The sequence below is a fragment of the Delftia sp. WSY_12 genome, assembly GCF_043104645.1.
GTDB classification, from domain to species: Bacteria; Pseudomonadota; Gammaproteobacteria; order Burkholderiales; family Burkholderiaceae_C; genus Comamonas; species Comamonas tsuruhatensis.
The window spans coordinates 57,672-110,731 of record NZ_JBICKW010000030.1 but is presented as its reverse complement, the minus strand read 5'-3'; the positions used below and the strand labels follow the sequence as shown (position 1 = coordinate 110,731).

Sequence of the window (53,060 nt, the reverse complement as noted above, 5' to 3'; positions counted from 1 at the left end):
CAGTGCCTCACGCGCGCCAGTCCGGCGCATCCTCTTCCTCTTCGGGCTCAGCGCGCGCGCCGTACCCATCGTCATTGGGGTTGAAGAGCCCGCTTTCCTTCGCCTGCGCCCACTGCCGCAGCGCGTCCGCGCCTTCCGTGCAGCCGTTGGACTTGTCGGGCTCATCGATGAATTTGTTCAGCGCCCGGCTGAATTTCTTGCTGTAGCCGCGCAGGCGCTCCAAGCCGAAGGCGCAGGAGTCCTTGTCGAACCAAGCGCCGCGCAGGTGCTTGCGCACCAGGTTGACGCCCGTCTGCAGCTCGGTGATGCGAGGCACCACCGTGAATTTCTGGCCAGGCATCAGGGCCTGCAGCTGCTGTTTGGTGGATCGGTTGGTGTCGCCCAGGCGCTTGTGATTCGCGTCGTGTGGCAGGAAGTGCGCGCCGAACACGTAACCGAGGCCCTGCAGGTGGCGCACATAGTGCCGCAGGTCTTCCTCGTGCTCTTCGTAGTAGTTGATGAAGCGGTCCTCGCCGCGCAGGGACTGCATGAACCAGATGGCCGTCCCGTCCGCGCGCCCGATATCCCAGAACGTGTAGACCGGCAGATCCAGCTCGGGCACCGAGGTGATGCCACCGCGCTTCGTGAGCGCAACCATGGCCTTGGCGTAGTACCGGCCCGCGCTGGACTGCTGGAATGCCTCGGCCGGCGTGGACGGGTACTCCTGCCACATGCGCTCGGGCGCGCCGGGGAAGTCCGCTTCCTGGGTGGCCACATACCAGGCCCGCTGCTCCAGATCGATGGTGCACTGCATCTCGACCTCGATCTGGTCGAAATAGTCGTGCTGCTCGCGCGCGACATGGACCAGGCCCGCGTCCATGCGGTAGTTGGGCTCCTGCCACCAGGCGTAGAAGTGGAAGCGGTAGTCGCGCGGGCTCAGCTTCTTGTGCGTGTAGTGCAGCGCCTCGGCCCGCTGTGACAGGTGGTAGAACTCGCCGTTAGCGCCTTCAGCCGTGCTTTCGATCACCAGGATGCCCGTGGTCGGCACGGCCGGTATGGAGCCGGTCATCACCTCCTTGGCCTTGTGCGGGAAGCGTGCCGAGATCTTGCCCAGCTCAGAAACGTGTAGCCGGTGGATGGTGCCCGAGCGCATGGACGTAGCCACGCGCACGCTGCTGTTGTTGTGGGCGAACAGCAGCTCCACGGCACTGTCGCGCGCCAGGGGGAAGCGGTCTCGAATCTCCTCGGGCAGGTTCTCGTAGGCGTACTTCACTTTGTCCCGGAAGATGGCCTCGGCTGCCTCGCGGTCGTGCGCGATGATGCCGCAGCGCTGGTCCGCATTGAACAGCGCATGGTCCAGCCACAGGATGGCGATCAGTGTGGTGAAACCCAGCTGCCGCGCCTTCAGAATGATGTTGCGGTGCCAGAGCCGGCTGATGAAACGCTTCTGCGCGCGATTGGGCCGGAAGGGCATGGTGAAGGTGTCAGCCTCTTCCCCATCCTTGGAATCGCCCTTGACCATGATCTTGTACAGGCAGCCGGAGAACAGGCGCCATTCGGGATCACGCAAGCACCGCTCCAGCTCCTCGGGCGTGTCGGGGAGCCGGTTCAGGGGAGCACTGTGGACGCGCGCGGCCACAGCCTCAGCCCTCCTCGTCCGTCGGGTCTTGCTTCACCTGCAGCGTGGATCCCGCGCGCGGGCCTGTGCGCTCCGGGTCATCTGCAATGGGCGCGAAGCCGTTGCCGTTCTCCTTGGAGATGCGATGCAGCAGCGCGGCCAGAGGGTCCGACTTCTGCTGGTTGTCCTTCTCGTACAGGCCCAGGTACTTCCACAGCTTCTCGGCAAAGGCCTCCTTGCTGTGCATCAGGACCTGCAGCCCTTCCTTCGTGCGCTTCACGCCGGCATAGAGCTGGACTGCGGCTGGGCTCAGGTAGCGGGTGTCCTTGATGACCTCGCGCGCATATCCATCGCCAACGCATGCAGTGCACTCTGGGTGCGGCGGCCGGTGGGGGTTGAACCCGATGCCGCCCTCCTCATCGAAATCTTCGGGCGCCTTACCTTCTGCGCGCCATGATTCGCGTGCATGGTTCATCTCGCTGACGGTGCGCTGGTAGCGGAAGTTCTCGCCCCAGCAATGGCGGCAGCATGCGACCTTGGTCTCGATCAGCTCACGCGCATCGGCTGTTGCGATCAGCCAGGCCTGCTGCAGCATGGCATCGGCAGTGATCTGCGTGCGCTCCTGCTGCTGCTTTCGAGCTTCCGCTATCGCGGCTTGGATGTGAGGTTTTGACAGGTTCTCAGAGGCGATCTGCCGAGCTGTCTTGACGCTGTAGCCGGCCCGGATCGCCGCTTGGGTTCCATTCAGGTCCACCAGGAATTCATCGATGAATTTCGCCTCCCTCGCGGTCAGCGCCTGGGCGGCGGCGCTCTTGGTGCGGGTGGCCTTTTTTGCCGGAGCCTTCTTCGATACCGGTTTCGCGGCGGCGCGCGGAGGCTTCTTGACCGCTAGGCGCTTCGCAGGAGCAGCAGAGCCTGCGGCCTTCTTGGCGGCAGCAGGCTTCTTGGGGACGGGTTTGTTTGGAGGCTCGGACTTGCGGGCAGGACTTTGTGCCATGGCCGAGAGTGTTGCGAACTCCCCAACTGACACCCAACCCTAGACAGAGCCGGGAGGATGCGTTGCTCGCCGGAACGACCAAATGCGCCAACGCTAACGCGACTGAGCATTGGGGATATTTCTGACGCCTGTGGAAGGCATCCTTTGGATTGATAGGATCAATTTAGCATTGCCGCGAGCGATGGGAGAAATGGAGCAACCACTGGGCCGAGAACTTGCATATGGTCAGAAAGCATGCTCATAAATTTCTGATATTTCTCTTTGAAATCAGCTTTACCATTACTTGAATGAAGTTGCGCGACTACGTCCCTGAAATCGGATTCAATTCCTTTCGGAATATTTGCTTCAGCAATAGCCTGAGCGAGCTTTTCAAAAATCCTATCATCAAGTCCTTTTGACAGGGTCGCATTTTGACTCACATTTGTACTACCTGAAGAAAAATTCTGAACATCTCCAGTTATGTATGTGTGGAATATTTGTTGAACGGTCTCTTGTGGCACGGGTTTCTCATTTGCCATAGCTTCTCCTGCGGCAGGATTATGGTTTTCTATTTCCAAAACGAAATTAAGAACTTTCGTACGCACAGAATCCAGTGTCGCAACGAGAGCACCTACAGGTATCACTTTCCAAGCCTGCATGCAGGCCATATTTTCATATATCCTCCTCCCGAAGTGGGCAACCAAATCGGGGCTCCAGGGCTCTTGCACACTTCCTGAATCATTATTTCTTACCAATGATTCGATGGTAGCAATTGGCGCACCCATATAAGCTTTACCCATGAAATCCCGAAAATCTTCAGGGAGGCATCGAAGAGGGATGTCGGCATTCCGCAATCCAGAACCGAAAGGGCCGCTAAAATGACCTTTCGAGTTTACTGAGAAAACCCTATATTCTGGAATACTATCTTTATCATCATACCCAGAAAGCTCTCTTTCCACCCACAACTTGAAGTCATCACTTCCCAGACGATTAGCAAGGACTTTGCACTTTCGAAGCAAAGTAGGCAAATCAATAGAAGAGTCTATAGCTGCATCTTGTATTTGGCGAAGAAGTGACATACGTTGGCCTATAGCAATTTTAAAATTAATGCACTGAACTCATATCATATGGCACTGCACTCCCTTCCTGCCAGCAGCATCGCGTCCTGTTTGGCCTAAAGAGAGGTCTCGCCTACCCCGGCAAGCAAATCTACTTGGCGGGGGTCCACCTTGCGCAAGCTTTTGTACGCCTTCACCTCGCGCTCAAGGGCTCGACGCTTTGCCACTTCTTCCAGCAACTGATCCTGCAATTCCGTGACACGCGTCAGCGCTGTGTGCTCGAGTGCAACACCTGCCAAACCTTGACCGAGCCGTGCTGCTTCAGGGCGGACAAGGTGCAGTACATGCTCCCCAATCTCCACCATGGTTCGGCCGTCGTTGAGGTGCACGATGACGACATCCCGCGCTGGCCCATGCTGGTGCACCGGGCGGTAACACTGCTTCACCGCCGCAATCATTCCCTCGCCGCGCAGCACCTTGATGCGGTCGTCCACGGTGGTGAGGTTCAGGCCTGTCATCTTGTGGATGCGGTCGCGCGTGGGCTCTTCGCCGGCCTCGTGCAGCTGGCGGATCGCCTCATAGACCTGCGTCAGCGTGGGCACGGCCTCGACCGCGCCCGTGTCCGGATTGCCGCCGGCTGTCTTGTGGATTGTGCTGGTGGTGGCTTGGTTCATGCGGTTTCACTCCAGAGGGGCAGACGTTGTGGCCATTGGCCGGATGCAAGAATCGTGTGGCGGGTGATGCGGCCCCACTCGAGGCCGTAGTCGCGGTGAGCTTCGCGGCCGCCGTCAACAAGGCGGTATTGGTCGTATGCGACATGGCATCCTTCGATGTCGGGGCGCGTGCAGCACAGGGGGAAGCCAGTGCGGTCGTCCGTCTTGAGCGCGAAGCCCTTGCCGAGGTTGAGGTGCGCATGCTGGGAGAAATCGCAGATGCCGCACCAGATGCAGGGCAGCGCGGCGACGGCGCGGCGGTAGGCTTCGCATTCGAGGATCTCGGCCTTGGGCACGACCAAGCCCGTGCTGGCCCCGCCCATCACAACGATGCTGGTGCACGCCATGCCGGCCGTGGCGCGGGCACGGTCCATGGCGCGGGCCGCACGCTGCGCCAGGCGCTCTTCGCGGTCCAGATCGGTCGTGCCTGCCACAGGCCATGAACTCTTGGACTTGAACGGCCTGCGTGTCAGCGCCATGGATGCACCTCCCGCCAGGAATCCAGCCGATCCATTACCTCCCACGGAAAGATTTCGAACAGGCCGCCGAGTGGCAACGGCGGACGAACAGGACATGCCTGGTACAGGATGTTTGCTCCGTTCAGCGCCGCCCGCGTCAGAAAAGCTTCTCCCTCGGGATGGCGGTCAGCCATAAGCGCATCCACCAAAGGCTTCCACGAAGGCGGAAGGATGAAACAAGGCCTGCTGGTCGGGCGGTCGATCAGTTCACGGGCCATTTCGGAGACGAGCATTACCCTCATCGGACATCCCCTTCAACATCAACCTGCACCAGGAAGCCGTGGTCGCCCATCACGCACACACGGGTGGGGCCGTACTGCTCCAGGCGGCAGCAGCGGTTTTCCGACCAGACGGAGAAGCGGTAGCGCCCCAGGGCATCAGGGCCTTCGATGCGCTCGCGCATTGCGGCGCCACGCCACAGGGGCGGGTGCAGGGGCGCGGCGCGCACGGGGCCGCGCTGGCCACGGCGCGGAAGGTCGGGGCGGAAATCAAGCATGTGCGCCGCCCTCCCCTGCGCTGGCATCGAAGTCCTGCACCTCCAGACCCAGCACGCGCGCCACAAAGCTCTCCAACCGGGCGCCGCGCGACTGCTTCCAGCCCGGTAGCCGGTGCACGGCATCGCAGGTGCACAGCTGAGGCAGCGCCAGACGCATGTAGCCGGCCCAGCTCCCGCACGCTGGCGCGGGGTTCTCGGCCGGGTTCTCGACGTGGTGGCCCTGGGCACGCAGCACAGCGGCCGCGCGGTTGAAGGCCGGGTAGTTGAACTCGGGCAGGCCTGTCATCGGGCCGGCGATGTAGATGCGCTTCATGGCCGAGCCCTCCGGAAGGACCAGGCGATCATTGCGGCGTCACGCTGGTGTTGATTGCTGCGGCCGGCCCAGCCGGTCAGGCGGCTGAACGTGGCGGCATCGATCTTGGCGCCGTGGGCACTGCCGGCCTTGGCGCTGGGGGCCAGGCCGAAGCAGGCAATACCGAGGCTGGCGCACAGGGTCTCGATCAGCACGCACCATGCATCGATCTCGCCCACGTTGCGCGCCATCTTGGCCCGCGCCGCGGCGCTCCCCTGGCCGGTCCAGGTCCTGCGGGCCTTGCGGCTGTCCTCGAAGATCACCAGCGTGGGCGCCCTGCCCTGCAGCGTCTGCAGGATCTGCGCTGGCGCAATCTCCTCCAGCGCCTGCAACTGGCCGTCCACGATCCAGGCCAGCCCCGTGTGCTTGCCCGGGTCCATGCCCAGCACCGTGATCGGGCCCTGGTGGCCAGCAGGCACCGTCACGCGCGGGGCGGCGGGCGCCACGCGAGCGCCTGCAGCTGCTGCACCACCTGCTGCTCGATGTCCACGAACAGTCGGGACTCGTCCCTGTCCAGCTCCCTGGCCCTGGCCTTGACGTACTCCCACCACCCGGGTTGCTGGGCCAGCTTGACGAGGTGCGCCACGGCTTCCTCGCTGAGATTGATTTGGAGTTGCTGCCATTGGTGTTCAGACGACGATGAATTCATGGGTGTCGCTGCCGTGGCTGTTGACCAGCAGCTCGCGCAGACGGCGTTCGGTGGCGCGGTGCGCACGGATGAAGGTGCGGGCCGGGATTACCTCCAGCACCTGGCCGTAGGCCTCGCCGAACTCGACCAGGTGGCCCAGCTGCACGGCGTTCAGGCGCATCTCCTGGCCGTGACCGTGCTTGCGGCCCAGGTCCACGACGGCCGCCACGGCATCAGCAAACAGGCTCTGGGCCTCAGGCTCTGTGAAGACGCCCATGCCGAGTAGCGTTTCGGACAGGTTCGCGGCGTCGGCCAGGTCGCGCCAGTGCTGCACGGTCGGGGATGCGTAGCCCACGGCATGCACGGCGGCCAGGACTGCAGCAGCCAGGGGCTCGCGCTTGCGCTGGTGCAGCGGCTGCCGCTCACTGGCCGACAGCTCCTGTGCCAGCGTGTAGGTGTAGGGCAGCGTCAGGTAATCGCGGGCGACTGAGGCGTGTATAGCGCTCATGGCTGGCTCCCCTGCTGGTGCTGCGCCACGGCGGCGGCTGTGCGGCGCTTGGCCTGCCCCACGCGCATCCGGTCTGCGCGGGCCTGGACCTGCACGGGCGTGAAGCGCGAGGCCTTGAGCGCAAAGGCTTCGCGCAGGGTGGCCAGCTTGGACAGCACCTCACGCTTCGGACCGGTGGGCACCGAGTCCGGAGCTGGCAACGCCAGGGCGGCGCGCGGGGCCGGCAACTGCAGCTGCTCGCGCAGGTCGTCGGTGAGCCCCTCCAGCCCGCCCGGCAGCCGGCCCGTCGTGATGGCTTCCTGCACGGCGCGCGTGCGGGCTTCGGGGTCGTGGCCCAGGCTGACCTGCACTACAGGGCGGCGGCGCAGCGCCCGAGCCTCGCCCGTGATCCGGCCGTAGGCCTCGATGAAGGCCTGCCGCGCGCCGAACTTGTCGCCAGCATTCAGCAGCGGCGCGGCCACGGCCCAGGCCTCGGCAATCTCGTCGGTCCACACCACGGTGGCCTGCTGGTCAGCACTGGTCAGCGCCAGGCCATAGGCTTCGGCGGGCAGCATGCGGCCCATGGCGTGGTCCACGTACTGCAGCACGGTGCCGGTCAGGATCGGGCCGCGATGCTCAGCGCGGATGCGGGCCAGGGCCAGACGCAGCACAGGTTTTTCGATGTGCGCCAGATCCTCCGCCAGCAGCAGAAGCGCAGCGGGGCGGACCTGCTGGCCGCTCAGCTCCATCGTGGCGCCCAGCTCCTCCAGCAGCCAGTCGGTGTCGAGGTGGTCAGACATCGATGATCCCCTCGTCAGCCTGGCCAGCGCCCTGGCCCTTGCCAGCACGCTCGCGCAGCATCCGCTTGGCTTCCTCGATGGCGTCGGCGTTCGCGCTCGTCTTGTCTGCAGCCTGTGCTGCCGTGCCTGTCATGGCCTGGCCGCGTGCCCACTGGGTGCGGTAGCTCTCGGCCTTTGCCAGCAGCGCGCCAACGCCGTGCGAGTCCTTCAGCACATAGGCCTCGCCGACACGCTCGACGTACCAAGCCGCCACCAGCGGCGCTTCCACGTAGCCCAAGCGCTTGACCAACGCCTTCACGTTGTCGTTGACCTTCGCATTGCGGACCGGCTTCACGTTGTAGCGTTGCACGTAGGCTTGGCAGTAGCTCGCCCAGGTCGCCCTGCACGCCTCCTGCAAGGCCGTGTCATCGGCATCCGTGGAGCCGCCACCAGCCTTGCGAGCCGGCGGCGCAGCCGGCGGGAATGGTTCAGTGGGGGTTCCTTTACGGTTCCCTTTACGGTTCATTGATGATTTGGGTGCGCCATCTGCACCCCTGGGGTGCGCCATCTGCGGGGGTTGAGGTGCGCCATTTGCACCCCCTGGTGCGCCATCTGCGGGGGGTGGTGCGCCGTCTGCACCCGGTGCGCCATTTGCGGGGGGTGCGCCATTTGCACCCGGTGCGGCATCTGCACCCGTGCCACGCTTGCGCTTCGCGGGCGCTGCAGCTGGGTTGAAGTTGGCCGGAGTGATGGTGTAGCTGGTGCTCGAGTTGATGCGGTACTCACGGAACACCACGCCAACAGTCTGCAGCCAGGCGATGGCATCCTGCACCGCGCGCTCGGACAGGCAGGTGCGCTTCGCAATCGTCGCAACGCCGGGCCAGCACACGCCGTCATCATTGGCTTGGTCGGCCAGGGAAATCAGCACAGCCTTCTGCGCGGGGGACATTGCCAGCGGCCAGCAGGCCGCCATGATCATCGTGCTCATTGCTGCGCACCCTCCTGCGCCAGGCGGGCCTGGTGCTGGCCCCACAGGCCGGCAATCCACGTCACGCCCTTGCTGGTGAACTTGGCCTGGGTGAAAGCGTGGTCGCTGTGCTGGGCATGGCCAGCCTTCACCACAAATCGGCCTGCGTCCAAATGCTGGGCCAGCGGCGTCAGCCGGCCGCCCAGGTGGTACATCACCTTGTTGTCCAGTAGGAAGGCACGGAAGCGCTCCTCGTTCGCGCGCAGTAGCTTGCAGACCTGGCGAAAACCCATGGCACCAGTCTCGGCAGCCACGAAGCGATCCACGAATTCCGCCTTGGGCGCAGCCAGGGCCAGCGCCTCGGCCGTGCGCAGCTCCGATTCCTTGGCATCAGCCCAGGCGCGCGCGGCGGCCACCGGGTTGGAGAAGTCCGGCAGCGCCGGGGCGGCCTGGGCCTCCAGCTCCTGCCAGCGCTTCACCACCTTCATGCGTGCCACGGCGTCGTAGCCCAGCAGCAGGGTCAGGCAGGTGTCCTTGTCGATCAAGAACTCCTCGTAGCTCTGCCCGTTTTGGGGGTGTATCCAGTTCTGGATAGACCCCTTGAACATGGGGCCCAGTTGATCCTTCAGGGCCCGCAGGTCTCGCATGACGTGGAAATGCTCTTTCCCTGTCTCTTCAGCGATCTGACGACTGCTCATCATCAGCACGGCGGCGGAAATTGCAGTGATCGCGTTCATCGGGCAGGCCCTCCGAATTCGGGGGCCCCAAAGGGTCCTATGAGCGATTGCAGCCGGCTGGCAGACTGCTCCTCATGCATCAACTTCTCAGCCACCATCTGCCGATAGCTGCGCTCCCAGGTCATCACATAGATGGCATCGCGCAGCACCGTGGAGGTGTCCGTTCCCTTCAGCACGCAGTTGCGGCGGAACTGCTCGGCAGTGGACTCGTCCACCTTGGTCTTGAGCTGGATGTCCAGCTTGCCCAAGGGCCCGGCAATGCCGCGCGCGAACATCGGCGCGCCAGCGTCTTCGTCCAGTTGGTCCTGGACACGGGCCAGGACGCGCTCGGCCTGCTCGGCGTCGAGGTCAGCCAGGATCACCTGGATCGCCCTGAATGCAGCCGCTTCAGCCCGGCTCAGCTTTTCGTGGGTGTCACGCATGCGGGACTACTCCTTGGGAACAATGAGGGGTGGGGTGTTTGGGGGTCAGCGCTGAGGCGCGATGACTTCGCGGTAGAACCGGCGAGCCGCCATCAACATGGCCTGGACCAGACCGCGCAGATACCTGCGATCGGCCATGGCGTTGGCGCCGCAGGTACATGGCGTCTCGGCGCATTCCATGGAGTGGAGAAGCAAGCGGCCCTCGTCCTCTTCGTAAACAAAGGAGAACGGGGCATCCTTGAGGCTCGATGGCCTTTGCCAAACCACTGCCCTGATGCGGCCAACGCTGTCCACGCGTGTGACGTTGATGACAGTGCCCCGAGAGCACAACATCACGCGGAGTCGGGGCCGTTCATGCATGGCCTTGCTCCTGGCAGGCAGCCGGCAGATCAGCAACCTGGGATTCCCAGGAGCGGCAGTGCTCAACCAGGGTTGCCAGGTGATGGCGCTCTGAGTTCAGATCAGCGGCTTCACCGACAATGCCCGCCACCGAGGCGAGCATCTGAAAAACACGTTCTTTTGGAGAGAGGTCATTCATGTCAGTACGTCCTGAAATCAAGCCCGGCGACCGGATCGTTGTTGAGCACTGGAGCTGCGTGGTGTGCAACGTCTATGCGGAGGGGAATGCGATGGGTGATGCAGAGGTGGTCTGCAAGCCTGAGAAGCCCGCAAACTTCGCGGTCCGCTGGACCGGCAATGCTTGGGTGAGGCTCTACCCCGATGACCTGGGCGGATACGCAGAGAGGTACGAACGTCTGCGCCCCTTCGTGGCTCAGCTGAAGGCTGGTAGATGAGCGCGAAGGCCGCTTAGGCATGACCTGCCTCCCGGGGCTGGGGAGCGGGCGCTTCGGTCTGCCCCAGTTCGGGCCAGATCTCGCGCCAATCGGTGGGGCGAAGTCGGGACCGAGGGATGCCGAGCAACCTCTCCAGCTTCACGCAGTGCTTTTCACCCAGAGGCCGCGAACTGTTTAACCACTTATGGACCAGCGCCTGCGGGTGCCCCATAAGCCGGCCAAGTGCCGACTGGGAGCCTGCCTTGGAGATGGCCTCCCGGAGTGCCGGAGCGGAGGGGTTTTTTTCGTTCATACCTCATTTTATAACCCAGGTTATCGATGTCAATAACCACAGTTTTTTGACCGCCTACAACCGTGGTTATAGGATCAACGAATGTCAGTGAGTACTTTTGGCGAGCGCATGAAGGCGCTTAGAGAGCAGCGAGGATGGAGCCAGGCTCAACTTGCTGAGGCTGTAGGCATATCTCAGGTATCAATCGCTAAGATCGAGAAAGGCGGCGACACGAAGCACGGCGCCAAGATCGCAGCGGCCTTAGGAACAACCGCCGAGGAGCTTTCAGGGATCAGGCCTGTAACGACAAGCCATGTAGCCGAGCCCGCCGCTCAATATTTGGTCGAGCTCCCGGTGCCACGCTTGGTGCCATTGATCTCCTCTGTTCAGGCCGGCAACTGGTCCGACATCGTGGGGAACTTCCGCCCAGAAGACGCGGAAGACTGGCTCCCATGTCCGGTGCGACACGGGCCCAATACGTTCTGCCTGCATGTCGAAGGCGAGAGCATGAGCAATCCTGGGGGGAGACCGTCCTATGAGCCCGGGGACGTGATCTTTGTCGACCCTGGCAGGGCTGCGCAGCCTGGTGATCGCGTGGTTGTTCGCCTTGAGGCCCAGCAGCAGGCAACCTTCAAACAGTACTTAGAAGAAGATGGTCGCAAGTACCTTCGCGCGCTCAACCCCGACTGGCGCCCAAAGATCATCGAGATCAATGGGGAGGCCACCATTTGTGGCGTAGTCATAGGGAAGTGGGTTGCTGAGCAATAACCCCTCAGCATGTCGGGACCCGCACACTGCGGGTCTTTTTTTGCGCCAATGAATAACCGGGGTTATTGACGCCTTGATAACCTGGGTTATAGAATTCTCCCAACACCTCGCCTCCAGCACATCGCGGACCGGCCGGGGAGTTGGGCACCACGGCATCGACCGGGCAAGCCCCGGTCTTTCACAAGTTGCACGCCGATGTTGCTTGCCCCACCCGAGGGGCATTCGTCCGGCGCAATGGCGCTCCTGGGCATGGGCCAGATCAGCGCGCCGCGTCTCCGCGCGGTTGCCAGTCCGTCAAAGCACGGTTCACGGCATAGGGAAGGAACTGCGGGCGGCATGCCCTGTAGAGAGTAGGCGGGAGGCTGTGAAGGGTGCGCGCCAGCGCATCTGGAGCCGACGATGGAACACCGCCCTGGCATTCCGGTGATGAACGCAGTGAGATGGCACCACGGAGCAAATAAACGGTGCGGCATATTGATGCCGCGCAGCTGCTACCAGATGCAGCACGCCCTCCCCGAGCGCATCGGGGCGAAACAAAAGAGGCTTCTCGATTCGGGAGGCCTTTTCTGTTTCCGCCACCACCACAGGAGATCACCGTGATCGTTTCAGCACCCACAGGCCTGCGCCAAGCACAGGCCGCCCAATCCGCCCTCGCTACTGCAGGCCTGGGAGCCCTCCGTGAGGGCATCCAGATCGCCCCGGCCCCGCAGAGCCAAGTCGAAGCCGCGCTCAGCAACATCGATGCAGGCATGGAGGACTTGCAGAACACCATCAGGCGCATATTCGGCCGGTTGGAGCCTGTGCTGTCGGCGGCCAGTGTCTCTGCCGAGGGCAGTGCGCACGAAGCCGAACCTGTATCCCCCACGCCTCTGGTTCGCCGACTCAATGACCTGGCCACCGAGTTGCGCAAGGACTGCGCGGCCCTGCAGGACATGGAGCGGCGCCTAGCGCTGTGATGGGGATGCGGGACGAAGACAACACCAAGTTCATCGCCCGGCTGCCAACGCCTATGCACCTCGATCTGAAGGCGCAGGCCAAGGCCGCCGGCCGCAGCCTCAACGCCGAAATAGTCCACCGCCTGGCCCAGACCCTGGGTGAGGACTTCGCGGCAGAGCAGCCCGAGGCGCAGCCGGTGCTGGCCGAGATGGCCGGCTACCTGCGGGAGCTGCGCGACATGGCACGGGCGCAGGCTGAGCAATCACGGCTGTCCGCTGCGGCGGCAGCCGATTGAACATGTCCCGGCACAGCGCCGGGGCCATCATGGAAGCGCTCCGAATGGATTCAGTGGGCAGTAGAGCGCGCCCGCAGGCTGAATCCGTTTCCATGATGGTGACGAGAGATGACCACGGGTAGCGTCGTGGCCGTGCCTGGTGCACGGGAGGTACGTAGTCGGCGTGCACTGGGATCTATCTGACCACCCCGGGAAAGCAGCGGGGACCATCAACCCACACCCTGGCCACGGGGTCGCAGAGGCGTCGCAAGCCGCAGCAGGTGGAAGCCCTGCACTTTCTTTACAAGCCTTAAAGCATTTCTTAAGAATCAGCCCTCATACTGCCTTCCACCAGATTCCGCCGAGCCCGGGAGACTTCTCCTCCCTCCCTCTCAAATCCCTTCCCCGGGCACGCCAACACGGCATCGGCATTTTTCTTCCAAGGCCCGCAGCTTCACCGCTCGCGGGCCTTTTCGTCTGGGGACCGGGCCGCTCGCACGGACCCCGAAAAACAAAACCCGCCGAGGCGGGTTCTGGAGTTCAGCAGTTGCCCTTCTTGGCTTGGCCAGGCGGGCAACCGTGAGGATGGCTCTTGTACCCGCCACGGTAGCCATCGTCATACACAGCACAGCCGCCGAGAACAAAGACCGCAACGGCCATGGCGAAAGCGATTTTCATGTGGGAGCCTTTCATAGAGTTGCGGGCAACAGTCTAAGAGCGCCGCTTCTTGGCGCATGTAAACCATTGTTGGCGACTCTGGCCTGGAAGCGCTTGCATCACGCATGCATGTGGCCCCTTACGGGGCCGCCACAGGCACAAGGCAGCGCCGCTCCCACCTTCCTCCCGCGTCCCGCGCGGACACCTTGTCCAAGAAATTCATACAGGCAGGGCTTGTTGGACCTACATGACCAACCTGTCTTTGCTCGCAAGCAGAGGCCTCACAAGAAGCTGAAATAGCGTCTGTCCCAAGCCCTGCAAAACCCTGCTGATGGAGGTAAGCGTGAGTCAAGTTGTGCCCAGTGAGTCTTTCAATCCAGACCCGGATGCTCGCTATCACAGGAGCCTATTGGAGGCTTTTCCGGTAAGGGGCAGCTACCAGCTCATACAGCTGCGAAGCAGGAGATCTCGCAGTCCCTTCCGACGTTTTTCGAAGGCTTTCTCCCGGGCGATTCGCACGCTTTTTCAATGACTTGAGGAGGATTGTGATGCGGCATATTTTCCTAACATTTTTCTGGTCGGTGGTGACCCTCATCTCTCTATACGTCGCTGTGTTGGCCGGACCAATGTTCCCGGTCACAAGTTGAACCTCGGTTGACTACCGGGCCTATGGCTGACTCATGGTTCTCCTGGAATTCATAGGCACGCCCTGAAAGGGCACCGGACTTTTTCTTCCTCGCGCCTGCACCGTGTGGGCATTGGCAAGCTCTCAGCAACACTGACGGTTTGTGGTTTTGTGGGGTCCGCCTAGTGCGGCATTGGCCCGCCTTGCAGCAATGCAAGGCGGGCCATTTTTTGGGAATTCATCGTGAGATTCAGATTCAACCGCCTGCGAGGCGAACGCGGCCGCGTCGCGTATGAGCCTCAGACCTATGCCGACTGGCGCGAAGAAGAGCGCCTCATTGCCGAGCAGGAGGCCCAGCGCCAACTGCAACGAGCCGCAACCAACCCGAATCCGCCTCCTGGCGGATTTGTCGTTTCAGGAGAGCCCAAATGCAACGAGTGATCCCCACCGAGCCCTACAACCCTGACCCGGATGCGCGCTTTATGCGCCAGGCGTCCCGCCCTGGCCCTGTGGTCGAGCGGGGCCCGGCGCCCACGCCCGGCGGCTGGCTTCTGCTGTGCTTGGCCGTGGTCGTGGCCCTGGCGCTCAGCGCCTGCGCCGATGCCGGTGCGGCCCAGGAGCCCGTGGCCAGCGCAGCGGACGTGCAGCGCGCGCACAGCGCTGCCCAGGCCTGCCCACCCGGTCATGCCGTGGTCTGGAACGGCCCGCAATCCATGGAATGCCTCCGCGAGCTGCCATGACCAAACTCCTCGGCTTTTTCCTCTGGTCGGCCTACTCGGCCTTCTGTATTGCTGCTGCGGTCGCCATCTCCGGAGCACCCCTTTTCTGAACCTGGAGCACCAGCTCATGAGCCAATTCACAGACCCCATCGAAGGCGTGCGCGTCACCCACGAGATCACGTCCAACCACCACGCCCATGCCATGACGCATGTGGCTGAGCCGATCATCGAAATCCTGAGCGCCTACGGCCAGCGCAACGGCAACACGTTTGCCCTGTACGGCGGCCTGTACGCCATGGGTTGCGCGCTGGCCAGCGTCGGCGCGAACCTGGAGCCCGGCGTGGATCTGCGTCAGCAGCTCGAACCCATGCTCGCCGGCTACCAGGCAATGCGCGAGTCCCAGGTCAAGGCACAGGCCAACTGATCGCCATGCCGAATCCCGAGAAGCTCAACCTCACGCAGATCTGCGAGGAGTTCGCACCCGTGTTCAAGCTCAGCGCGGAAGGGCTGGCTTTCCTCCGAGTGCCCCATGAAACCGACCGTCGCGCTGTACTGCTGCGGAAGGCTCAGTTGGTCACTCTGACCGACGCCCTGATCGACTTCCTCTATGTGAAGCGCGACGAGTTCCTGGCCGGGCCCGCGCCGCGCGCGCCAGCGATCCCCGCTCCCACCATCCAGCACCTGCCGGCGGATGACACCGAGGGCGGCGCCCTGTAACCCACCGTTTGGAGAACCCCATGTCGCAAACACCGGCAGATCTCTACACACAAGAATTGATCATGCGTGCCAAGGCCAAGGCCAAGGCCAAGGCCACCGAGGCCGCCGCGCTGCGCCTTGAAGCAAAGGGCGAGAAACGCGCCGTCGAAGCCTACAACCTGCGACAGCGGGCGAAATCGCTTTCGGGCGAAGCGGCCCAACTGCGCATCGATGCCAAGGCTGTCCACAAGCAGGCCGTGAAGGGCATCGAGACCCAGGCCGAGCAGATGGTAAAGCGCATGCCGCCCGAGTTCGGTGGCTGGGGGATTCTCAAGACCCGCGCCTATACCAAGCTGCTGGACCTGCTGGTCTCCCAGGCCCGGCGCGTGCAGCCCAACCTGGCCCTGGCCACCCAGGCCCACACCCTGCTGGTGGGCCATGCATCCTGGACCGACGCAGAAGCCAACCGCCTGGGCTGCCTGCCCAAGAACCCCAAATCCCTGGCCTGAAGCACCATGCTCAAGAACCTGATCATTTACCGAATCTCCGACTCCTGGTCTCCTGACCTGCAGGCTGTCGAGGCCGCGCTGGCCAAGAGCCCGTTTGCCGAATGCGGCCCCACGCAGGAGCGCAGTGCGGGCTGGGTGCCGCCGCGCGGCGAGCCCCACGGTCCGCTGGCCGAGTCGGTGGCCAACCAATGGGTGATGCGTTTCATGACCGAGGCCAAGATGCTGCCGGCCAGCGTGCTCAACCGCCGCGTCAACGAGAAGGCCGCCCACATCGAGGCCACCGAAGGCCGCAAGCCCGGCAAGAAGGAAAAGAAGGAACTCAAGGACGAGGCCAAGCTGGACCTGCTGCCCATGGCCTTCACCAAGCAGGGCGCCATGTGGGTCTGGCTGGACCCGCAGGCCCGCACCCTGGTGCTGGACACGGGCAGCCAGGCGCGCGCCGACGAGGTGGTCAGCTCGCTGGTGGAGGGACTCACAGGCTTTGCGCTGGCCCTGGTCGATACGCAGACCAGCGCCCAGGCCGCTATGGCGCACTGGCTGACCACGCAGGAAAGCCCGGCCGGCTTCTCGATTGACCGTGAATGCGAGCTCAAGGCAGCGGACGAATCCAAGGCCGTGGTGCGCTACGGCCGCCACCCGCTGGATATCGCCGAAGTCCAGCAGCACATCGAGCACGGGAAGCTGCCGACCCGCGTTGCCATGACCTGGGATGGCCGGGTCAGCTTCGTGCTGACCGAAGGTCTGCAGCTGCGCAAGGTGGCAATGCTCGATGTCGTGACCGAGTCCAAGGATGGCGATGGCGGTTTCGATGCCGATGTGGCAATCACGACGGGCGAGCTGTCGAAGCTCATCCCCGACCTACTTGAAGCCCTGGGCGGCGAGGGTCGCACTGGCCTGGGGCATGCCCTGCCGGCCTCCCTGACCACGACAGGCCCGGCCGGTGCGCCGCCGGATCTGAAGCCAGGCGATGTGCCGTTCTGACATGGCCACCGCCTCCGAAAAGGTCTGCACTACCTGCGGCGAGCCCTGGCCCGCCGACGAGGGCTTCTTCCGCGCCCTGGTCAAAAGTCCCGACGGGCTGGCCGACCAGTGCAACGCCTGCGTTTGTGACAAGTACCGCCGCTATCGCAAGCGCAATCACTCCCGCCCGCGTATCACCGACACGCTCGCCAGCATCTGGATGCAGCACCCGGTGGCCACGGCCTCAACAGCATGAACCAAGACACCGAACACCAGCCCACCCGCGCCGAGCGCGATCTGCCGGCCGCGCGCCGCGCCGCCGAACGTGCCCGCGCATTGTGGTGGGACGAGCAGCAGCCCAAGCACTGCTTCAGCTGCAGCGCGGAGCTGCCCGAAGACCATCACCGCGGCGATGCCCTGCCCTGCGGCCACTGATCACCCATCCAAGAAAGGAAACCCGATGTCCGAATACCAGAACCTGCTGGCACGCAAGGCCGAGATTGACGCCCAGATCGCAGCTGCTCAGGCAGAGGCCAAGGCAAAGGCTGTAACCGAAGCCCGCGCGCTGATCCAGGAGCACGGCCTGACCGCTGCCGATGTGTTCCCACCCCAGGGCAAGAAGGCCAAGGGCAGCGTGGGCGTGCCGAAGTACCGCGACCCCGGCACCGGCGCCACCTGGACGGGGCGCGGCAAGCCCCCGAACTGGATCGTGGGCAAGGACCGCACTCCCTTCCAGATCACACCCGCCTGACAGAGGCATGAGCACAGCGCATGGGCGCTGTCCTGATACCTCCCCTCCCCCTTCCAAAGCCTGACCGGGTTACGCCGCCAGGCTTTTTTCGTTTCTGGAGCCCCATGAACACCATCGAATTCGGCGACTGCCGAGACACCATGCGCGCCTGGGCGGCCCAGGGCATCCGCGCCCAGATGTGCGTCACGTCGCCGCCGTACTTCGGACTGCGCGACTACGGGCATTCCGGTCAACTGGGTCTGGAGCAGACGCCCGATGAATACATCGCGGCCATGGTCGAGGTGTTTCGCTGCGTGCGCGACGTGCTCGCGGACGATGGCACTCTGTGGCTCAACATTGGGGACAGCTACGCGGCCAATGGATGCAGCGGGCTAAACGAAGGGTGGGCAGACCGCGCGCAGGACTACGCAGGTGGCGGCCACAAGGCCGAAGCCGCGCGCCACCGAGGCGAGAAGCGCGTGCCGTCCGGCCTCAAGCCCAAGGACCTCGTCGGCATCCCCTGGATGCTTGCTTTCGCACTACGCGCGGACGGCTGGTATCTGCGCCAGGACATCATCTGGCACAAGCCCAACCCGATGCCGGAGAGCGTGACGGACCGCTGCACGAAGGCCCATGAGTACTTGTTCCTGCTGTCCAAGGGGCCGCGCTACTTCTTCGATCACGAAGCGATCAAGGAGCCGGCTGCAGCCTCGTCGCTGGCCAGGTGGTCACAGGATCTCGAGCAACAGGCTGGCAGCTCCCGAGTGCCGGGCAAAGCCAACGGCCCGATGAAGGCCGTGGGTGGCAGCCGCAGGAACAGTTTCGCGCGAACGACGAAGGACAGCGCCGGCCAACACGGACAGAAGCCGCAGTTCCGGCCAGGCCGCGAGGCCGTGGAGTACGGGGGCGAGACGCGCAACCGGCGCAGCGTCTGGACGGTGGCCACCCGGCCCTACAAGGGCGCCCACTTCGCCACGTTCCCGCCCGCACTCATCGAGCCCTGTATTCGCGCCGGATCTCGAGCAGGTGACATCGTGCTGGACCCGTTCATGGGCTCGGGCACAACGGCCGCCGTCGCGCTCCAACTCGGCCGCCAGTACCTGGGCTGCGAGCTGAACCCCGACTACGAGCCCCTGCAGCGCGAGCGCATCGAGGCATCGGCCGCGCCGCCCACGGCCAGGCCCAGGCGCCGCGCCACACGACCACCCGAACCAGAGCCCGCACAACGCGGGCTTTTCTCATTCTGAGGAGCCGCATGCTTACCCCTCAATTTCTCCTGCCCCTCGCGGCCAAGCTGGTGATCGACCTGTTTGCCGGCGGCGGCGGCGCTTCGACCGGCATTGAACAGGCCATCGGCCGTCCCGTCGATGTCGCCATCAACCATGATGCCGACGCCATCGGCATGCACGAGGTCAACCACCCGCAGACCAGGCACTACCGTTCCGACATCCGCGAAGTGGATCCGCTCGCCGTGACCAAGGGCGAGCTGGTGGGCCTGCTGCACGCCTCGCCGGACTGCACGCACCACAGCCAGGCTCTGGGCGGCCAGCCGCGCAACGGGGAAATCCGATCGCTCGCGTGGATCGTCATCCGCTGGGCCGGCAAGACCCAGCCCGACGTCATCACGCTGGAGAACGTCGAGCAGATGATGCAGTGGTCCCCGCTGATCGCGAAGCGCGATCCCGCCACCGGCCGCGTCATCACGCTGGACCGCATCACGGACCCCGCCACGGGCAAAGCCACCTTCCGCGTAGCCGACCCCGGCGAAGTGGTGCCGCGCGGCAATCAGTACCTAGTGCCGGACCCCAAGCACAAGGGCCGCAACTGGCGCCACTTCATCCAGGCGCTGCGCGACCTGGGCTACAAGGTGGAATGGCGGGTGATCTGCAACGCCACCCTGGGCTCCCGCAGCACCCGCACACGGCTGTACCTGATCGCCCGCTGTGACGGCCTGCCCATCGTGTGGCCAGCGCAGACGCACTGGAAGAACCCGAAGGCGGGCCAGAAGCCATTCCGCCAGGCAGCAGAGTGCATCGACTGGAGCATCCCCGGGCAAAGCATCTTCGGGCGCAAGAAGGAACTGGCGCCGGCCACCATGCGGCGAATCGCACATGGCCTGGACAAGTTCGTGCTGAACAGCCCCCAGCCGTTCATCGTCAACATGGCCCACGGCGGGAAGATCGAAATGCTCGACCGGCCCATGAGCACCATCGCCACGGAGAAAGGCGGCTGCCGCGCACTGGTGTCCCCTACCCTGATCCAGATGGGCTACGGCGAGGCCAAGGGTCAGGCCCCGCGCGTGCTCGACCTGTCCCAGCCGCTGGGCACGGCCGTGGCCGGCGGCATCAAGCACGCCATCAGCTCGGCATACCTGGTGCAGGCCGGGCACGGCGAGGGCAAGGACGGCGGCAAGCGCTGGAGCCACGGGGCCAACGACATCCGGGGACCTCTGGGCACGGTGACGGCTAGCGGTGGTGGGCAGAGCCTGGCATCCGCGTTCATGGTTCAGGCCAACGGCGGGTTCAACAGCACGCCGGCCCGCGACCTGCGCGACCTCGTATCGACCGTGACCACCAGCGGCAGCCAGCAGCAGCTGATCGCAGCCCACCTCACGGCGCTCGGCCAGAACGCGATCGGCAGCGATCTGCGAGACCCTGCACAAACAGTCCTCGCCGGAGCAACACGCTTTGGCCTGGTCCAGTACCACCTGTCGCCTGAGCAGGAGGCGGGCGCCCTGCGCTGCGCCGCCTTCCTCATGCGCTACCACGCCAGCGGTGGCCAGTGGACGGACCTGCGCGACCCGATGACCACAATTACCACGCGCGACCGCCTGGCGCTCGTGACCGTGTGGCTCAAGGGCGAGCCCTGGGTGATCGTGGACATCACGCTGCGAATGCTGGTGCCGCGCGAGCTCTACAACGCCCAGGACTTCCCCCCTGGCTACGTCATCGACCGAACTGCCGCCGGCAAGCCCCTGACGAAAACCGCCCAGGTGCGGATGGTGGGCAACTCCGTGAGCCCCGTGCCCATGCAGCAGATCGTCTCGCTCAACTCGCCCGAGTCCACGGCCTGGCAGCTACGCCGGGCCGCCTGATCCCTCCAACCCGGCCCGCCACGCGCGGGCCGCACTGTTTTCGCATGACCCCGACCCCACCACCGCACTGCCCGCTGCTGCAGCGCGCAGGCCACGTCATCAACACCACTGCCAGCAACTGGCAAATCGACAGGAGCAACCCATGACGATCACCCTTGAAGCCATCCGCGCCGCAGGCGGAATCGTGCACAGCGACGGCAACATCTTCTTTCGCGACATCAGCATGCTGCAGGGCCTCGCCGGGGCAGCTCCTGCCGCTGTTGCAGGGCCGGTCCTGGACGTGCGCGCCATCGCGGCGGCAGTGTGCCAGCGCGTGGCTGAGCTGCCCGACCGCAACAGCCCCGAGGACTGGCCCGAGGCCATGCTCGTGACGGGCCAGGAACTGATTGATGTCGTGACCTGCGAACTTGAGCAGGCCCAGGCAGCGCCCGCCCTGGAAGCGCCTGCAGCCCCTGTGCGCCAGCCTCTGACGCGTGACGAAATTGCAGCGTGGGCGGCTGAAACGCTGGAGGAAGTCGATTACCCGGTGCTCTGCAAAACCGCGCCGTGTGCATACGAGCTTCTCAACCTTCTCGAAACCTTCGCGCGCGCACACGGCATCACGGCAGCAGCGCCCCAGGCACCTGCTGCGCCCTCGGCTGATGAGCGCGAGGCTTTCGAGGCTTGGATCAAGAAGGATGGCGGCGATCTGAGTACGTTTGGCAGTGGCCAGAACCGCCACTACAACAACAGCGCCGTGAACAACGCTTGGACCGGATGGAGTTCGCGCGCCAAGCTGGCAGCACCTGCTGCGCCCGTGGCCGCGATCACCGACGCGATGGTCGATGCATACCTGACCACGCAGCGGCGCTCGGTCGAACAGGCTGACCGCCTTCCCATGGGCATCACGCCCACCAACGCCGTGCGCGAGGCATGCCGCCAGGGCCTGCTGGCTGCCATCGGGGCAGCACCTGCTGCACCTGCTGCGCCTGCAGTGGATGCCGAGACGATCCACCTGCAAGACCTGAAAAACGCGATGGCCGAGTGCCAGGAATTGCGCCAACAGCTCACGCTGATGGATGAGCAGCAGGCCGGAACCGTGTGGCGCTGGCAAGCCGATGGCCGAGACCAGCTGGCAACCATGGGCAACCGAATGGGCGTGCTGATCTATGCATGCGACCTGCGCGCGCTGCTGGCAGATGCAGCGCCCGCCACAGCCGCGATTGCCGAAGTCATCGGCTGCTTCGATGCCGCCAACATCGAAGGCCTTGACGATGCCCTGGTCAACAACACCGACGCGCGACTGGCTGATCTGGTGCAGCGCCGACTGTTGCATGCCGGCTATGCGGCCATCGGCGCTCAGCAGGCCATCGCAGCCCAGGCAGCAGCCAAGGGGGAGCACGGCAATGACTGAGAAATGCCGCAAAGGAAGGGGCGCGACCCTGGAGCGCTGCGAGGCGGCGCAGTACGCCATCAGCGCCGGACTGATCCACCTGCAGTGCCTGCGCAACATGGAAACCGGCGCACGCCGTGAGCGCCTGGCATTGAAGAAAGGGAAGGAGTGGGCGCCGCTCCATTTCTGCCCCTGGTGCCGCGCAAACATCGATACGCGCCCCACTGGGCACAAGGAGAGCTGACATGTCGAAAGTGATTTTTGAAACCATCTCCGGAGACGGAGGAACCGGCCACTACATATCCGACCACCGTTGTGGTGGCGTGAAGCCACTCGGCGGCGGGCGCTTGACTCAGCGCGCAGAACTCAATCCCAAGGAGGTGATAGCCGCCCTCGAAATGAGTACTGCTGGTCGTGCAGCGCTTGCGACATACGTAAAGCGCTTCCAGGAGCGCAAGGAGAGCTGAATGGCAGACATGAATTGCCCCTACTGCGGCGCAGATCAGGAGGCCAACCACGATGACGGCGCAGGCTACGCAGAAGACGTGCTCCACGAACACTGGTGCCGAGCCTGCGACAAGCACTTCGTCTTCGAGACCTTCATCAGCCTGAGCTACGAGGCCAAGAAGGCCGACTGCCTCAATGGCGCACCGCATACCTGGCTGGCCACAAAGACCTGGCCGCCGCAGTACCGCCGCATGCGCTGCATGGAGTGCGGAGAGGAGCGGCAGCCGACGCCTGAAGAACGCGCGGCACTCGACATCCCAGAGCGCGCCCAGGCGCAGCAGAAAGGACCGCAGCAATGAAGCCCCGCCGCAAATTCCCGTTCACGGGCTACATCGTCACGCGCACAGGCAACGTGCGCGCGATGCAATTCACGCACTCCAGCGGATGGGGCGTCTACGAAATCGGCAACCGGCATTTCTCTTGGATCGACGTACACGCAACAGTAGCTGATGCTGTAGCGGCGGGCCACCAGATGATCGCTGATGCCGAGGAGAGGATCGAGCGCCTGCAGGCCCTGCAGGACGCGCGCCGCATCAATCTTGACAAGGCGCAGCAGAAAGGACCTGCATGACCACGAACACCGCTCAGCCCCGCCACTGGCGCCTGATCGAATTCAACCCACGCCGTGCGATGCGTGATGCGCCGGCCGCACGCGTGGAGGTGGACCCGGACGGCGAGTGGCTGTGGATGACGCCCCGCGACATCCGCCTGAACATCCGCGACCACGGCGACCACCCAGAACTGCGCAAGGCCCTTGCAGCCTACGGCTGCACGAAAGGACAGACCCCGTGACCACAGCACCAACACCCGCCCTGCGCGTCCTGGCAGAGGCTGCAGAAGGCAATGGAGAGCACATCTACACGCACCCGCGCGACAGCAACAAATGGCGCGAGAACGAGGCGTGGCATCGGGCCGCGTCCCCGGGTGCTGTCCTGCATCTGCTGGACCGCATCCACGAACTCGAAATGCAGGCCCTGGACCTGGCCAGCGAGAACAGCATCCTCAAGCGTCAGGACTCAGAGCTGGAGGCGCGCAAGCCGCTGCCGCCGGCCAAGGAGGCCTGAATGCCCAGCAAGAAGCCCGAGCACTGGCGCGACAAGCGCGCGCCACACCGAGACGACGAACCCATCACTTGGCCAGCACCCGCTGGCCTTTGTTTTTGAAAGGCCCGACAGATGAAAAGCGCTTCCAACACTGCGGCCTTGGTGGCCGCCCAAGAAAATGCCGCCGCCAATGGCCCCGAGTGGGTATTGGCAAGCAAGTACGAGGAAATGACAGGCGTCACCCGCGAAACCGTCAAGCAGCGCAAGAAAAACGGCACCTGGAAAATCGGCCAGCAGGTCGCCGTCGTTTCCCGCCGCCTCTACGTAAACATCAAAGCAGCTGACAAATGGATAAGCGACCAAAACTCGAAACACCACCTGGCGTAACTGTCCGGGAATTTGCCACCGGCAGCCGGATCCAGATCGCGTTCACTTTTGAGGGCCGGGAGTGCCGCGAAATGCTCCCTGCCGGCCCTGTGAACAAGTCCAGTATCCAGCGCGCGGCGGTCCTGCGCGAAGACATCCGCGCCAAGATCAAGGCGGGAGACTTCGACTATGCCGAGCACTTCCCCGAGAGCCCGCGGGCCGGGGTGAGCCGGAAAAAGGCTGGCCTCATGCGTGCCCTGCTCCAGAAGCAACTGGAGACCTACGAGCGCCAGGTACAGAACGGCCAACTCTCGCCATCGACATACAACGGGTATGCGAAGGTGATCAACGGGGAGCGGATGAAGCACTGGCACGAGGTACAGGCCTCGGACGTGACACCCAGCATGCTGCGCGAATGGATCACGGAAATGGACTGCACATCGAAGGCGATCCGAAATATGCTGATCCCCCTGCGATCAGTCTTTGAAGACGCGCTCAATGATGGGTTAATCGAATTCGACCCATTCGAGCGCATCGCACTGACGAAGCTGATCCGCCAGACCAGCCGGGCCAGCGACTATGTAGTCCAACCATTCACCCGCGCGGAGCGTGAAGCCATTTTGGTGGCGTGCCGCGAGGACGAGCGCCCAATGCTCCAGTTCTGGTTCAACTCTGGATTGCGTCCCGGCGAATTGCAGGCGCTGCAGTGGGAACACATCGACTTCGACAAGAAGATCGCGCGCATCGTGCTCAATCAGGTGGCCGGCGTCGTCAAGGCACCGAAGACCGAGGCCGGCAAGCGGGACGTGGAACTCAACGCCGAGGCAGTCGAGGCGCTGAAGCAACAGCGCTCGGTCAGCCAGGCCCGCGGCGCCAGGGTCTGGCTGAACCCGCGCACCTTGAAGCCATGGACCACTGACGCCCAAATCCGGAAGACGCTCTGGCTGCCGGTGATGGAACGGGCCGGGATCGAGTACCGCAACCCGTACCAGATCCGGCACACCTATGCGTCCACGCTGCTGACCGCCGGCGCCAACCCCTGGTATGTGGCCCAGCAGCTTGGGCACGAGGATGTGGAGATGGTTTTCCGGACCTACGGCAAGTTCATCGGCGAGGACTACCAGAAGCCCAGGGCGGAACTGCGGCTCGTCAGCGGGTCGTAGCCCGTGCGAATCGCGTGCGAAATCCGTGCGATTCTGACGACACCGCAGGACACTTCAAGGCAAGAAAAAACCGCCACACGCTGAGGTCTTCAGTGTGTGGCGGTGTCTTGGATGGTGGAGCTGGCGGGAATTGAACCCGCGTCCGCAAGCCTTCGCCGGGCAGATCTACATGTTTAGCGTTCTGTTTTGAGTCTCGCCTCCCGAGTCGCGCAGGCGCACGCTACCCGGGATGCCAGCTTCCTTGGATCTTGCCACGTACTAAGAAGCCCAGCACGCAGCCAGCTGATGTGAATTCCCTTGCAGCCGGGAGGTATTGCTACCCCCTTGCCCAGCCCATCAGCGTGCTGTTGCAAGGCTCACCGGATTTAAGCGGCGAGTGCGAAACGTTCGTCGTTTGCAGTTAGTTTTTTGAATGGAGATTTACGAGCGTCAATCAAGCTCGACATGCACCACACCGGTCCCGAACCCACGTCGAAACCAGGACAGCCCCAAGGCTCCTATCTTAGCCTCTTTCCAGCAGTTTCAAGAGCTCCAGCGGAGAATTGATTTGCGCATCCGCCTGCCAGTGCAGCGTATCGCCGGCTGCGCCAAGGTAGCCGTAGCAAGCCGCCACGGTCTTCATGCCTGCGGCCTTGCCTGCAACGATGTCGCGCTCGTCGTCACCGACATAGACAAAACTCTCGGGAGGAAGGCCGATACGCGCGGCAGCCTCCAGCAAGGGTGCAGGATGGGGCTTTGCATGGGGCGTGGTGTCGCCGCTGACGACGGCTGACGCAGTTGCGAACAGCGGCATCTGTTGCGTCAGCGGATCGGTAAAACGCATGGACTTGTTCGTGACCACGCCCCAGGGCATGGACACAGCCTGGAGTCGTGCAATCAGTTCCTCGACACCCTCGAACGCATAGGTGCGCTCTGTCATGCATTGCTCGTAGTTGCGGAAGAATTCCTCGCGCATCTGCGCAAACTCGGGCGAGTCGGGCGTGAGCCCGAACCCCACCCCCAGCATGCCCCGCGCCCCCGCGCCCGCCATGGGTCGATATCGCTCATAGGGAATTGAAGGCATCCCCCGATCCGTACGCATCCTGTCTGCGGCTGCACCCAGGTCTGGTGCACTGTCGATCAAGGTGCCGTCCAGATCGAACAACACGGCTCGGACTTCTTTCCACATGCGGCTTACCCTTCGGCCCGGCGCGTGGCCAGCATGTAGTTCACAGATGTGTCTGCACTGAGCCAGTAGCGCCCGGTGATGGGGTTGTGCTGCAGGCCCTTGCTAGCCTGCAGATCAAGGCCAGCCTGACGGGCGAACATGGCGAGTTCGCTGGGCTGGATCAGTTTCGCGTACTCATGCGTTCCCTTGGGAATCATCTTGAGCAGGTATTCTGCCGCGACGATGGCCAGACCGAAGGCCTTTGCACTGCGGTTGATCGTGGAGAAGAACACCCAGCCGCCAGGCTTGACCAGCTCAGCACAGGCCGATACCACGGAGGCGGGATCGGGCACATGCTCCAGCATCTCCATGCAGGTCACCACATCAAAGGAACCAGGCTGCTCCTGGGCCAGACGCTCCACACTCACTTCGTGGTAGTGAATGTTGGGCGTACCCGTCTCCAGTGCATGCAGCTGGGCCACGCGCAATGCCTTGGTGGCCAGATCGATGCCAACCACTTCGCGCGCACCCTTGCGCGCCATGGAGTCGGCAAGGATGCCGCCGCCACACCCGACATCCAGAATTCTGCGCCCCTTCAAGGGAACTTGCGCATCGATCCAGTCCAGCCGCAGCGGATTGATCTGATGCAGGGGTTTGAACTCACTTTCCGGGTCCCACCAGCGATGGGCCAGGCTGGAGAATTTCTCCAGCTCCGCCGGGTCGGCGTTGAGGTTGATTGCGTTGCTCATGGCGTCGATTGTCGGCGATTGCGGCGACCGTTCAGCCATAAAAAAAGCCCCGTTGCCGGGGCTTTTGCGAGAAGCAATCGAAAGATTACTGGGCGGCGCGGGTGCCGACCACTTCGATTTCCACGCGACGGTTCTTCGCGCGGCCTTCCTTGGTCTTGTTGTCGGCGATAGGCTGCTTTTCGCCCTTGCCTTCGGTGTAGACGCGGTTCTTTTCGATGCCCTTGGACACCAGGTAAGCCTTCACAGCTTCAGCGCGGCGAACCGACAGCTTCTGGTTGTAGGCGTCAGAGCCAACGGAGTCGGTGTGACCCACGGCGATGACCACTTCCAGGTTGATGCCCTTGACCTTGGAGGCCAGGTCGTCCAGCTTGGCCTTGCCTTCGGGCTTCAGAACCGACTTGTCGAAGTCGAAGAAAGCGTCGGCAGAGAAGGTCACCTTGGAGGCCACGGCCGGAGCGGGTGCCGGTGCGGGTGCGGGAGTTGCCGGAGCGGGCGTTGCGGCGGGAGCCACAGCGGCGGCCACAGGCTTCAGAGCGCCGTCGCAGTCAGCAGCTGCAGTGGCGGGCGTCCAGTTGGCATCGCGCCAGCACAGTTCGTTCGTGCCGTTCTTCCACACCAGTTCGCTGGTGCCGTTTTGCCAGTTGTCGATGGTCTTGCCACCGTCAGCAGCCTTCACTTGTGCGCCAGCGGCCGTTGCGAGGGCGGCAGAGGCAAACAACATCGCCACTTTGTTCAGTTTCTTCATGGTTCTCCTCTTGGGGAAAAAGCCGCAGCAGGGCTGCGAATCTGTGGACGTCATCAGTGACCATCACCAAAAACGTTGAATTGATTGTGCCATACGTCACATGCAGACGGACCGCCAAGCGGGGGCCAACAAGTAGGACAGCGGCGGAATTCCAGGGTTATGTTGCTCGGCTGCTACACGTCATTCGACCTAAAATGGGCCTTTTCCCGCCGTCAGAGTATCGCCACACATGACCCAGTTTGCTAAAGAAACCCTGCCCATCAGCCTCGAAGAGGAGATGCGTCGCAGCTATCTCGATTACGCAATGAGCGTGATCGTGGGCCGGGCGCTGCCCGATGCGCGAGATGGTCTCAAGCCTGTGCATCGGCGCGTGCTTTTTGCCATGCACGAGCTCAACAACGACTGGAACAGGCCGTACAAGAAGTCGGCGCGTATCGTCGGCGACGTGATCGGCAAGTACCACCCGCACGGAGACAGCGCGGTGTACGACACCATCGTGCGCATGGCACAGGATTTCTCGCTGCGCCACATGCTGGTCGACGGGCAGGGCAACTTCGGTTCGGTGGACGGGGACAGCGCGGCGGCGATGCGTTACACCGAAATCCGCCTGTCCAAGATTGCCCATGAAATGCTGGGCGATATCGACAAGGAAACGGTCGATTACGGCCCGAACTACGACGGCAGCGAGCGCGAGCCGCTGGTGCTGCCTGCGCGGCTGCCCAATCTGCTGGTCAACGGTTCCTCGGGCATTGCCGTGGGCATGGCCACCAATATTCCACCGCACAACCTCAACGAGGTGGTGGACGCCTGCCTGCACCTGCTGCAGACGCCCCAGGCCACCATCGACGAGCTGATGGAGATCATCCCCGCGCCCGACTTCCCGACGGCCGGCATCATCTATGGCATCAACGGTGTCAAGGAGGGCTATCGCACGGGTCGCGGACGCGTGGTGATGCGTGCCAAGTGCCACTTCGAGGACATCGACCGCGGCCAGCGCCAGGCCATCATCGTCGATGAGCTGCCCTACCAGGTCAACAAGAAGACGCTGCAGGAGCGCATGGCCGAGCTGGTGCACGAAAAGAAGATCGAGGGCATCAGCCACATCCAGGACGAGTCCGACAAGTCGGGCATGCGCCTGGTGATCGAGCTCAAGCGCGGCGAAGTGCCCGAGGTCGTGCTCAACAACCTGTACAAGCTGACCCAGCTGCAAGACACCTTCGGCATGAACATGGTGGCGCTGGTCGATGGCCAGCCCAAGCTGTGCAATCTGAAGGATCTGGTCGAGGTCTTCCTGCAGCACCGCCGCGAAGTGGTCACGCGCCGCACGGTCTATGAACTGCGCAAGGCGCGCGAGCGCGGCCATGTGCTGGAGGGCCTGGCGGTCGCGCTGGCCAACATCGACGACTTCATCGCCATCATCCGCAACGCGCCCACGCCACCTGTGGCCAAGGCCGAGCTGATGACGCGCAACTGGGACAGCAAGCTGGTGCGCGAGATGCTGACGCGCACCCGTACCGATGGCGGCGTGGTCAATGCCGACGACTACCGCCCCGACGGCCTGGAACGCGAATTCGGCATGCAGGCCGATGGCCTGTACCGCCTGTCCGAGACCCAGGCCCAGGAAATCCTGCAGATGCGCCTGCAGCGCCTGACCGGCCTGGAGCAGGACAAGATCGTCGCCGAGTACAAGGACGTGATGTCCGTCATCGAGGACCTGCTGGACATCCTGTCCAAGCCCGAGCGCGTGTCGGCCATCATTGGCGACGAACTCAAGCAGATCAAGGCCGAGTTCGGCCAGAGCAAGGTCGGCGCCCGCCGCAGCACGGTCGAGTACAGCGCGCAGGACCTGTCCACCGAGGACCTGATCACGCCCACCGACATGGTGGTCACGCTCAGCCACACGGGCTACATCAAGAGCCAGCCGCTGTCCGAGTACCGCTCGCAAAAGCGCGGCGGCCGCGGCAAGCAGGCCACGGCCACCAAGGAAGACGACTGGATCGACCAGCTGTTCATCGCCAACACGCACGACTACCTGCTGTGCTTTTCCAACCGCGGCCGCCTGTACTGGCTCAAGGTCTGGGAAGTGCCGGCGGGCTCGCGCGGTTCGCGTGGCCGCCCCATCGTCAACATGTTCCCTCTGCAGGATGGCGAGAAGATCAACGTGGTGCTGCCGCTGACGGGCGAGTACCGCAGCTTCCCGGCCGACCACTATGTGTTCATGTCCACCAGCATGGGCACCGTGAAGAAGACGGCGCTGGACGAGTTCTCCAACCCGCGCAAGGCCGGCATCATCGCCGTGGGCCTGGACGAGGGCGATTTCCTGATCGGCGCAGCCCTCACCGACGGCAAGCATGACGTGATGCTGTTCAGCGACGGCGGCAAGGCCGTTCGATTCGACGAAAACGACGTGCGCCCCATGGGCCGCAATGCGCGTGGCGTCAAGGGCATGACCCTGGAAGAGGGCCAGAGCGTGATCGCGATGCTGGTGGCCGAGGACGAATCGCAAAGCGTGCTCACGGCCACGGAAAACGGCTACGGCAAGCGCACCTCCATCGTCGAGTACACGCGCCATGGCCGAGGCACCAAGGGCATGATCGCCATCCAGCAGTCCGAGCGCAACGGCAAGGTGGTCGCCGCCACCCTGGTCCACGCCGATGACGAAATCATGCTGATCACCGACACTGGCGTGCTGGTGCGCACCCGGGTGTCGGAAATCCGCGAGCTGGGCCGAGCCACCCAGGGCGTGACGCTGATCTCGCTGGACGAAGGCGCCAAGCTGGGCGGCCTGCAGCGCATCGTCGAAAACGATGCCAACGAAGTCGAGGGCGAGGCCACGGGCGAGGAAGCCCCGGGCGGCGACGAAGCCGCTGCCGAAGGCACGGGCGAGCCCGCCTGATGACCCGGCCGCCGCTGGGGCTGCCTCCCACACCGGGAGCGCAGCCGTAGCGGCGGCCCAGATTTTTGACAGTTGCAGGCCCCGCCCGAACTGGCGCCTGCGCGTGACTTGACAGTGAACTCCATGAAACGCCCTTACAACTTCTCCGCCGGCCCTGCCGCCATTCCCGCCGAAGTGCTGCAGCAGGCAGCCGCCGAAATGCTCGACTGGCACGGATCCGGCATGAGCGTGATGGAGATGAGCCACCGCGGCAAGGAGTTCATCTCCATCTACGAACAGGCCGAGGCCGATCTGCGCGAGCTGCTGGCCGTGCCGCCCGAATTCAAGATTCTGTTCATGCAGGGCGGCGGCCTGGCCGAGAACGCCATCGTTCCGCTGAACCTGTCGCGCGCCGGCACGGTGGACTTCGTGCTCAGCGGCAGCTGGAGCCAGAAGTCGGCCAAGGAAGCACGCAAGTACGTAGCCGATGCACACATCGCAGCCAGCGGCGAGGACAGCCAATTCACCACCCTGCCCGCCCCTGAAAGCTGGCAACTGAGCCGTGGCGCCAGCTACGTGCACATCTGCAGCAACGAAACCATCCATGGCGTGGAGTTCCAGGAACTGCCCGACCTGAAGGCGCTGGGCTGCGATGCTCCGCTGGTGGTGGATTTCTCCTCGCACGTGGCCTCGCGCCCCGTCGATTGGAGCCGCGTGGGCCTGGCGTTCGGCGGTGCGCAAAAGAACCTGGGCCCGGCCGGCCTGACCCTGGTCATCGTGCGTGAGGACCTGCTGGGCCACGCCCTGCCCGCCTGCCCTTCGGCTTTCGACTACAAGACCGTGGCCGACAACCAGTCGATGTACAACACGCCGCCCACCTGGGGCATCTACATCGCGGGCCTGACCTTCCAGTGGATCAAGCGCCAGACCGAAGGCGGCCTGACCGGCGTGGCGGCCCTGCAGGCGCGCAATATCGCCAAGGCCGACCTGTTCTACCAGTACGTGGACCAGTCCTCGTTCTACGTGAACAAGGTCGCTGCCAATTGCCGCTCGCGCATGAACATCCCTTTCTTCCTGCGCGACGAGTCGCGCAATGACGCCTTCCTGGCCGGAGCCCGGGAACGCGGCCTGCTGCAGCTCAAGGGCCACAAGTCCGTCGGCGGCATGCGTGCCAGCATCTACAACGCCATGCCCATCGCTGGCGTGCAGGCGCTGGTGGAGTACATGCGCGAATTCGAACAGCGCAACGCCTGACCGACCACACCCCCTTCCATGAGCACCCCACCCCAAGCCTCTCCCGATCTGGCGCATCTGCGCGTGCAGATCGACGATATCGACCAGCAACTGCTGGATCTGCTGAACCGACGCGCCCGCGTGGCCGAGCAGGTCGGCGAGGTCAAGAAGCGGGAAGGCACGCCCTTCTTCCGCCCTGACCGCGTGGCCCAGGTCATCCAGAAGATCGAGTCCGCCAACCCCGGCCCGCTCAAGAACGCCCATGTCTCGGCCATCTGGCGCGAGATCATGTCGGCCTGTCTGGCGCTGGAGTCACCCCAGCGCGTGGCCGTGCTGGGCCCGGCGGGCACGTTCTGCGAGGAAGCGGCCATCCAGTACTTCGGCGGCGCGGCCGACCTGATGTACTGCAACAGCTTCGACGAGGTGTTCCACGCCACGGCTGCGGGCAGCGCGCAGTACGGAGTGGTGGGCGTGGAGAACTCCAACGAAGGCGTGGTCACGCGCTCGCTGGACATGTTCCTGCATACGCCCTGCCACGTGGTGGGAGAGGTCAGCCTGCTGGTGCGCCACAACCTGCTGCGCAGCACCAACACGACCGAAGGCATCAAGGTGGTTGCGGCTCACCCCCAGGCCCTGGCCCAATGTCAGGGCTGGCTGTCCAAGCATCTGCCACATGCCGAACGCCGCCCGGTGTCCAGCAACGCCGAAGGCGCCCGCCTGGCGGCGCTGCACCCCGATATCGCCGGCCTGGCCAGCGAACGCGCGGCCCAGCAATTCGGCCTGCACGTGGTGGCGCATGCCATTCAGGACGATGCCTACAACCGCACGCGCTTCGCCGTCATCTGCCTGCCGCACACGCTGGCGACGCCCGCACCCAGCGGGCAGGATTGCACCAGCATCATCATCTCCGTGCCCAACCGTCCCGGCGCCGTGCATGACCTGCTGGTACCGCTCAAGCGGCACGGCGTCTCCATGACGCGCTTCGAATCGCGCCCCGCACGCACCGGCCAGTGGGAGTACTACTTCTACATCGACCTCGAAGGTCACCCGGCCCAGCCCAACGTGGCCAGTGCGCTGCAGGAGCTGCGCGAGCTGTGCGCCTTCTACAAGGTGCTGGGCACCTATCCGGTCTCCAAGTGATGCAGCCGTTCGAACAACTGGGGTTGATCGGCTGCGGCCTCATGGGCGGCTCGTTCGCGCTGGCGCTCAAGCAGGCCGGGCTGGTCAAGCGTGTCGTGGGCTACAGCAAATCCCCGTCCACCACCGAGCGCGCACGCCAGATGGGCGTCATCGATGTGGAGGCACCCTCGGCCCTGCTGGCCGCCGCCGGCGCAGACCTGGTGCTGCTGGCGGTGCCCGTGGCGGCCACCGAGGCCACGCTCAAGTCCATCAAGCACCTGGTCACGCCCGGGATGATGATCATGGACGTGGGCTCCACCAAGGTCGATGTGGTGCATGCCGCCCGCTCGGCATTGCGCGACCAGCTCGGCTCCTTCGTGCCGGCCCACCCCATTGCGGGCAAGGAAGTCTCGGGCGTCGAGCATTCCGACCCCCAGCTGTACAAGGGCGCACAGGTCATCCTGACGCCCACGGAACGCACACTGACCGAGCACCTGCAAAAGGCCCAGTCCCTGTGGGAGCTGCTGGGCTGCCGCGTGCGCGCCATGTCGCCAGAAGCCCACGACAGCGCCTTTGCCACGGTCAGCCACCTGCCGCATCTGCTGGCCTTCGCCATGATGCAAAGCGTGATCACCCAGCCCGATTCCGATGAGGTGCTGTCCCTGGCCGGCCCCGGCTTCCGTGACTTCACGCGCATTGCAGCAGGCGACCCCAAGATGTGGCGCGATGTGCTGCTGGCCAACAGCGAACAGGTGCTGGCGCAGTCGCGCCAGTTCCAGCAGGCGCTGCAGCAACTCGAATGCCTGATCCAGGCCGGCGACGGCCAAGGCCTGGAAGACCACCTGACCCTGGCCAGCGCGGCGCGTGCCCACTGGCGCATGGGCGTACCGCGCCGCTGACGCGCAACGCCGGCCGCGCTCCAAGCGCCCCCGAGCGCATCTGTGGATTGCGGCCAGCGCGGCCGCAATGCCTTCCGACAGCCTGTTTGCCTCCGAATTGCCATGTTCAGTACCGCCTTCCTCGATATCCCCCCTCTTTCCCGCGCTCAGGGCACGGTGAGCCTGCCAGGCTCCAAGAGCATCTCGAACCGCGTGCTGCTGCTGGCAGCGCTGAGCCAGGGCACGACCGTGGTCCACGACCTGCTTGACTCGGACGACACGCGCGTCATGCTCCGGGCCCTGCAGCAACTGGGCTGCACGGTGGAGCCCACCGCCATCACCCTCGGCCAGCCTGTGCGCATCACCGGCCTGGGCGGCGCCCTGCCCTCCGGCGCCAGTGCCGAGCTGTTCATGGGCAACGCCGGCACGGCCATGCGGCCGCTGACGGCTGCCCTGTCCGTGCTGGGCGGCGACTTCCAACTCAGCGGTGTGCCGCGCATGCATGAGCGCCCCATCGGCGATCTGGTCGATGCGCTGCGACAGCTCGGCTGCCGCATCGACTACCTGGGCAACGAGGGCTTTCCTCCGCTGCACATCCGCCAGCCCGATTTCTCGCAGCTGCCGCACAGCCCCATCCAGGTGCGTGGCGATGTCTCCAGCCAGTTCCTGACCTCGCTGCTGATGGCGCTGCCGCTGCTGGCCAACACGCGCGACATCACCATCGAAGTCGTGGGCGAGCTGATCTCCAAGCCCTACATCCACATCACGCTGGAATTGCTGGCCCGCTTCGGCATTGCCGTGCACAACGAGAACTGGCAGCGCTTCACCATCCCGGCCGGCAGTCGCTACCGCTCGCCGGGCGAGATCCATGTCGAGGCAGACGCCTCGTCGGCCAGCTATTTCATCGCACTGGGCGCCATCGCCTCGGACAGCGCCGAAGGCATCCGCATCCTCGGCGTGGGACTGGACTCCATCCAGGGCGATATCCGCTTTGTCGAAGCCGCGCGCGCAATGGGCGCCGAGGTGGAGGGAGGCCCGAACTGGCTGCGCATACGCCGTGGCGCCTGGCCGCTCAAGGCCATCGACCTGGACTGCAACCACATCCCCGATGCCGCCATGACGCTGGCCGTCATGGCCCTGTATGCTGATGGCACAACCACGCTGCGCAACATCGCAAGCTGGCGCGTCAAGGAGACCGACCGCATCGCGGCCATGACCAAGGAGCTGCGCAAGCTGGGCGCCGAAGTCGAGGAAGGCGCGGACTTCATCCGCGTCACACCGCCCGCATCCACCGCCGCATGGCGTGCGGCCAGCATCCACACCTACGACGATCACCGCGTGGCCATGTGCTTCTCGCTGGCGGCCTTCAACCCGGCCGCCCTGCCGGTGCGCATCGAAGACCCCAAGTGCGTCGCCAAGACCTTCCCCGACTACTTCGAGGCCCTGTTCTCGGTCTGCGAGACCGCCCGCGCGCGCATTCCCGTGATCTGCATCGATGGCCCCACCGCCTCCGGCAAAGGAACCATCGCCGCCGAGGTGGCCGAGGCCCTGGGCTACCACCTGCTGGACTCGGGCGCGCTGTACCGCCTCACAGGACTGGCCGCGTCGCGGGCCGGCATGGTGCTGGACGAATCCCACGCCCCGCAGATTGCCGCGCTGGCGCGCGCGCTGCCCGTGCGCTTTGATGCCGAGCAGCGCATCTGGCTGGGCGACGAGGATGTCACCCTGATCCTGCGCAGCGAGGAGTCGGGCATGAACGCCTCGCGCGTCTCGGCCCTGCCGGCCGTGCGCGATGCACTGGTGGACCTGCAGCTGTCCTTCCAGCAGCTGCCGGGACTGGTCGCCGACGGCCGCGACATGGGCACGGTGATCTTTCCCCATGCTCCCCTCAAGGTCTATTTGTCGGCCTCCGCCGCCTGTCGCGCCGAGCGCCGGCATAAGCAGTTGATTTCCAAAGGAATTGCCGCTAACATAAGCGCCCTTCGGGCAGACCTTGAAGCACGCGATGCGCGGGACATGAACCGCAGCGTCGCACCGCTCAAGCCCGCCCAGGATTCCATGCTGCTTGACAGCTCCGAGCTTTCCATCGAAGAGGTGGCAGAGCAGGTGCTTTCATGGTGGCAGGAACGCCAGCCGTTCGGCCGCGACTGATTGCCAGTTGCGCCGCACGGTCGGCAACCCGCCCTCAGGGCCCAGACATGGCGGCACCGCCCCGTGTACGGCCCGAGGTTCATAGACTCCAACCCCGTGGTTGAACCCACAACACCTCCGCAAACAGTCCTAGAAACGCTTGGCAATGGTGCCAACGGAAACCTGTTTGCGGGCAAGGAAATACATGTCTGAATCTTTTGCCTCCCTGTTTGAAGAATCGCTGCAACGCACGGAAATGCGTCCTGGCGAGGTCATCACCGCTGAAGTCGTGCGCGTCGAGCACAACTTCGTCGTCGTGAACGCTGGCCTGAAGTCGGAAGCCTATGTGCCGATCGACGAATTCAAGAACGACCAGGGAGAAATCGAAGTCCAGGTGGGCGACTTTGTGTCGGTCGCCATCGGCTCGATCGAAAACGGCTACGGCGACACCATCCTGTCGCGCGACACCGCCAAGCGCCTGGCCTCGTGGCTGGCTCTGGAAAAGGCCCTGGAATCGGGCGAATTCGTGACCGGCACGACCTCCGGCAAGGTCAAGGGCGGCCTGACGGTGCTGGTCAACGGCATCCGCGCCTTCCTGCCCGGTTCGCTGATCGACACCCGTCCGATCAAGGACCTGACTCCGTACGAAAACAAGACGATGGAGTTCAAGGTCATCAAGCTGGACCGCAAGCGCAACAACGTGGTGCTGAGCCGCCGCGCCGTGGTCGAAGCCTCGATGGGCGAAGAGCGCGCCAAGCTGATGGAGACGCTGAAGGAAGGCGCCATCGTTCAAGGCGTGGTCAAGAACATCACCGAATACGGTGCGTTCGTGGACCTGGGCGGCATCGACGGCCTGCTGCACATCACCGACATGGCATGGCGCCGCGTGCGTCATCCTTCGGAAGTCGTGCAGGCTGGCCAGGAAATCACGGCCAAGATCCTCAAGTTCGACACCGAGAAGAACCGTGTCTCGCTGGGTCTGAAGCAAATGGGCGACGACCCGTGGATGGGCGTTTCGCGCCGCTACCCCTCCAGCACCCGCCTGTTCGGCAAGGTCACGAACATTGCCGACTACGGCGCGTTCGTCGAGCTGGAACCCGGCATCGAAGGCCTGGTGCACGTCTCCGAAATGGACTGGACCAACAAGAACATTGCTCCGACCAAGCTCGTGACCCTGGGTGACGAAGTCGAAGTCATGGTGCTGGAGATCGACGAAGACAAGCGTCGCATCTCGCTGGGCATGAAGCAGTGCAAGGCCAACCCCTGGCAAGAGTTCGCGCAGAACACCAAGCGCGGCGACCGCGTCAAGGGCCCGATCAAGTCGATCACCGACTTCGGCGTGTTCGTGGGCCTGGCTGCCGGCATCGACGGCCTGGTGCACCTGTCCGACCTGTCCTGGAACGAGCCCGGCGAAGCTGCCGTGCGCAACTACAAGAAGGGCCAGGAAGTCGAAGCCATCGTGCTGGCCGTGGACGTCGAGCGCGAGCGCATCTCCCTGGGCATCAAGCAGCTGGACAGCGATCCCTTCACGACCTTCGTGACCGTGAACGACAAGGGCCAGATCGTGTCGGGCAAGGTCAAGACGGTGGACGCACGCGGTGCTGAAATCGACCTGGGCGAAGACATCGTCGGCTACCTGCGCGCTTCGGAAATCGCCGTTGACCGCGTGGAAGATGCCCGCTCGGTGCTGAAGGAAGGCGACGAGATCACCGCCGTGGTGGTCAATGTGGATCGCAAGACCCGCAACATCCAGCTGTCGATCAAGGCCAAGGACCAGGTTGACCAGCAAGAAGCCATGGCTTCCCTGTCCGCCCAGTCGGCCAAGGAAAACGCCGGCACGACCAGCCTGGGCGCCCTGCTGCGCGCCAAGCTGGACAACTCCGACAAGTAATCAGCAGCCAGTCTGCTGACCGCTGAAGGTCGGATGCGACGGGTGCCTCCGGGCGCCCGTCGCCATTTCAACCCCTGATTCCTATCCTTGATGACCCGATCCGATCTCGTCGAAGAACTCGCAGCACGCTTTGGCCAACTGAGCCAGCGCGACGCCGAGCAGGCCGTCAAGACGATTCTTGACGCCGTCAGCGATGCCCTGGTGCGCGGCCATCGCATCGAAATCCGCGGCTTTGGAAGTTTCTCGGTCAACCACCGCCCGCCCCGCATGGGCCGCAATCCCCGCAGCGGCGAGGCCGTCCACATTCCGTCCAAGCGCGTGCCGCACTTCAAGCCCGGCAAGGCCCTGCGCGAAGCCGTGGACCTGCGCCCCGGCGCGGCGCCCGACACGGTTGTCGCCAGTTCCGCAGGCACCGGCCCTGCCGCCTGAAAGCCGGCTTGCCGGCTGCGCGCACTGCAGCCGTCGTCACCGCCAGGCTCTAGAATCGTTCCCGTCACACAAGGGAACACATGAAGTACTTCCTGTGGCTGCTCAAGGCGGCCATTTTTTTTACGCTGTTCGCCTTCGCACTGAACAACCAGCAGGACGCGACGGTGCACTTCTTCTTCGGCACCTCCTGGACTGCGCCGCTGGTACTGGTGGTGCTGGCCGCCTTTGCACTGGGCCTGATCGTGGGCGTGCTGGGCATGGTGCCGCGCTGGCTCAAGCACCGCAATGCCGCGCGCTCGACCCAGGCCCCCGCGCCTGCAGCCGAAGGAGCGGCGCCAGCCACGGCGCCCAAGGCGCCCCCCTCCCCCATCCTGCCGGGCGACGTGCATGGAATTTGATCTGAGCTGGATACTGCTGGGCCTGCCCGTGGCCTTCGTGCTGGGCTGGCTGGCCTCGCGCTGGGACCTGCGGCAGATCCGCGCCGAAAACCGCCAGGCACCCAAGGCCTACTTCAAGGGATTGAACTTCCTGCTCAACGAGCAGCAGGACAAGGCCATCGACGCCTTCATCGAAGCCGTGCAGAACGACCCCGACACCTCGGAGTTGCACTTCGCCCTGGGCAATCTCTTTCGCCGCCGCGGCGAATACAACCGCGCCGTGCGCGTGCATGAGCACCTGCTGTCGCGCGGCGACCTCAGCCGCGTGGACCGCGACCGCGCCCAGCACGCGCTGGCCCAGGACTTTCTGAAGGCAGGCCTGCTCGATCGCGCCGAGGACGCGCTGCGCCGCCTGGAAGGCACGGCCTTCGAGGCCGAGGCCCGCCTGGCCCTGCTGGCCATCTACGAGCGCTCGCGCGACTGGACACAGGCCGCCGCCATTGCTCGCCGCATGCAGGATGCCAACCAGGGGGACTTCAGTGGCCGGCTGGCGCACTACCTGTGCGAAGACGCCCAGTCCTTGCTCACGCAGGGCCAGCAGGCCGAGGCGCTGCAGCGGCTGCAGCAAGCCATCACCACAGCACCCCAGGCTGCGCGACCGCGCCTGGAGCATGCCCAGTTGCAGCATCGCATGGGGCAATCGGCCCAGGCCTTGCAAACGCTGGAAAGCCTGGCCGAGCAGTCCCCCGCCGCGCTGCCGCTGGCAGCCCAGTTGCTGGTGGACATCGCCGCCGCCACAGGCCAACGCCAGCATGTCCACCAGCTGCTCGGCCAGCAATACGCCCAGGCACCTTCGCTGGACCTGCTGCAGGCGTTGGTTGCGCTGGACGCTCAAATTGAAGAACAGAGCACCGATGGTGAAACCAAGGCACCGGGACGCGCCCGCCTGGTCCAGCATCTGGACCGGGAACCTTCCTTGGTGGCTGCTGCGCAGTGGCTGGCTGGCGAGAAACTGTCCGAGGAGCAATACCACCCAGCCGTGCAACGCGCGCTGGACCACGCCGCCAAACCGCTGACCCGCTATCGCTGCGCGGCCTGCGGCTTCGAGGCTCGCCAGCATTTCTGGCACTGCCCCGGCTGCCAGAGCTGGGACAGCTACCCGGCCCGGCGCGTCGAGGAGCTGTGATGGGCCGGGGTGGCGAAAGGCGGCCTTATCCCCGGCACCGCGTCACCCCCATTGGCAAACACGGCATGGCCAGTGTATTTTCAGAGTATTCCTAGAAACCGCCCTGGAGGGCGCGTGGCCATTGGCTTTGGGCGCGTGCGGCCGAGCCTGCGCCGGCCTCCTGGAGCCCGCGACTGCCTGGCGGCACGCCAGAGGCCTGCATAAGATGCTTCTGGGTCGCAATGTTGCGGCCCTCAACATTGAGGGATCAGGAGGTTTGTATGTTCAGAAAATTGATGGCTGGCTTCATTGCGCTGCTGTGGTCCGTGATGGCTTTGGCCGCTGTGGAAGCCAACAAGGCGAATGAAGCCGAACTGACATCCATCAAGGGCATAGGCCCGGCCATGTCGGCACGCATTCTCGAGGAACGCAAATCAGCCCCCTTCAAGGACTGGCCCGACTTCATCGCACGGGTCAAGGGTGTGGCGGAACCGACCGCCACCAAGTTTTCGGGCGAAGGCCTGACTGTCAACGGCAGCAGCTACAAAGGCCACAGCGCCAAGCCTGATGCCAAGGACACTGCGGCCAAGGGGGGCAAGGACACGGCGGCCCAGGGCGCCAAGCCGACCAAGGAGCAGGCGGCAAAGCCGGCCATTCCAGCCAAGGCCGGCTCGGCCTCCTGAAGACGCGAACTGTCTCTATCCAACCCGCTTCGGCGGGTTTTTCATGCGTACGACCCTCGGGGTATGCGCGGCCATAGCCTGAAACATGCTCAGGTTTTCATAGCGAAGCAAAAAACCTTGCCCGTAAAATGGACCGCCCATGCCCCTGATCACCCTCATACTCCTACCCTTCATCGGCAGCCTGATTGCCGCAATGCTGCCCGCCAATGCGCGCAATACGGAGTCGACTCTGGCCGGCGTGATCGCATTGGGCTGTGCCATACAGACCGCATTGCTGTTTCCACAGATCGCCGATGGGGAAGTGCTGCGCCAGGAGATCGAGTGGCTGCCGGCACTGGGACTGAACCTGGTGATCCGCATGGACGGCTTTGCCTGGATGTTCTGCATGCTGGTGCTGGGCATAGGCTCGCTGGTCGTGCTGTATGCGCGCTACTACATGTCGCCGGCCGATCCAGTGCCGCGCTTTTTCTCTTTCTTTCTGGCCTTCATGGGCGCGATGGCGGGCGTGGTGCTGTCGGGCAACATCATCCAGATTGCCTTCTTCTGGGAGCTGACCAGCCTCTTCTCCTTTCTTCTGATCGGATACTGGCACCATCGCAAGGATGCACGCCGCGGCGCGCGCATGGCGCTGACGGTGACGGGCACAGGCGGCCTGGCCATGCTGGCCGGCATGCTGGTGCTGGGCCACATCGTGGGCAGCTATGACCTGGACAACGTGCTCATCGCCGGCCAGCAGGTGCGTGACCACCAGCTGTACCTGGTCGCCCTGGTGCTGATCCTGCTGGGCGCGCTGACCAAGAGTGCGCAGTTCCCCTTCCACTTCTGGCTGCCGCACGCCATGGCCGCGCCCACGCCGGTGTCGGCCTATCTGCACTCCGCCACCATGGTCAAGGCCGGCGTGTTCCTGCTGGCGCGCATGTGGCCCGTGCTGGGTGACACCGATGCCTGGTTCTGGCTGGTGGGCGGAGCCGGCGCGGCAACCCTGCTCATCGGCGGCTATCTGGCCATGTTCCAGCACGATCTCAAGGGATTGCTGGCCTATTCGACGATTTCCCACCTGGGCCTGATCACGCTGCTGCTGGGCCTGAACAGCAAGCTGGCCGCCGTGGCTGCGGTGTTCCACATCATGAACCACGCGACCTTCAAGGCCTCGCTGTTCATGGCCGCGGGCATCGTCGACCATGAAAGCGGCACGCGCGACATCCGCCGCCTCTCCGGCCTGCGGCACATGATGCCCATCACGGCCACGCTGGCCTGCGTGGCCAGTGCGGCCATGGCGGGCGTACCGCTGCTCAACGGCTTCCTGTCCAAGGAAATGTTCTTCGCCGAGACCGTCTACCTGGATGCCGCTCCCTGGGTGCGCACGGCCTTGCCGGTGGCCGCCACGGTGGCGGGCATGTTCAGCGTGGCCTATTCGCTGCGCTTCACCATCGACGTCTTCTTCGGCCCCAAGGCCACCGACCTGCCGCATGACCCGCACGAGCCTCCGCACTGGATGCGCGTGCCCGTCGAGCTGCTGGTGCTGGCCTGCCTGGTGGTGGGCATGCTGCCGGCGTGGGCGGTGGGCAGCTTTCTCGCAGCGGCCGCCACGCCCGTGGTCGGCGGCGACCTGCCCGAGTACAGCCTGGCCATATGGCACGGCTGGAACATGCCCTTGATCATGAGCCTTGTGGCGTTGATTGGCGGCATCCTGCTGTACATGCTGCTGCGCTGGCAGCGCCAGGCCGGCCATATGGATACCGCGCCGCTGGTGGGGACGCTCAGCGGCCAGCGTGTTTTCGAGAACCTGCTGGCCCGCCTGTCCCTGCTGGGCCGCTGGTCGCGCCGGCGCCTGTCCACCATGCGCCTGCAGTGGCAGATGCTGTGGCTGGTCTGCACTGCCGTGCTGGCTGGCGTTCTGCCCCTGTGGCTGCAAGGCATCAAGCTGGGCGACCGGAGCATGCTGCCGCTGTCGCCCGCCTTCGTGATGCTGTGGGCCGTGGGCATTCTCTGCGCCCTGGGTACGGCCTGGAAGGCCAAGTACCACCGGCTGACGGCGCTGATCATGCTGGGCGGCGCCGGCCTGTGCACCTGCCTGACCTTCCTGTGGTTCTCGGCGCCTGACCTGGCGCTGACGCAGCTGGTCGTCGAGGTCGCCACCACGGTGCTGATGCTGCTGGGCCTGCGCTGGATGCCCAAGCGCGACAAAAGCCTGCACATTCCCGTGCTGTCCGCCGAGCTGCGCGCCCGCTCGCGCCGCATGCGTGACCTGCTGCTGTCGCTGGTTGCAGGTGGCGGCATGGCCTGGCTGGCCTTCGCCATGATGAGCCGCCCCTTCTATGACGGGGCCTCCACCTTCTTCCTGGAACATGCGCTCAGCGATGGCGGCGGCACCAATGTGGTCAACGTCATGCTGGTGGACTTCCGGGGCTTCGACACCTTCGGCGAGATCGTGGTGCTGGGCATCGTGGCCCTGGTCGTCTATGCGCTGCTCAGGCGCTTTCGCCCGGCCCGCGAGACGCTGGACCTGCCCGAGCAGCAGCGCTACATGCCTGGCGACCTGCAGACCGATCTGTTCAATCCGCGCAACGCAGGCGATACGGCCGTGGGCTACCTGATGGTGCCCGCCGTGCTGGTGCGGCTGCTGCTGCCGTTTGCCGCCCTGGTTTCCGTCTACATCTTCATGCGCGGCCACAACGAGCCCGGCGGCGGCTTCGTGGCCGGCCTGGTGTTCTCGGTCGCCTTGCTGATGCAGTACATCATCTCCGGCACGCAGTGGGTCGAGGCCCACCTGCCGATCTTCCCGCGCCGATGGATCGGTGTCGGCCTGCTGTTCGCACTGGGTACCGGCATGGGCTCCATCGTGGCCGGCTATCCCTTTCTCACCAGCCACACCTTCCATATGACCCTGCCAGTCGTCGGCGACGTGCATCTCGCCAGCGCCCTGTTCTTCGACATCGGTGTGTTCTCGCTGGTGGTCGGCGCGACCATGCTCATTCTGACGGCCATCGCCCACCAATCGGTGCGCAGCCACCGCTACCACGCCCGTCTGCTGGAGGAGCAGCAGCAACAGGCCGAAGAGGCCGAAGCCGCCGTGCAGCAGGCCACCGCTGCAGCGCTTGCGCGAGGAGGTTTCTGATGGAAGTCGTGCTTGCCATTGCCATCGGCGTACTGACGGGCTCGGGCGTGTGGCTGCTGCTGCGCCCACGCACCTACCAGGTCATCATGGGCCTGGCCCTGCTGTCTTACGCAGTCAACCTGTTCATCTTCAGCATGGGCCGCCAGGGCCTGGCCATCGACAAGGAGCCCGTGCTGCGTGCCGGCGTGCCGCAGGATCTTGCGCACTATGCGGACCCCATGCCGCAGGCGCTGGTGCTCACGGCCATCGTGATCGGCTTTGCCATGACGGCACTGTTCCTGGTGGTGCTGCTGGCCTCGCGCGGCACCACGGGCACCGACCATGTGGACGGAGCCCATTCCCGCACCGAGCAGGAGATGCCATGAACGAGCTGACCGCCCGTCTCATGCCGCACCTGATGCTGGCGCCCATCGTGCTGCCCATGCTTTCGGCAGCGCTGATGCTGTTGCTGCGCGAAGAGCGCCAGCGCCTCAAATTCGCTCTTGGACTGGTATCCACCCTGATGGGGCTGGGCGTGGCCGTGATGCTGATGCTGTGGACCGACCAGGCCGGCGCGCCCGTCAACCTGGGCGTCTACATGCCGGGCAACTGGCCCATGCCCTTCGGCATCTCGCTGGCACTGGACCGCCTGACCGGCATGATGCTGGTGCTGACCTATACGGTGGCCCTGGCCTCGCTGGTCTTCTCCAGCGCCCGCTGGCACCGCGCGGGGATGCACTTTCACTCGCTGTTCCAGTTTCAGCTGATGGGCCTGAGCGGCGCCTTCCTCACGGCGGACCTGTTCAACCTGTTCGTGTTCTTCGAGATCATGCTCGCGGCCTCCTATGGACTGGTCCTGCATGGTTCCGGGCGGACGCGCATCCAGGCGGGCCTGCACTACATCGCCATCAATCTTGCAGCCTCGTCGCTGTTCCTGATCGGCGTGTCCATGCTCTACGGCCTGACCGGCACGCTGAACATGGCCGACCTGGCACGTGCCATCCCCCAGGTCAGCAGCGACGACCGCGGGCTGCTGCATTCGGCCGCTGCCATCCTGGGCATTGCCTTCCTGACCAAGGCAGCCATGTGGCCGCTGAACTTCTGGCTGGTGCCGGCCTACAGCGCAGCCACCGCTCCCGTGGGCGCCGTGTTCGCGCTCATGACCAAGGTGGGCGTCTACGTGGTGCTGCGGCTGTGGACGCTGCTGTTCAGCTCCGAGGCCGGCGCCTCCGCCCTGTTCGGCAGCACCTGGCTGATCGTCGGCGGCATGCTGACCATGGCCTTCGGCGGCCTGGGCATGCTGGGCTCGCAGCGCCTGACGCATATCGCAGGCTTTGCGGCCGTTCTCTCTTCGGGCACCTTGCTGGCCGCCACGGGCTTTGGCCAGAATGCCTTGACGGCCGGGCTGCTGTACTACCTGCCCAGCTCCACCCTGGCCGTGAGCGCCCTGTTTCTGATCGCCGACGTGGTGGACCGCTGGCGCGTGGATGACGATGCGGGCGAGCCCTATGAGGATGACGAGGCTCCCTTCCTCAACGCCGAACTGCTGCCCACGGAGGGCTTCAACCTCGACGAATCCGAAGAGGTGCTGATCGGCCGCGCCATTCCCGCAGCGGCCGCCTTCATCGGCCTGAGCTTCATGCTGGCCACCCTGGTGGTCACCGGCCTGCCCCCGCTTTCGGGCTTTGTGGGCAAGTTCGCCATGCTGTCTGCCCTGCTCAACCCGCTGGGCCTGGGCAACTCCAGCGGCTTCCAGGCCGGCTGGGCCGGCTGGGTGCTGGTGGCGTTGATGATCGCCACGGGACTGCTCGCCCTGCTGTCGCTGGTGCGCGCCGGCATACGCCATTTCTGGGCGACCGAGGAGCAGAACTCGCCCTCGTTGCGTGTGGCCGAAGGCCTGCCCATCGCCGTGCTGCTGGCCTGCTGCGTGGCGCTCACCGTGCAGGGTGGCCAGCTGATGGGCTACACGCAGCGTGCGGCCGATGCGCTGCTGGCGCCCGATGTCTATGTGCGCTCCGTCATGGGCACGCAGCCGGAGCCGAGCCCGGCAGAAAAGAAGGCGCGGCTGGAAGCCGGCCCCGAAGGCGCCGCGCGCGCCGCTGCCCAGGCCAGCGGCGCCCCCATGCCCGCAGGCATAGGCGATGCAGGCCCAACGGCCGGCAAGGAGGATTCCCGATGATGAAAACCCTGCTGCCCGCGCCGCTGCTGTCGGTGGCGCTGTTCCTGCTGTGGCTGCTGCTCAACCGCTCGTTCAGCAGCGGCCAGATCCTGCTGGGCGCCTTGCTGGGCCTGTTGCTGCCGCTGCTGCTGCGCGGCCTGCGCCCCTTGCCCGTGCGCGTGCGCCATCCGCTGACCATCGTGCGCCTGGGGCTGCGCGTGGTCTGGGACACCTCGGTGTCCAACTTCAACGTCGTGCGGTTCATGCTGTTTCCGGGCATGCGCAAGCACCCGGCCAACTTCGTGCGCATCCCGCTGGAACTGCGCGACCCCAACGGCCTGGCCGTGCTCGCCATGATCGTGTGCATCACGCCCGGCACGGCCTGGGCCGAGATCTCGCGCGACCGCTCCCAGCTCATGCTGCATGTGCTGGAGGTCGATGACCCCGAAGAGATCGTCCAGCACGTCAAGCGCTCCTACGAGCGCCCCCTGATGGAGATTTTCGAATGATGCCCTGGTTCCACTGGACTTTGATGTTCGCGCTGGGCCTGCTGGTCGCCGCCATGGGCTGCGCCGTGCTGCGCCTGCTCAAGGGCCCGCACGCCCAGGATCGCGTGCTGGCGCTGGACTGCATGTACCTCAACGGCATGCTGGCCATGCTGCTGATGGGCATCATCTATGACAGCACCAGCTATTTCGAGGCCGCCCTGCTGGTTGCGCTGTTCGGCTGCGTGGGCTCCACGGCCATGGCCAAGTTCCTGCTGCGCGGCGAGGTGATTGAATGATGCCGGAAACCACCACGCTGCCGCTGTGGTGCCAGATCCTGGTGGCTGTGCTGGCGCTGGGCGGCGCCATCATCGCCTTTCTGGGCTCCATGGGCCTGTGGCGCCTGGACAGCTATTTCGAGCGCGTGCATGCGCCTTCCATCATCGCCACCATGGGCTGCTGGCTGATCATGCATGCCACCTGGATCTACTTTTCCGTCAGCGGACAGAGCCTGGCCGTGCATGCGCTGCTGATTGCGGTGTTCATCTCGGTGACCGTTCCCATCACGACCATCTTCCTGATGCGTGCAGCCCTGTTCCGCGCACGCCGTGCGGGCCAGGACGTGCCGCCGCCGCTGAGCAGCGTCGTGCGCAACGAGCCGGCCGAACACCCGGACGTCTGAAGCGCAATCGGGCCTGAAAATACCCGCCGATGCGGCAGGCAGCGGCAGGCAAAAGCCCTACTGCCAACTGTCCAGCATACGAATTCGCCCACGGCTGCGTCAATGCGCCAAAGGACCCGGTGCGCGAGCCCCGCGGCTATGAGTTTGTGAGCGTATAGTGCAGTCATCATCTGCGCTGGCAACGTATTTGATGGAACGGCCACAGGCGTGGCCGCCCTGGTTTTTCCTGTGTACGAGGGTTCATGCAAATCTCTTCCCCCCTGACCGATACCGATCTGGCCAACGGCTGGTCGGCCCTTCACAACCAGGCACACAACGGCATGGCATTGCAGCAGAACTCCAATCGCCTGGCCTTCGCGGACCCGGAATTCATGTTCCGCCGCGAAACCCGCGGCATCCGCATGCAGCTGGAGCTGCTCAAGCCGGACCTGGCCCAGATCGAGCGCGGCATCGAGCACACCGTCGTGGTCTATGGCAGCGCCCGCTTCGTGGACCTGGAGCAGGCCGAGCAGCAATTGGCCGACGCACAGGCCAGCGGCGATCCCCAGCGCGTTGCCTTGGCCGAGCGCGCCGTGCGCAATGCGCACCGCTATGAACAGGCCCGCGCCTTCACGCGCATCGTGGCCGCCGACAGCCTGAACCAGCCGCCCGAGGAGCGCCTCTACATCTGCACCGGCGGCGGCCCCGGCATCATGGAGGCGGCCAACCGAGGCGCCCATGACGTGGGCGCGCCCAGCATCGGCCTGAACATCGAGCTGCCGCACGAGCAAAACGGCAACCGCTTCATCTCGCCGGACCTGAGCTTCAAGTTCCACTACTTCGCCCTGCGCAAGATGCATTTCATGATGCGCGCCAAGGCCCTGGTGGCCTTCCCCGGCGGCTTCGGCACGCTGGACGAGCTGTTCGAGGTGCTGACCCTCATGCAGACCGGCAAGACGCATTCCGTGCCCGTGATCCTTTTTGGCACCGAGTTCTGGAAGCGCCTGCTCAACATCGACCTGATGATCGAGGAAGGCACGATCTCGCCCAAGGACCTGCAGCTGTTCCGCTATACCGATGATCCGGTCGAAGCCTGGGCGCTGATCAAGCAGTTCCACGCTGGCGGCTGGTAAGCCGCAGCGGCCGGCAGGCCGCCACCGCATCGCAAGGCGATCTGCGCACCAAGGCGCAGGTCGCTTTTTTTCATTCCGGCTTGCGCGGCGTCAGCCCCATGAACCAGGCCGTGCGGATGCCCGAGGCCACGGCCGCGCCCACCACCCAGAACAGCGCAGACACGCCGATCAATGCCCCCGCCGAGCCGAACAGCACGGGCATGGCCACGCTGGAGGCATTGATGGCCATGAGCCGCAGGCCCAGTGCCTCGCCATGGCGGTGCTCGGGCGTGATCTGGTGCAGCATGCTCATGACCATGGGCTGCACAGATCCCAGTGAAAAACCCAGCATCACTGAACACATGCCCATGGTCAGCGCCGAGTCCATGAAGGGGTACAGCGCAAAGACGAAGGCGGTGATGGCCATGGCACCGGAGATCACGGCGCCTTCGCGCAAGCGCTCGGCCACCAGCGGCATGGCCAGGCGGATGGCGGCGGCCGCCACGGCAAAAATGCCCAGCAGCGTGCCGATGACCGAGGCACTCAGGCCCTTCTCATGGCCCAGCAGCGGCAGCACGAAGGTGTGCACGTCCCAGCATGCGGACTGCAGCCAGTTGACCAGCAGCAGGTTGCGGAAATTGCGGTCGCGCAGCAAGTCCCAGGCATGCTGCCTGGGGCCGCCTATGGGCGCGCGCACGGGCGGCAATTCCTGCGTGTGGCGCACCCAGCTCCAGGCCAGCACGGGCACCAGGGCCAGCAGGCCGAAGGCGACGCGGTAGCCCATGGTACTGCCCTCGCCGCCAAAATTCGCGTGATCGATCAGCAGCCCGGTGCTGAAGGGCCCGATGAAGTTGGAGATGGCCGGGCCTATGGCCAACCAGCTGAACACCTTCTTGAGCGCCACCGCATCGTGGGTGACACGGCCCGCATGGCGCTGCACGGCAATCACCACGGCGCCGCTGGCTCCGCCCGTCAACAACGCCGCAAGGCATAGCACCGGATACAGCGGCAATGCCAGCGCCAGCGCGCAGCCCCCGCTGGCCGCCAGCATGGACAGGAAAAACGGCTTTCGAAAACCATGCTTGTCCGCGAAGCGCCCGGCCGGCAGCGCCAGGAACACCTGGGTCAGCGCGAACAGCGCCAGCAAGATGCCCACGGCCGCCGCGCTATAGCCCTGCTGCAGCGCCAGCAAGGGCGCTGCCAGCCGCATGCCGGCCATGGTGGCATGCACGCTGACCTGCGCCATGATGACCTTGAACAGGGCCAGGTTCATCTCAATCCTGCTCCGATCCCGGCTCCATTCCGGCCGCTGCGTCCTTGTCATCCGGCAGGCCGGGCCGCGCTGCACTAGAGGTCGGCGCGGGCAGCTCCTGCACGTCGCGCAGCTGGCGCTGGATGGCGCGCGTGCGCACGCCCACCTGCTCGAAGCGCTTGGCCGCCGCGTCTATGGACTTGCGCGTGGCATCCACCACTTCGCCGAACTTGGCGAACTCGGTCTTGACCTGGCCGAGCACCGCCCAGACCTCGGACGAGCGCTTTTCGATGGCCAGCGTCTTGAAGCCCATCTGCAGGCTGCTGAGCATGGCGGCCAGGTTGGCGGGGCCGGTGACCATCACGCGGCAGCCGTTCTGCACGGCCTCGACCAGGCCGGGGCGGCGCATGACCTCGGCAAACAGGCCTTCGGTGGGCAGGTAGAGCACGGCAAAGTCCGTGGTGTGCGGCGGGCTCACGTACTTGCCGTGGATCTTGCGCGCCTCGAACTTGATCGATGCCTCGAAGGCATTGCCTGCCGAGACAATGGCCGCCTTGTCCGCCGCATCCTGGGCGTCGAGCAGGCGCTGGTACTGCTCCACCGGGTACTTGGCGTCGATGGGCAGCCAGACCGGCGTCTCGTCGCTGCGTCCGGGCAGGCGGATGGCGAACTCCACCATGTCGTCGCTGCCGGGCACGGTCTTGACGTTGCGCGCGTACTGCTCGGGCGTGAGCACGTTCTCGATGATGGCGCCCAGCTGCAGTTCGCCCCAGGTGCCGCGCGTCTTCACATTGGTCATCACGCGCTTGAGATCGCCCACGCTGCCGGCCAGCGTCTGCATCTCGCCCAGGCCCTTGTGCACCTGCTCCAGCCGGTCGCTGACCAGCTTGAACGATTCGCCCAGGCGCTGCTCCAGCGTGGCATGCAGCTTCTCGTCCACCGTGCGCCGCATCTCTTCCAGGCGCGCCGCATTGTCCGACTGGATGGTGGCCAGCCGCTCGTTGAGCGTGCCGCGCAGCTGCTCGGCATGGACCTGGCTGGATTGCGCCAGCCCCCCCAGCTGCTGCTGGATGTCGTTCTTGAGGGAGTCCAGCGTGCTGCGCGTGGTCTGCGCCAGCGCCTCGAAGCGCTCCTGCACATGGGCGTTGAAGCGCTGCGTGCTTTCGCCCTGGGCCTCGCGGGCCTGGGCGCTGTCGGCGGCCAGCCGCACGGTGAGCCGGCCCAGTTCCATGCGAAAGGCTGCCAGCGCCTCGCCCTGCTCGCGCCGCGCCGCCTGGGCATCGAGCTGGGCCTGGGCCAGATGGGCCTGCAGCTGCTGCGAGACGCGGTCCAGCCCGCCATCGCTCTTGGCCACGGCCATCTGCGTGGCCTGGGCACCGCGCTCGAGCTGCTGCAGCCGCACGTCCAGCATCTGCAGCGCCTGCAGCACCTGCTGGGGCGCCACCCCGTCCTCGCGCTGCGCCGAGCGCCTCCACAGCAGCCACATCACGGCCGCCTGCCCCAACAGCAGCACGGCCCAGGCCGCCCACCACACTCCGGATATCTGGGTCAAGATTTTGCTTGCGCTCCATGCAGCGGGAAGCGGCCACGGCCAGCCGTCCCGCGATTGTCACAACACGGTGTTCAGGCCTTGGCGCGCGCGCCGGCGGCCGCCGCTTCGGGCTGGTTCACGGGCGTGCGCGGGCCCTTGCCGGACAGGAAGTCGATCAGGTTGTCGGCCGCCAGCTCGGCCATGGCGCTGCGCGTGCCCATGGTGGCGCTGGCGATGTGCGGGGTCAGCACCACGTTGGGTACGGTCAGCAGGTCGGGATGGACCGAGGGCTCGCCCTCGAACACGTCCAGGCCTGCTGCAGCAATGGTCCTGTCGCGCAGTGCCCTGGCCAGCGCCGCGTCATCGACGATGCCGCCGCGCGCGATGTTGATCAGCGTGGCCGTGGGCTTCATCCGGGCGATCTCGGCCGCGCCTATAGTGTGGTGGTTTTCCTTGGTGTAGGGCAGCACCAGCACCACATGGTCGGCCATGGCCAGCAGTTCATCCTTGCCCACGTAGCCGGCCTTGCATTCGGCTTCCAGCTCGGGCGACAGGCGCGAGCGGTTGTGATAGACCACCTTCATGCCGAAGCCATGCGCCCCGCGTTTGGCGATGCCCTGGCCGATGCGGCCCATGCCGATGATGCCCAGCGTGCTGCCGTGCACTTCCGAGCCGGCAAACAGGTCGTAGCGCCAGGAGTTCCACTTTCCGGCGCGCAGGTAGTGCTCGCTCTCTGTCACGCGGCGGGCCGTGGCCATGAGCAGGGCAAAGCCGAAATCGGCCGTGGTCTCGGTCAGCACGTCGGGGGCATTCGTGCCCTGCACACCTGCAGCCGTCATCGCAGGCACGTCGAAGTTGTTGTAGCCCACGGCCATGTTGGCCACCACCTTCAGGCGCGGGCAGGCGGCCAGCAGCGCCGCATCGATGGTCTGCGAGCCCGTGGTCAGCACGCCATCCTTGTCCTGCAGATGCCGGGCCAGTTCCTGCGGGCTCCAGACCACGTCATCCTGGTTGGACTCGACCTCGAAGTGCTGCTCCAGCTTGCGCACCACTTCGGGCGGGATGGCACGGGCGATCAGGATGCGGGGTTTGCTTGCCATGTCTGTCTCTTTCCTTGTCTTGGCGTTAGGCGGTTCTTCAGCGGAACCAGATGAAGCTCATCAATACGAACAGCGGCACCAGAATGCACAGCGACCAGGCCATGTAGCCGAAGAAGCTGGGCATCTTCACGCCGCGCTCCTCGGCAATGGCCTTGACCATCAGGTTGGGCGCATTGCCGATATAGGTGTTGGCGCCCATGAACACCGCGCCCGCCGAGATGGCGGCCAGCGTCGAGGCCATGGCCGTCATCATCTGAGCGGCGTCTCCGCCCGCCGTATTGAAGAACACCAGGTAGGTCGGCGCGTTGTCCAGGAACGAGGACAGCAGGCCCGTGGCCCAGAAATACATCAGCGGATCGGGCGTGCCGTCGGCGCGCGTCACGGCCCCCACAATGGCGCCGAAGGGTCCGGCCGTTCCCGCCTTGAGCATGGCGATCACTGGAATGATGGTCAGGAAGATGCCCGCGAACAGCTTGGCCACTTCCTGCATCGGCCCCCAGCCAAATTCATTGGCCTGGTGCACGCTGCGCGGCGTGAGCCTGAGGGACAGCACAGTCACGGCGACGAGGCCCGCATCGCGCACCAGACCCGGCAGGCCCACATGCGTGCCGGCCAGCACCAGACCGGCATCGGTACGCCACAGGCCGCTCATCAGCACCAGTGCCACCACGGCCAGCAGCAGCACGAAGTTCACGCCGCCATCAAAGCCCAGGCGGCTGGCGCGGCCCAAGGCATCGACGCTGGGCGTGGGATCGGGCAGATCCGCTTCGCCGGCCTTGCGCAGCAGCCAGGCATCGATCGCGTAGAACAGCGCCAGCAGCGCGCCCACCAGGAACAGCGTCTCGGTGAAGATGTGGCGTACCGTCCAGAAGAAATCCACCCCCTTGAGAAAGCCCAGGAACAGCGGTGGATCGCCCAGTGGCGTCAGCGAGCCGCCGGCATTGGAGACGATGAAGATGAAGAACACCACCACATGCACCTGGTGCCTGCGGTTGTCGTTGGCGCGCAGCAGCGGCCGGATCAGCAGCA

General features: G+C 64.8%; 65 protein-coding genes, 1 other RNA gene and 1 other annotated feature (1 of these 67 only partly in view). Of the genes, 40 read left to right on the top strand and 26 right to left on the bottom strand.

Annotated features, from left to right (window positions below; translation table 11 throughout):
- Positions 1–7 precede the first annotated feature (7 nt).
- From ACF8LI_RS18780 to ACF8LI_RS18700, 17 genes are all read right to left on the bottom strand, one after another.
- Positions 8–1,618, bottom strand: a complete 1,611-nt coding sequence (locus ACF8LI_RS18780; RefSeq protein ID WP_392413795.1) for a terminase — start codon at positions 1,616–1,618, stop codon at positions 8–10.
- A 4-nt stretch (positions 1,619–1,622) separates the two neighbouring features.
- Positions 1,623–2,594 (bottom strand): terminase small subunit, encoded by a 972-nt coding sequence (locus ACF8LI_RS18775; protein ID WP_392413793.1) that lies wholly within the window; start codon positions 2,592–2,594, stop codon positions 1,623–1,625.
- 158 nt (positions 2,595–2,752) lie between these two features.
- Positions 2,753–3,652: a hypothetical protein gene (locus ACF8LI_RS18770; RefSeq protein ID WP_392413791.1), complete on the bottom strand. Its 900-nt coding sequence runs from the start codon at positions 3,650–3,652 to the stop codon at positions 2,753–2,755.
- Positions 3,653–3,747: 95 nt separating this feature from the next.
- The gene (locus ACF8LI_RS18765; RefSeq protein ID WP_392413789.1) at positions 3,748–4,305 is read right to left on the bottom strand and encodes a hypothetical protein; all 558 of its coding nucleotides are present in this window, start codon (positions 4,303–4,305) and stop codon (positions 3,748–3,750) included.
- Positions 4,302–4,823 carry a hypothetical protein gene (locus ACF8LI_RS18760; RefSeq protein WP_392413787.1) on the bottom strand — a complete coding sequence of 174 codons (522 nt, stop codon included), beginning with the start codon at positions 4,821–4,823 and terminating at the stop codon, positions 4,302–4,304. The genes ACF8LI_RS18765 and ACF8LI_RS18760 overlap by 4 nt, the downstream gene beginning before the upstream one ends.
- Entirely contained in the window at positions 4,814–5,095 is a 282-nt protein-coding gene (locus tag ACF8LI_RS18755; protein WP_392413785.1) for a hypothetical protein, read from the bottom strand. Before ACF8LI_RS18755 ends, ACF8LI_RS18760 begins: the two co-directional genes overlap by 10 nt.
- Before the next feature lie 5 nt (positions 5,096–5,100).
- Positions 5,101–5,358 (bottom strand): hypothetical protein, encoded by a 258-nt coding sequence (locus ACF8LI_RS18750; RefSeq protein ID WP_392413783.1) that lies wholly within the window; start codon positions 5,356–5,358, stop codon positions 5,101–5,103.
- On the bottom strand, positions 5,351–5,671 hold the full coding sequence (locus tag ACF8LI_RS18745) for a DUF4406 domain-containing protein (protein WP_026062991.1): 321 nt from the start codon (positions 5,669–5,671) through the stop codon (positions 5,351–5,353). The genes ACF8LI_RS18750 and ACF8LI_RS18745 overlap by 8 nt, the downstream gene beginning before the upstream one ends.
- Positions 5,668–6,156, bottom strand: a complete 489-nt coding sequence (locus tag ACF8LI_RS18740) for a hypothetical protein (protein ID WP_392413781.1) — start codon at positions 6,154–6,156, stop codon at positions 5,668–5,670. The genes ACF8LI_RS18745 and ACF8LI_RS18740 overlap by 4 nt, the downstream gene beginning before the upstream one ends.
- Positions 6,132–6,359 (bottom strand): hypothetical protein, encoded by a 228-nt coding sequence (locus tag ACF8LI_RS18735; protein ID WP_392413779.1) that lies wholly within the window; start codon positions 6,357–6,359, stop codon positions 6,132–6,134. The genes ACF8LI_RS18740 and ACF8LI_RS18735 overlap by 25 nt, the downstream gene beginning before the upstream one ends.
- Positions 6,340–6,846, bottom strand: coding sequence for a hypothetical protein (locus ACF8LI_RS18730; protein WP_392413777.1), 507 nt, complete (start codon positions 6,844–6,846; stop codon positions 6,340–6,342). Before ACF8LI_RS18730 ends, ACF8LI_RS18735 begins: the two co-directional genes overlap by 20 nt.
- Positions 6,843–7,625, bottom strand: coding sequence for a hypothetical protein (locus ACF8LI_RS18725; RefSeq protein ID WP_392413775.1), 783 nt, complete (start codon positions 7,623–7,625; stop codon positions 6,843–6,845). The genes ACF8LI_RS18730 and ACF8LI_RS18725 overlap by 4 nt, the downstream gene beginning before the upstream one ends.
- Positions 7,618–8,592, bottom strand: coding sequence for a helix-turn-helix domain-containing protein (locus tag ACF8LI_RS18720; protein WP_392413773.1), 975 nt, complete (start codon positions 8,590–8,592; stop codon positions 7,618–7,620). The genes ACF8LI_RS18725 and ACF8LI_RS18720 overlap by 8 nt, the downstream gene beginning before the upstream one ends.
- Complete coding sequence (locus ACF8LI_RS18715; RefSeq protein WP_392413771.1) at positions 8,589–9,308, bottom strand: phage antirepressor KilAC domain-containing protein; 720 nt, start codon at positions 9,306–9,308, stop codon at positions 8,589–8,591. The genes ACF8LI_RS18720 and ACF8LI_RS18715 overlap by 4 nt, the downstream gene beginning before the upstream one ends.
- A complete protein-coding gene (locus tag ACF8LI_RS18710) occupies positions 9,305–9,730 on the bottom strand; it encodes a hypothetical protein (RefSeq protein WP_313281564.1) in 426 nt (141 codons plus the stop codon). Before ACF8LI_RS18710 ends, ACF8LI_RS18715 begins: the two co-directional genes overlap by 4 nt.
- Positions 9,731–9,775: 45 nt before the next feature.
- Positions 9,776–10,090, bottom strand: a complete 315-nt coding sequence (locus ACF8LI_RS18705; protein ID WP_392413769.1) for a hypothetical protein — start codon at positions 10,088–10,090, stop codon at positions 9,776–9,778.
- Positions 10,083–10,268: a hypothetical protein gene (locus tag ACF8LI_RS18700; protein WP_392413767.1), complete on the bottom strand. Its 186-nt coding sequence runs from the start codon at positions 10,266–10,268 to the stop codon at positions 10,083–10,085. Before ACF8LI_RS18700 ends, ACF8LI_RS18705 begins: the two co-directional genes overlap by 8 nt.
- On the opposite strand from ACF8LI_RS18700, the gene ACF8LI_RS18695 reads away from it, so the two are divergent.
- Positions 10,267–10,524, top strand: a complete 258-nt coding sequence (locus ACF8LI_RS18695; protein WP_392413766.1) for a hypothetical protein — start codon at positions 10,267–10,269, stop codon at positions 10,522–10,524. The two genes, ACF8LI_RS18700 and ACF8LI_RS18695, sit on opposite strands and share 2 nt — an antisense overlap.
- A gap of 13 nt (positions 10,525–10,537) precedes the next feature.
- On the opposite strand, the gene ACF8LI_RS18690 is transcribed toward ACF8LI_RS18695, so the two are convergent.
- Positions 10,538–10,816 (bottom strand): transcriptional regulator, encoded by a 279-nt coding sequence (locus ACF8LI_RS18690; protein WP_392413764.1) that lies wholly within the window; start codon positions 10,814–10,816, stop codon positions 10,538–10,540.
- Between the two features lie 81 nt (positions 10,817–10,897).
- Between ACF8LI_RS18690 and ACF8LI_RS18685 the strand changes: the two genes are divergently transcribed.
- From ACF8LI_RS18685 to ACF8LI_RS18580, 22 genes are all read left to right on the top strand, one after another.
- A complete protein-coding gene (locus tag ACF8LI_RS18685) occupies positions 10,898–11,563 on the top strand; it encodes a LexA family protein (protein WP_392413762.1) in 666 nt (221 codons plus the stop codon).
- 332 nt (positions 11,564–11,895) lie between these two features.
- Positions 11,896–11,986, top strand: a sequence feature (23S ribosomal RNA rRNA prediction is too short).
- A gap of 173 nt (positions 11,987–12,159) precedes the next feature.
- Complete coding sequence (locus ACF8LI_RS18680) at positions 12,160–12,519, top strand: hypothetical protein (RefSeq protein WP_392413760.1); 360 nt, start codon at positions 12,160–12,162, stop codon at positions 12,517–12,519.
- Entirely contained in the window at positions 12,519–12,794 is a 276-nt protein-coding gene (locus ACF8LI_RS18675) for an Arc family DNA-binding protein (RefSeq protein WP_074931655.1), read from the top strand. Before ACF8LI_RS18680 ends, ACF8LI_RS18675 begins: the two co-directional genes overlap by 1 nt.
- Before the next feature lie 1,689 nt (positions 12,795–14,483).
- Positions 14,484–14,795 (top strand): hypothetical protein, encoded by a 312-nt coding sequence (locus ACF8LI_RS18670; RefSeq protein ID WP_392413758.1) that lies wholly within the window; start codon positions 14,484–14,486, stop codon positions 14,793–14,795.
- Between the two features lie 106 nt (positions 14,796–14,901).
- A complete protein-coding gene (locus ACF8LI_RS18665; RefSeq protein ID WP_392413756.1) occupies positions 14,902–15,198 on the top strand; it encodes a hypothetical protein in 297 nt (98 codons plus the stop codon).
- 5 nt (positions 15,199–15,203) lie between these two features.
- Positions 15,204–15,491, top strand: a complete 288-nt coding sequence (locus ACF8LI_RS18660; protein ID WP_154834464.1) for a hypothetical protein — start codon at positions 15,204–15,206, stop codon at positions 15,489–15,491.
- A 20-nt stretch (positions 15,492–15,511) separates the two neighbouring features.
- A complete protein-coding gene (locus ACF8LI_RS18655; protein WP_392429797.1) occupies positions 15,512–15,979 on the top strand; it encodes a hypothetical protein in 468 nt (155 codons plus the stop codon).
- Positions 15,980–15,985: 6 nt separating this feature from the next.
- Positions 15,986–16,960 (top strand): recombination-associated protein RdgC, encoded by a 975-nt coding sequence (locus ACF8LI_RS18650; RefSeq protein WP_392413752.1) that lies wholly within the window; start codon positions 15,986–15,988, stop codon positions 16,958–16,960.
- A 1-nt stretch (position 16,961) separates the two neighbouring features.
- A complete protein-coding gene (locus ACF8LI_RS18645; protein WP_154834467.1) occupies positions 16,962–17,195 on the top strand; it encodes a hypothetical protein in 234 nt (77 codons plus the stop codon).
- Positions 17,192–17,374 (top strand): hypothetical protein, encoded by a 183-nt coding sequence (locus ACF8LI_RS18640; RefSeq protein WP_154834468.1) that lies wholly within the window; start codon positions 17,192–17,194, stop codon positions 17,372–17,374. The genes ACF8LI_RS18645 and ACF8LI_RS18640 overlap by 4 nt, the downstream gene beginning before the upstream one ends.
- 25 nt (positions 17,375–17,399) lie before the next feature.
- Complete coding sequence (locus tag ACF8LI_RS18635) at positions 17,400–17,690, top strand: H-NS family nucleoid-associated regulatory protein (protein ID WP_392413750.1); 291 nt, start codon at positions 17,400–17,402, stop codon at positions 17,688–17,690.
- 104 nt (positions 17,691–17,794) lie between these two features.
- Positions 17,795–18,916, top strand: a complete 1,122-nt coding sequence (locus tag ACF8LI_RS18630; protein WP_392413748.1) for a DNA-methyltransferase — start codon at positions 17,795–17,797, stop codon at positions 18,914–18,916.
- A gap of 8 nt (positions 18,917–18,924) precedes the next feature.
- Complete coding sequence (locus ACF8LI_RS18625; protein ID WP_392413746.1) at positions 18,925–20,763, top strand: DNA cytosine methyltransferase; 1,839 nt, start codon at positions 18,925–18,927, stop codon at positions 20,761–20,763.
- 142 nt (positions 20,764–20,905) lie between these two features.
- On the top strand, positions 20,906–22,156 hold the full coding sequence (locus tag ACF8LI_RS18620; protein WP_392413744.1) for a hypothetical protein: 1,251 nt from the start codon (positions 20,906–20,908) through the stop codon (positions 22,154–22,156).
- Positions 22,149–22,379, top strand: a complete 231-nt coding sequence (locus ACF8LI_RS18615; RefSeq protein ID WP_392413742.1) for a hypothetical protein — start codon at positions 22,149–22,151, stop codon at positions 22,377–22,379. The genes ACF8LI_RS18620 and ACF8LI_RS18615 overlap by 8 nt, the downstream gene beginning before the upstream one ends.
- Position 22,380: 1 nt before the next feature.
- Complete coding sequence (locus ACF8LI_RS18610; RefSeq protein WP_156136098.1) at positions 22,381–22,602, top strand: hypothetical protein; 222 nt, start codon at positions 22,381–22,383, stop codon at positions 22,600–22,602.
- The gene (locus ACF8LI_RS18605; protein WP_392413740.1) at positions 22,603–22,941 is read left to right on the top strand and encodes a hypothetical protein; all 339 of its coding nucleotides are present in this window, start codon (positions 22,603–22,605) and stop codon (positions 22,939–22,941) included.
- Positions 22,938–23,213: a hypothetical protein gene (locus ACF8LI_RS18600; protein WP_392413738.1), complete on the top strand. Its 276-nt coding sequence runs from the start codon at positions 22,938–22,940 to the stop codon at positions 23,211–23,213. The genes ACF8LI_RS18605 and ACF8LI_RS18600 overlap by 4 nt, the downstream gene beginning before the upstream one ends.
- A complete protein-coding gene (locus tag ACF8LI_RS18595; RefSeq protein ID WP_392413737.1) occupies positions 23,210–23,434 on the top strand; it encodes a hypothetical protein in 225 nt (74 codons plus the stop codon). Before ACF8LI_RS18600 ends, ACF8LI_RS18595 begins: the two co-directional genes overlap by 4 nt.
- Positions 23,431–23,706 carry a hypothetical protein gene (locus tag ACF8LI_RS18590; RefSeq protein ID WP_392413735.1) on the top strand — a complete coding sequence of 92 codons (276 nt, stop codon included), beginning with the start codon at positions 23,431–23,433 and terminating at the stop codon, positions 23,704–23,706. Before ACF8LI_RS18595 ends, ACF8LI_RS18590 begins: the two co-directional genes overlap by 4 nt.
- Positions 23,707–23,817: 111 nt before the next feature.
- Complete coding sequence (locus ACF8LI_RS18585; protein ID WP_392413734.1) at positions 23,818–24,072, top strand: excisionase; 255 nt, start codon at positions 23,818–23,820, stop codon at positions 24,070–24,072.
- Positions 24,033–25,214, top strand: coding sequence for a tyrosine-type recombinase/integrase (locus ACF8LI_RS18580; protein ID WP_392413733.1), 1,182 nt, complete (start codon positions 24,033–24,035; stop codon positions 25,212–25,214). Before ACF8LI_RS18585 ends, ACF8LI_RS18580 begins: the two co-directional genes overlap by 40 nt.
- A gap of 112 nt (positions 25,215–25,326) precedes the next feature.
- Here ACF8LI_RS18580 and ssrA read toward each other — a convergent pair.
- The 4 genes from ssrA to ompA form a co-directional block, all read right to left on the bottom strand.
- Positions 25,327–25,704: a transfer-messenger RNA gene (gene ssrA, locus ACF8LI_RS18575) on the bottom strand.
- Positions 25,705–25,716: 12 nt separating this feature from the next.
- On the bottom strand, positions 25,717–26,382 hold the full coding sequence (locus ACF8LI_RS18570; protein WP_016449508.1) for an HAD-IA family hydrolase: 666 nt from the start codon (positions 26,380–26,382) through the stop codon (positions 25,717–25,719).
- A 5-nt stretch (positions 26,383–26,387) separates the two neighbouring features.
- Positions 26,388–27,110 (bottom strand): bifunctional 2-polyprenyl-6-hydroxyphenol methylase/3-demethylubiquinol 3-O-methyltransferase UbiG, encoded by a 723-nt coding sequence (gene ubiG, locus ACF8LI_RS18565; protein ID WP_017406940.1) that lies wholly within the window; start codon positions 27,108–27,110, stop codon positions 26,388–26,390.
- A gap of 85 nt (positions 27,111–27,195) precedes the next feature.
- On the bottom strand, positions 27,196–27,855 hold the full coding sequence (gene ompA, locus ACF8LI_RS18560) for an outer membrane protein OmpA (RefSeq protein ID WP_016449510.1): 660 nt from the start codon (positions 27,853–27,855) through the stop codon (positions 27,196–27,198).
- 229 nt (positions 27,856–28,084) lie between these two features.
- On the opposite strand from ompA, the gene gyrA reads away from it, so the two are divergent.
- From gyrA to ACF8LI_RS18475, 17 genes are all read left to right on the top strand, one after another.
- A complete protein-coding gene (gene gyrA, locus ACF8LI_RS18555; protein WP_046238042.1) occupies positions 28,085–30,751 on the top strand; it encodes a DNA gyrase subunit A in 2,667 nt (888 codons plus the stop codon).
- Positions 30,752–30,874: 123 nt separating this feature from the next.
- Complete coding sequence (serC, locus tag ACF8LI_RS18550; protein WP_392413731.1) at positions 30,875–31,984, top strand: 3-phosphoserine/phosphohydroxythreonine transaminase; 1,110 nt, start codon at positions 30,875–30,877, stop codon at positions 31,982–31,984.
- A gap of 18 nt (positions 31,985–32,002) precedes the next feature.
- Complete coding sequence (gene pheA, locus ACF8LI_RS18545) at positions 32,003–33,103, top strand: prephenate dehydratase (RefSeq protein WP_016454364.1); 1,101 nt, start codon at positions 32,003–32,005, stop codon at positions 33,101–33,103.
- Positions 33,103–33,981, top strand: a complete 879-nt coding sequence (locus tag ACF8LI_RS18540) for a prephenate dehydrogenase/arogenate dehydrogenase family protein (protein WP_016449514.1) — start codon at positions 33,103–33,105, stop codon at positions 33,979–33,981. Before pheA ends, ACF8LI_RS18540 begins: the two co-directional genes overlap by 1 nt.
- A gap of 102 nt (positions 33,982–34,083) precedes the next feature.
- A complete protein-coding gene (locus tag ACF8LI_RS18535) occupies positions 34,084–36,111 on the top strand; it encodes a bifunctional 3-phosphoshikimate 1-carboxyvinyltransferase/cytidylate kinase (RefSeq protein WP_392413729.1) in 2,028 nt (675 codons plus the stop codon).
- A 145-nt stretch (positions 36,112–36,256) separates the two neighbouring features.
- Positions 36,257–37,981 (top strand): 30S ribosomal protein S1, encoded by a 1,725-nt coding sequence (gene rpsA / locus ACF8LI_RS18530; protein WP_255247313.1) that lies wholly within the window; start codon positions 36,257–36,259, stop codon positions 37,979–37,981.
- Positions 37,982–38,071: 90 nt separating this feature from the next.
- Entirely contained in the window at positions 38,072–38,410 is a 339-nt protein-coding gene (locus tag ACF8LI_RS18525; protein WP_392413727.1) for an integration host factor subunit beta, read from the top strand.
- 80 nt (positions 38,411–38,490) lie between these two features.
- A complete protein-coding gene (locus ACF8LI_RS18520; protein ID WP_209672293.1) occupies positions 38,491–38,808 on the top strand; it encodes a lipopolysaccharide assembly LapA domain-containing protein in 318 nt (105 codons plus the stop codon).
- On the top strand, positions 38,798–39,973 hold the full coding sequence (gene lapB, locus ACF8LI_RS18515) for a lipopolysaccharide assembly protein LapB (RefSeq protein ID WP_392413725.1): 1,176 nt from the start codon (positions 38,798–38,800) through the stop codon (positions 39,971–39,973). The genes ACF8LI_RS18520 and lapB overlap by 11 nt, the downstream gene beginning before the upstream one ends.
- Positions 39,974–40,233: 260 nt before the next feature.
- Complete coding sequence (locus ACF8LI_RS18510) at positions 40,234–40,635, top strand: ComEA family DNA-binding protein (protein ID WP_392413723.1); 402 nt, start codon at positions 40,234–40,236, stop codon at positions 40,633–40,635.
- Between the two features lie 139 nt (positions 40,636–40,774).
- Positions 40,775–43,753: a monovalent cation/H+ antiporter subunit A gene (locus ACF8LI_RS18505; protein ID WP_151019170.1), complete on the top strand. Its 2,979-nt coding sequence runs from the start codon at positions 40,775–40,777 to the stop codon at positions 43,751–43,753.
- Positions 43,753–44,118, top strand: a complete 366-nt coding sequence (locus ACF8LI_RS18500; RefSeq protein WP_016450499.1) for a Na+/H+ antiporter subunit C — start codon at positions 43,753–43,755, stop codon at positions 44,116–44,118. The genes ACF8LI_RS18505 and ACF8LI_RS18500 overlap by 1 nt, the downstream gene beginning before the upstream one ends.
- The gene (locus ACF8LI_RS18495) at positions 44,115–45,911 is read left to right on the top strand and encodes a monovalent cation/H+ antiporter subunit D (protein ID WP_017404727.1); all 1,797 of its coding nucleotides are present in this window, start codon (positions 44,115–44,117) and stop codon (positions 45,909–45,911) included. Before ACF8LI_RS18500 ends, ACF8LI_RS18495 begins: the two co-directional genes overlap by 4 nt.
- Entirely contained in the window at positions 45,908–46,399 is a 492-nt protein-coding gene (locus ACF8LI_RS18490) for a Na+/H+ antiporter subunit E (RefSeq protein WP_016450497.1), read from the top strand. Before ACF8LI_RS18495 ends, ACF8LI_RS18490 begins: the two co-directional genes overlap by 4 nt.
- Positions 46,396–46,674 (top strand): K+/H+ antiporter subunit F, encoded by a 279-nt coding sequence (locus ACF8LI_RS18485; protein ID WP_012206532.1) that lies wholly within the window; start codon positions 46,396–46,398, stop codon positions 46,672–46,674. Before ACF8LI_RS18490 ends, ACF8LI_RS18485 begins: the two co-directional genes overlap by 4 nt.
- Positions 46,671–47,057, top strand: coding sequence for a monovalent cation/H(+) antiporter subunit G (locus tag ACF8LI_RS18480; RefSeq protein ID WP_016450496.1), 387 nt, complete (start codon positions 46,671–46,673; stop codon positions 47,055–47,057). Before ACF8LI_RS18485 ends, ACF8LI_RS18480 begins: the two co-directional genes overlap by 4 nt.
- 242 nt (positions 47,058–47,299) lie before the next feature.
- Entirely contained in the window at positions 47,300–48,169 is an 870-nt protein-coding gene (locus ACF8LI_RS18475; RefSeq protein WP_016450495.1) for an LOG family protein, read from the top strand.
- 70 nt (positions 48,170–48,239) lie between these two features.
- On the opposite strand, the gene ACF8LI_RS18470 is transcribed toward ACF8LI_RS18475, so the two are convergent.
- The 4 genes from ACF8LI_RS18470 to ACF8LI_RS18455 form a co-directional block, all read right to left on the bottom strand.
- A complete protein-coding gene (locus ACF8LI_RS18470; protein ID WP_392413721.1) occupies positions 48,240–49,421 on the bottom strand; it encodes an MFS transporter in 1,182 nt (393 codons plus the stop codon).
- A gap of 1 nt (position 49,422) precedes the next feature.
- Positions 49,423–50,913, bottom strand: coding sequence for a DNA recombination protein RmuC (gene rmuC / locus ACF8LI_RS18465; protein WP_338500840.1), 1,491 nt, complete (start codon positions 50,911–50,913; stop codon positions 49,423–49,425).
- A gap of 110 nt (positions 50,914–51,023) precedes the next feature.
- Positions 51,024–52,031 carry a D-glycerate dehydrogenase gene (locus tag ACF8LI_RS18460; protein ID WP_016450492.1) on the bottom strand — a complete coding sequence of 336 codons (1,008 nt, stop codon included), beginning with the start codon at positions 52,029–52,031 and terminating at the stop codon, positions 51,024–51,026.
- A gap of 37 nt (positions 52,032–52,068) precedes the next feature.
- Positions 52,069–53,060 carry the 3' portion of a sodium:proton antiporter gene (locus ACF8LI_RS18455; RefSeq protein ID WP_047218008.1) on the bottom strand. It continues 436 nt past the right edge of the window, so 992 of the gene's 1,428 nt are visible here — the last part of the coding sequence; the start codon falls outside the window, past its right edge — the gene reads right to left on this strand; it ends in the stop codon at positions 52,069–52,071.

Coding starts and splice junctions, on each gene's coding strand:
- ACF8LI_RS18775 (WP_392413793.1), bottom strand. CDS start 2,594: ATGGCACAAAGTCCTGCCCGCAAGTCCGAGCCTCCAAACAAACCCGTC.
- ACF8LI_RS18770 (WP_392413791.1), bottom strand. CDS start 3,652: ATGTCACTTCTTCGCCAAATACAAGATGCAGCTATAGACTCTTCTATT.
- ACF8LI_RS18765 (WP_392413789.1), bottom strand. CDS start 4,305: ATGAACCAAGCCACCACCAGCACAATCCACAAGACAGCCGGCGGCAAT.
- ACF8LI_RS18760 (WP_392413787.1), bottom strand. CDS start 4,823: ATGGCGCTGACACGCAGGCCGTTCAAGTCCAAGAGTTCATGGCCTGTG.
- ACF8LI_RS18755 (WP_392413785.1), bottom strand. CDS start 5,095: ATGCTCGTCTCCGAAATGGCCCGTGAACTGATCGACCGCCCGACCAGC.
- ACF8LI_RS18750 (WP_392413783.1), bottom strand. CDS start 5,358: ATGCTTGATTTCCGCCCCGACCTTCCGCGCCGTGGCCAGCGCGGCCCC.
- ACF8LI_RS18745 (WP_026062991.1), bottom strand. CDS start 5,671: ATGAAGCGCATCTACATCGCCGGCCCGATGACAGGCCTGCCCGAGTTC.
- ACF8LI_RS18735 (WP_392413779.1), bottom strand. CDS start 6,359: ATGAATTCATCGTCGTCTGAACACCAATGGCAGCAACTCCAAATCAAT.
- ACF8LI_RS18730 (WP_392413777.1), bottom strand. CDS start 6,846: ATGAGCGCTATACACGCCTCAGTCGCCCGCGATTACCTGACGCTGCCC.
- ACF8LI_RS18725 (WP_392413775.1), bottom strand. CDS start 7,625: ATGTCTGACCACCTCGACACCGACTGGCTGCTGGAGGAGCTGGGCGCC.
- ACF8LI_RS18720 (WP_392413773.1), bottom strand. CDS start 8,592: ATGAGCACGATGATCATGGCGGCCTGCTGGCCGCTGGCAATGTCCCCC.
- ACF8LI_RS18715 (WP_392413771.1), bottom strand. CDS start 9,308: ATGAACGCGATCACTGCAATTTCCGCCGCCGTGCTGATGATGAGCAGT.
- ACF8LI_RS18710 (WP_313281564.1), bottom strand. CDS start 9,730: ATGCGTGACACCCACGAAAAGCTGAGCCGGGCTGAAGCGGCTGCATTC.
- ACF8LI_RS18705 (WP_392413769.1), bottom strand. CDS start 10,090: ATGCATGAACGGCCCCGACTCCGCGTGATGTTGTGCTCTCGGGGCACT.
- ACF8LI_RS18695 (WP_392413766.1), top strand. CDS start 10,267: ATGTCAGTACGTCCTGAAATCAAGCCCGGCGACCGGATCGTTGTTGAG.
- ACF8LI_RS18700 (WP_392413767.1), bottom strand. CDS start 10,268: ATGAATGACCTCTCTCCAAAAGAACGTGTTTTTCAGATGCTCGCCTCG.
- ACF8LI_RS18690 (WP_392413764.1), bottom strand. CDS start 10,816: ATGAACGAAAAAAACCCCTCCGCTCCGGCACTCCGGGAGGCCATCTCC.
- ACF8LI_RS18685 (WP_392413762.1), top strand. CDS start 10,898: ATGTCAGTGAGTACTTTTGGCGAGCGCATGAAGGCGCTTAGAGAGCAG.
- ACF8LI_RS18675 (WP_074931655.1), top strand. CDS start 12,519: ATGGGGATGCGGGACGAAGACAACACCAAGTTCATCGCCCGGCTGCCA.
- ACF8LI_RS18670 (WP_392413758.1), top strand. CDS start 14,484: ATGCAACGAGTGATCCCCACCGAGCCCTACAACCCTGACCCGGATGCG.
- ACF8LI_RS18665 (WP_392413756.1), top strand. CDS start 14,902: ATGAGCCAATTCACAGACCCCATCGAAGGCGTGCGCGTCACCCACGAG.
- ACF8LI_RS18660 (WP_154834464.1), top strand. CDS start 15,204: ATGCCGAATCCCGAGAAGCTCAACCTCACGCAGATCTGCGAGGAGTTC.
- ACF8LI_RS18655 (WP_392429797.1), top strand. CDS start 15,512: ATGTCGCAAACACCGGCAGATCTCTACACACAAGAATTGATCATGCGT.
- ACF8LI_RS18650 (WP_392413752.1), top strand. CDS start 15,986: ATGCTCAAGAACCTGATCATTTACCGAATCTCCGACTCCTGGTCTCCT.
- ACF8LI_RS18645 (WP_154834467.1), top strand. CDS start 16,962: ATGGCCACCGCCTCCGAAAAGGTCTGCACTACCTGCGGCGAGCCCTGG.
- ACF8LI_RS18640 (WP_154834468.1), top strand. CDS start 17,192: ATGAACCAAGACACCGAACACCAGCCCACCCGCGCCGAGCGCGATCTG.
- ACF8LI_RS18635 (WP_392413750.1), top strand. CDS start 17,400: ATGTCCGAATACCAGAACCTGCTGGCACGCAAGGCCGAGATTGACGCC.
- ACF8LI_RS18630 (WP_392413748.1), top strand. CDS start 17,795: ATGAACACCATCGAATTCGGCGACTGCCGAGACACCATGCGCGCCTGG.
- ACF8LI_RS18625 (WP_392413746.1), top strand. CDS start 18,925: ATGCTTACCCCTCAATTTCTCCTGCCCCTCGCGGCCAAGCTGGTGATC.
- ACF8LI_RS18620 (WP_392413744.1), top strand. CDS start 20,906: ATGACGATCACCCTTGAAGCCATCCGCGCCGCAGGCGGAATCGTGCAC.
- ACF8LI_RS18615 (WP_392413742.1), top strand. CDS start 22,149: ATGACTGAGAAATGCCGCAAAGGAAGGGGCGCGACCCTGGAGCGCTGC.
- ACF8LI_RS18610 (WP_156136098.1), top strand. CDS start 22,381: ATGTCGAAAGTGATTTTTGAAACCATCTCCGGAGACGGAGGAACCGGC.
- ACF8LI_RS18605 (WP_392413740.1), top strand. CDS start 22,603: ATGGCAGACATGAATTGCCCCTACTGCGGCGCAGATCAGGAGGCCAAC.
- ACF8LI_RS18600 (WP_392413738.1), top strand. CDS start 22,938: ATGAAGCCCCGCCGCAAATTCCCGTTCACGGGCTACATCGTCACGCGC.
- ACF8LI_RS18595 (WP_392413737.1), top strand. CDS start 23,210: ATGACCACGAACACCGCTCAGCCCCGCCACTGGCGCCTGATCGAATTC.
- ACF8LI_RS18585 (WP_392413734.1), top strand. CDS start 23,818: ATGAAAAGCGCTTCCAACACTGCGGCCTTGGTGGCCGCCCAAGAAAAT.
- ACF8LI_RS18580 (WP_392413733.1), top strand. CDS start 24,033: ATGGATAAGCGACCAAAACTCGAAACACCACCTGGCGTAACTGTCCGG.
- ACF8LI_RS18570 (WP_016449508.1), bottom strand. CDS start 26,382: ATGTGGAAAGAAGTCCGAGCCGTGTTGTTCGATCTGGACGGCACCTTG.
- ubiG (WP_017406940.1), bottom strand. CDS start 27,110: ATGAGCAACGCAATCAACCTCAACGCCGACCCGGCGGAGCTGGAGAAA.
- ompA (WP_016449510.1), bottom strand. CDS start 27,855: ATGAAGAAACTGAACAAAGTGGCGATGTTGTTTGCCTCTGCCGCCCTC.
- gyrA (WP_046238042.1), top strand. CDS start 28,085: ATGACCCAGTTTGCTAAAGAAACCCTGCCCATCAGCCTCGAAGAGGAG.
- serC (WP_392413731.1), top strand. CDS start 30,875: ATGAAACGCCCTTACAACTTCTCCGCCGGCCCTGCCGCCATTCCCGCC.
- pheA (WP_016454364.1), top strand. CDS start 32,003: ATGAGCACCCCACCCCAAGCCTCTCCCGATCTGGCGCATCTGCGCGTG.
- ACF8LI_RS18540 (WP_016449514.1), top strand. CDS start 33,103: ATGCAGCCGTTCGAACAACTGGGGTTGATCGGCTGCGGCCTCATGGGC.
- ACF8LI_RS18535 (WP_392413729.1), top strand. CDS start 34,084: ATGTTCAGTACCGCCTTCCTCGATATCCCCCCTCTTTCCCGCGCTCAG.
- rpsA (WP_255247313.1), top strand. CDS start 36,257: ATGGTGCCAACGGAAACCTGTTTGCGGGCAAGGAAATACATGTCTGAA.
- ACF8LI_RS18525 (WP_392413727.1), top strand. CDS start 38,072: ATGACCCGATCCGATCTCGTCGAAGAACTCGCAGCACGCTTTGGCCAA.
- ACF8LI_RS18520 (WP_209672293.1), top strand. CDS start 38,491: ATGAAGTACTTCCTGTGGCTGCTCAAGGCGGCCATTTTTTTTACGCTG.
- lapB (WP_392413725.1), top strand. CDS start 38,798: ATGGAATTTGATCTGAGCTGGATACTGCTGGGCCTGCCCGTGGCCTTC.
- ACF8LI_RS18510 (WP_392413723.1), top strand. CDS start 40,234: ATGTTCAGAAAATTGATGGCTGGCTTCATTGCGCTGCTGTGGTCCGTG.
- ACF8LI_RS18505 (WP_151019170.1), top strand. CDS start 40,775: ATGCCCCTGATCACCCTCATACTCCTACCCTTCATCGGCAGCCTGATT.
- ACF8LI_RS18500 (WP_016450499.1), top strand. CDS start 43,753: ATGGAAGTCGTGCTTGCCATTGCCATCGGCGTACTGACGGGCTCGGGC.
- ACF8LI_RS18495 (WP_017404727.1), top strand. CDS start 44,115: ATGAACGAGCTGACCGCCCGTCTCATGCCGCACCTGATGCTGGCGCCC.
- ACF8LI_RS18490 (WP_016450497.1), top strand. CDS start 45,908: ATGATGAAAACCCTGCTGCCCGCGCCGCTGCTGTCGGTGGCGCTGTTC.
- ACF8LI_RS18485 (WP_012206532.1), top strand. CDS start 46,396: ATGATGCCCTGGTTCCACTGGACTTTGATGTTCGCGCTGGGCCTGCTG.
- ACF8LI_RS18480 (WP_016450496.1), top strand. CDS start 46,671: ATGATGCCGGAAACCACCACGCTGCCGCTGTGGTGCCAGATCCTGGTG.
- ACF8LI_RS18475 (WP_016450495.1), top strand. CDS start 47,300: ATGCAAATCTCTTCCCCCCTGACCGATACCGATCTGGCCAACGGCTGG.
- ACF8LI_RS18470 (WP_392413721.1), bottom strand. CDS start 49,421: ATGAACCTGGCCCTGTTCAAGGTCATCATGGCGCAGGTCAGCGTGCAT.
- ACF8LI_RS18460 (WP_016450492.1), bottom strand. CDS start 52,031: ATGGCAAGCAAACCCCGCATCCTGATCGCCCGTGCCATCCCGCCCGAA.